Source organism: Streptomyces sp. NPDC002206 (genome assembly GCF_053593595.1).
In genome coordinates this window covers 1-55837 of sequence record NZ_JBSFCW010000039.1, presented here as the reverse complement: position 1 = coordinate 55837, position 55837 = coordinate 1, and the positions used below count along the sequence as shown (strand labels likewise).

The 55837-nt window shown below is 69.6% G+C and carries 51 protein-coding genes, 2 tRNA genes and 2 pseudogenes (1 of these 55 cut by a window edge); 31 read left to right on the top strand and 24 right to left on the bottom strand.

The genetic code is table 11. The features are described from left to right. A protein-coding gene (locus ACWCP8_RS36220) for an aminoglycoside phosphotransferase family protein (protein ID WP_451120561.1) crosses the window boundary here: on the top strand, positions 1–373 show its end. It extends 647 nt beyond the left edge of the window; the window shows 373 of its 1020 coding nt (coding positions 648–1020); its start codon lies beyond the left edge, outside the window; it ends in the stop codon at positions 371–373. Positions 374–817: 444 nt separating this feature from the next. Here the strand turns inward: ACWCP8_RS36220 and ACWCP8_RS36215 are convergent, their stop codons facing one another. Further along, positions 818–1135, bottom strand: a complete 318-nt coding sequence (locus ACWCP8_RS36215) for a hypothetical protein (RefSeq protein ID WP_451120559.1) — start codon at positions 1133–1135, stop codon at positions 818–820. Between the two features lie 452 nt (positions 1136–1587). On the opposite strand from ACWCP8_RS36215, the gene ACWCP8_RS36210 reads away from it, so the two are divergent. Next, complete coding sequence (locus ACWCP8_RS36210) at positions 1588–2115, top strand: hypothetical protein (protein WP_451120557.1); 528 nt, start codon at positions 1588–1590, stop codon at positions 2113–2115. A 96-nt stretch (positions 2116–2211) separates the two neighbouring features. Here the strand turns inward: ACWCP8_RS36210 and ACWCP8_RS36205 are convergent, their stop codons facing one another. After that, the gene (locus tag ACWCP8_RS36205; RefSeq protein ID WP_451120566.1) at positions 2212–3276 is read right to left on the bottom strand and encodes an XRE family transcriptional regulator; all 1065 of its coding nucleotides are present in this window, start codon (positions 3274–3276) and stop codon (positions 2212–2214) included. A gap of 96 nt (positions 3277–3372) precedes the next feature. On the opposite strand from ACWCP8_RS36205, the pseudogene ACWCP8_RS36200 reads away from it, so the two are divergent. Further along, a pseudogene (locus ACWCP8_RS36200) lies at positions 3373–4098 on the top strand (tyrosine-type recombinase/integrase); the annotation flags it as partial. Positions 4099–4179: 81 nt separating this feature from the next. Here ACWCP8_RS36200 and ACWCP8_RS36195 read toward each other — a convergent pair. Continuing rightward, positions 4180–4252 (bottom strand) — tRNA-Arg (locus tag ACWCP8_RS36195). Positions 4253–4442: 190 nt separating this feature from the next. Here ACWCP8_RS36195 and ACWCP8_RS36190 point away from each other — a divergent pair. After that, a complete protein-coding gene (locus ACWCP8_RS36190; protein WP_451120555.1) occupies positions 4443–6182 on the top strand; it encodes a class I adenylate-forming enzyme family protein in 1740 nt (579 codons plus the stop codon). Positions 6183–6198: 16 nt separating this feature from the next. Here ACWCP8_RS36190 and ACWCP8_RS36185 read toward each other — a convergent pair whose 3' ends face one another. After that, positions 6199–7476, bottom strand: coding sequence for a M6 family metalloprotease domain-containing protein (locus ACWCP8_RS36185; protein ID WP_352265363.1), 1278 nt, complete (start codon positions 7474–7476; stop codon positions 6199–6201). Positions 7477–7751: 275 nt separating this feature from the next. Here ACWCP8_RS36185 and ACWCP8_RS36180 point away from each other — a divergent pair, with 275 nt between their 5' ends. Continuing rightward, positions 7752–8426: a TetR/AcrR family transcriptional regulator gene (locus tag ACWCP8_RS36180; RefSeq protein WP_352265365.1), complete on the top strand. Its 675-nt coding sequence runs from the start codon at positions 7752–7754 to the stop codon at positions 8424–8426. Between the two features lie 218 nt (positions 8427–8644). Further along, the gene (locus ACWCP8_RS36175; RefSeq protein WP_352265367.1) at positions 8645–10177 is read left to right on the top strand and encodes an MFS transporter; all 1533 of its coding nucleotides are present in this window, start codon (positions 8645–8647) and stop codon (positions 10175–10177) included. 116 nt (positions 10178–10293) lie between these two features. Here ACWCP8_RS36175 and ACWCP8_RS36170 read toward each other — a convergent pair whose 3' ends face one another. Beyond that, complete coding sequence (locus tag ACWCP8_RS36170; protein WP_352265369.1) at positions 10294–10806, bottom strand: MarR family winged helix-turn-helix transcriptional regulator; 513 nt, start codon at positions 10804–10806, stop codon at positions 10294–10296. Positions 10807–10950: 144 nt separating this feature from the next. Between ACWCP8_RS36170 and ACWCP8_RS36165 the strand changes: the two genes are divergently transcribed. After that, complete coding sequence (locus ACWCP8_RS36165) at positions 10951–11733, top strand: dioxygenase family protein (protein ID WP_352265371.1); 783 nt, start codon at positions 10951–10953, stop codon at positions 11731–11733. A gap of 4 nt (positions 11734–11737) precedes the next feature. On the opposite strand, the gene ACWCP8_RS36160 is transcribed toward ACWCP8_RS36165, so the two are convergent. Next, positions 11738–12817 (bottom strand): questin oxidase family protein, encoded by a 1080-nt coding sequence (locus ACWCP8_RS36160; RefSeq protein ID WP_352265373.1) that lies wholly within the window; start codon positions 12815–12817, stop codon positions 11738–11740. A gap of 72 nt (positions 12818–12889) precedes the next feature. Beyond that, complete coding sequence (locus tag ACWCP8_RS36155; RefSeq protein WP_352265632.1) at positions 12890–13429, bottom strand: GNAT family N-acetyltransferase; 540 nt, start codon at positions 13427–13429, stop codon at positions 12890–12892. 157 nt (positions 13430–13586) lie between these two features. Between ACWCP8_RS36155 and ACWCP8_RS36150 the strand changes: the two genes are divergently transcribed. Next, positions 13587–14585, top strand: coding sequence for a sigma-70 family RNA polymerase sigma factor (locus ACWCP8_RS36150; RefSeq protein WP_352265375.1), 999 nt, complete (start codon positions 13587–13589; stop codon positions 14583–14585). A gap of 102 nt (positions 14586–14687) precedes the next feature. Here the strand turns inward: ACWCP8_RS36150 and ACWCP8_RS36145 are convergent, their stop codons facing one another. Further along, a complete protein-coding gene (locus ACWCP8_RS36145; RefSeq protein WP_352265377.1) occupies positions 14688–15659 on the bottom strand; it encodes a helix-turn-helix transcriptional regulator in 972 nt (323 codons plus the stop codon). 61 nt (positions 15660–15720) lie between these two features. On the opposite strand from ACWCP8_RS36145, the gene ACWCP8_RS36140 reads away from it, so the two are divergent. Continuing rightward, positions 15721–17271: an MFS transporter gene (locus tag ACWCP8_RS36140; RefSeq protein WP_352265379.1), complete on the top strand. Its 1551-nt coding sequence runs from the start codon at positions 15721–15723 to the stop codon at positions 17269–17271. Positions 17272–17392: 121 nt separating this feature from the next. Here the strand turns inward: ACWCP8_RS36140 and ACWCP8_RS36135 are convergent, their stop codons facing one another. The 3 genes from ACWCP8_RS36135 to ACWCP8_RS36125 form a co-directional block, all read right to left on the bottom strand. Beyond that, positions 17393–18163, bottom strand: a complete 771-nt coding sequence (locus ACWCP8_RS36135; RefSeq protein WP_352265381.1) for a DUF6227 family protein — start codon at positions 18161–18163, stop codon at positions 17393–17395. 157 nt (positions 18164–18320) lie between these two features. Then, the gene (locus tag ACWCP8_RS36130) at positions 18321–19427 is read right to left on the bottom strand and encodes a P1 family peptidase (RefSeq protein ID WP_451120550.1); all 1107 of its coding nucleotides are present in this window, start codon (positions 19425–19427) and stop codon (positions 18321–18323) included. Positions 19428–19437: 10 nt separating this feature from the next. After that, complete coding sequence (locus ACWCP8_RS36125) at positions 19438–20628, bottom strand: low temperature requirement protein A (RefSeq protein WP_451120548.1); 1191 nt, start codon at positions 20626–20628, stop codon at positions 19438–19440. Between the two features lie 188 nt (positions 20629–20816). On the opposite strand from ACWCP8_RS36125, the gene ACWCP8_RS36120 reads away from it, so the two are divergent. From ACWCP8_RS36120 to ACWCP8_RS36095, 6 genes are read left to right on the top strand one after another with little or no spacing between them, the layout of a single operon-like run. Then, positions 20817–21956: an MFS transporter gene (locus ACWCP8_RS36120; RefSeq protein ID WP_451120546.1), complete on the top strand. Its 1140-nt coding sequence runs from the start codon at positions 20817–20819 to the stop codon at positions 21954–21956. Continuing rightward, the gene (locus ACWCP8_RS36115; RefSeq protein ID WP_352265387.1) at positions 21953–24262 is read left to right on the top strand and encodes a molybdopterin oxidoreductase family protein; all 2310 of its coding nucleotides are present in this window, start codon (positions 21953–21955) and stop codon (positions 24260–24262) included. The genes ACWCP8_RS36120 and ACWCP8_RS36115 overlap by 4 nt, the downstream gene beginning before the upstream one ends. A gap of 7 nt (positions 24263–24269) precedes the next feature. Further along, positions 24270–24872 (top strand): 4Fe-4S dicluster domain-containing protein, encoded by a 603-nt coding sequence (locus ACWCP8_RS36110; protein WP_030926646.1) that lies wholly within the window; start codon positions 24270–24272, stop codon positions 24870–24872. After that, positions 24869–25591, top strand: a complete 723-nt coding sequence (locus ACWCP8_RS36105; RefSeq protein WP_451120543.1) for a QcrA and Rieske domain-containing protein — start codon at positions 24869–24871, stop codon at positions 25589–25591. The genes ACWCP8_RS36110 and ACWCP8_RS36105 overlap by 4 nt, the downstream gene beginning before the upstream one ends. Then, positions 25588–25974, top strand: a complete 387-nt coding sequence (locus tag ACWCP8_RS36100) for a DUF6755 family protein (protein WP_352265392.1) — start codon at positions 25588–25590, stop codon at positions 25972–25974. The genes ACWCP8_RS36105 and ACWCP8_RS36100 overlap by 4 nt, the downstream gene beginning before the upstream one ends. A gap of 21 nt (positions 25975–25995) precedes the next feature. After that, positions 25996–26223, top strand: coding sequence for a hypothetical protein (locus tag ACWCP8_RS36095; protein ID WP_030976735.1), 228 nt, complete (start codon positions 25996–25998; stop codon positions 26221–26223). A 19-nt stretch (positions 26224–26242) separates the two neighbouring features. Here the strand turns inward: ACWCP8_RS36095 and ACWCP8_RS36090 are convergent. Both ACWCP8_RS36090 and ACWCP8_RS36085 read right to left on the bottom strand, forming a co-directional pair. Beyond that, positions 26243–26680 (bottom strand): annotated as a pseudogene (locus ACWCP8_RS36090) (large conductance mechanosensitive channel protein MscL); the annotation flags it as partial. 168 nt (positions 26681–26848) lie between these two features. After that, positions 26849–27337, bottom strand: coding sequence for an RcpC/CpaB family pilus assembly protein (locus ACWCP8_RS36085; protein WP_352265636.1), 489 nt, complete (start codon positions 27335–27337; stop codon positions 26849–26851). Between ACWCP8_RS36085 and ACWCP8_RS36080 the strand changes: the two genes are divergently transcribed. Further along, positions 27255–27455 (top strand): hypothetical protein, encoded by a 201-nt coding sequence (locus ACWCP8_RS36080; RefSeq protein ID WP_352265660.1) that lies wholly within the window; start codon positions 27255–27257, stop codon positions 27453–27455. The genes ACWCP8_RS36085 and ACWCP8_RS36080 overlap by 83 nt on opposite strands. Before the next feature lie 358 nt (positions 27456–27813). On the opposite strand, the gene ACWCP8_RS36075 is transcribed toward ACWCP8_RS36080, so the two are convergent. From ACWCP8_RS36075 to ACWCP8_RS36060, 4 genes are all read right to left on the bottom strand, one after another. After that, entirely contained in the window at positions 27814–28647 is an 834-nt protein-coding gene (locus ACWCP8_RS36075) for an S-methyl-5'-thioadenosine phosphorylase (RefSeq protein WP_352265394.1), read from the bottom strand. A gap of 91 nt (positions 28648–28738) precedes the next feature. Further along, positions 28739–29086, bottom strand: a complete 348-nt coding sequence (locus ACWCP8_RS36070; RefSeq protein WP_352265396.1) for an FmdB family zinc ribbon protein — start codon at positions 29084–29086, stop codon at positions 28739–28741. Positions 29087–29303: 217 nt separating this feature from the next. Further along, positions 29304–30590 carry an MFS transporter gene (locus ACWCP8_RS36065; RefSeq protein WP_352265398.1) on the bottom strand — a complete coding sequence of 429 codons (1287 nt, stop codon included), beginning with the start codon at positions 30588–30590 and terminating at the stop codon, positions 29304–29306. A gap of 311 nt (positions 30591–30901) precedes the next feature. Beyond that, positions 30902–32404 (bottom strand): potassium/proton antiporter, encoded by a 1503-nt coding sequence (locus ACWCP8_RS36060; RefSeq protein ID WP_352265637.1) that lies wholly within the window; start codon positions 32402–32404, stop codon positions 30902–30904. 243 nt (positions 32405–32647) lie between these two features. Here ACWCP8_RS36060 and ACWCP8_RS36055 point away from each other — a divergent pair, with 243 nt between their 5' ends. Beyond that, positions 32648–35401 carry a penicillin acylase family protein gene (locus tag ACWCP8_RS36055; protein WP_352265400.1) on the top strand — a complete coding sequence of 918 codons (2754 nt, stop codon included), beginning with the start codon at positions 32648–32650 and terminating at the stop codon, positions 35399–35401. A 52-nt stretch (positions 35402–35453) separates the two neighbouring features. Here the strand turns inward: ACWCP8_RS36055 and ACWCP8_RS36050 are convergent, their stop codons facing one another. Continuing rightward, positions 35454–36035 (bottom strand): 5-formyltetrahydrofolate cyclo-ligase, encoded by a 582-nt coding sequence (locus ACWCP8_RS36050; RefSeq protein WP_352265402.1) that lies wholly within the window; start codon positions 36033–36035, stop codon positions 35454–35456. A 106-nt stretch (positions 36036–36141) separates the two neighbouring features. Here ACWCP8_RS36050 and galU point away from each other — a divergent pair, with 106 nt between their 5' ends. The 7 genes from galU to ACWCP8_RS36015 all read left to right on the top strand — a co-directional run bounded on the left by galU (position 36142) and on the right by ACWCP8_RS36015 (position 41723). After that, positions 36142–37044 carry a UTP--glucose-1-phosphate uridylyltransferase GalU gene (gene galU / locus ACWCP8_RS36045; RefSeq protein ID WP_352265404.1) on the top strand — a complete coding sequence of 301 codons (903 nt, stop codon included), beginning with the start codon at positions 36142–36144 and terminating at the stop codon, positions 37042–37044. 4 nt (positions 37045–37048) lie between these two features. Continuing rightward, positions 37049–38359 carry a molybdotransferase-like divisome protein Glp gene (gene glp / locus ACWCP8_RS36040; RefSeq protein WP_352265406.1) on the top strand — a complete coding sequence of 437 codons (1311 nt, stop codon included), beginning with the start codon at positions 37049–37051 and terminating at the stop codon, positions 38357–38359. Between the two features lie 124 nt (positions 38360–38483). After that, positions 38484–38984, top strand: a complete 501-nt coding sequence (gene moaC, locus ACWCP8_RS36035; protein ID WP_030926678.1) for a cyclic pyranopterin monophosphate synthase MoaC — start codon at positions 38484–38486, stop codon at positions 38982–38984. Further along, positions 38981–39598 carry a MogA/MoaB family molybdenum cofactor biosynthesis protein gene (locus ACWCP8_RS36030; protein ID WP_451120539.1) on the top strand — a complete coding sequence of 206 codons (618 nt, stop codon included), beginning with the start codon at positions 38981–38983 and terminating at the stop codon, positions 39596–39598. Before moaC ends, ACWCP8_RS36030 begins: the two co-directional genes overlap by 4 nt. A 17-nt stretch (positions 39599–39615) precedes the next feature. Then, positions 39616–40221 carry a GNAT family N-acetyltransferase gene (locus tag ACWCP8_RS36025; protein ID WP_352265410.1) on the top strand — a complete coding sequence of 202 codons (606 nt, stop codon included), beginning with the start codon at positions 39616–39618 and terminating at the stop codon, positions 40219–40221. Between the two features lie 167 nt (positions 40222–40388). Then, complete coding sequence (gene sepX, locus ACWCP8_RS36020) at positions 40389–41561, top strand: divisome protein SepX/GlpR (RefSeq protein WP_352265412.1); 1173 nt, start codon at positions 40389–40391, stop codon at positions 41559–41561. Between the two features lie 88 nt (positions 41562–41649). After that, a tRNA-Ala gene (locus ACWCP8_RS36015) sits at positions 41650–41723 on the top strand. A gap of 245 nt (positions 41724–41968) precedes the next feature. Here ACWCP8_RS36015 and ACWCP8_RS36010 read toward each other — a convergent pair. The 3 genes from ACWCP8_RS36010 to ACWCP8_RS36000 are packed head-to-tail and all read right to left on the bottom strand — an operon-like array spanning position 41969 to position 47020. Then, positions 41969–44719 (bottom strand): alkaline phosphatase family protein, encoded by a 2751-nt coding sequence (locus ACWCP8_RS36010; protein ID WP_451120536.1) that lies wholly within the window; start codon positions 44717–44719, stop codon positions 41969–41971. 4 nt (positions 44720–44723) lie between these two features. Next, a complete protein-coding gene (locus tag ACWCP8_RS36005; protein ID WP_451120534.1) occupies positions 44724–46082 on the bottom strand; it encodes an ABC transporter permease in 1359 nt (452 codons plus the stop codon). Further along, on the bottom strand, positions 46079–47020 hold the full coding sequence (locus ACWCP8_RS36000) for an ABC transporter ATP-binding protein (protein ID WP_451120532.1): 942 nt from the start codon (positions 47018–47020) through the stop codon (positions 46079–46081). The genes ACWCP8_RS36005 and ACWCP8_RS36000 overlap by 4 nt, the downstream gene beginning before the upstream one ends. Positions 47021–47351: 331 nt before the next feature. On the opposite strand from ACWCP8_RS36000, the gene ACWCP8_RS35995 reads away from it, so the two are divergent. Next, positions 47352–48137, top strand: a complete 786-nt coding sequence (locus ACWCP8_RS35995; RefSeq protein WP_352265418.1) for an SAM-dependent methyltransferase — start codon at positions 47352–47354, stop codon at positions 48135–48137. A gap of 259 nt (positions 48138–48396) precedes the next feature. Then, entirely contained in the window at positions 48397–49197 is an 801-nt protein-coding gene (locus ACWCP8_RS35990; protein WP_451120529.1) for an alpha/beta fold hydrolase, read from the top strand. Between the two features lie 19 nt (positions 49198–49216). Here ACWCP8_RS35990 and ACWCP8_RS35985 read toward each other — a convergent pair whose 3' ends face one another. Then, complete coding sequence (locus tag ACWCP8_RS35985) at positions 49217–49702, bottom strand: GNAT family N-acetyltransferase (RefSeq protein ID WP_451120527.1); 486 nt, start codon at positions 49700–49702, stop codon at positions 49217–49219. A gap of 50 nt (positions 49703–49752) precedes the next feature. On the opposite strand from ACWCP8_RS35985, the gene ACWCP8_RS35980 reads away from it, so the two are divergent. After that, positions 49753–50568, top strand: coding sequence for an exodeoxyribonuclease III (locus ACWCP8_RS35980; RefSeq protein ID WP_382837548.1), 816 nt, complete (start codon positions 49753–49755; stop codon positions 50566–50568). On the opposite strand, the gene ACWCP8_RS35975 is transcribed toward ACWCP8_RS35980, so the two are convergent. Then, complete coding sequence (locus tag ACWCP8_RS35975) at positions 50558–50839, bottom strand: DUF2087 domain-containing protein (protein ID WP_267004714.1); 282 nt, start codon at positions 50837–50839, stop codon at positions 50558–50560. The two genes, ACWCP8_RS35980 and ACWCP8_RS35975, sit on opposite strands and share 11 nt — an antisense overlap. A 63-nt stretch (positions 50840–50902) precedes the next feature. Next, complete coding sequence (locus ACWCP8_RS35970; RefSeq protein ID WP_451120563.1) at positions 50903–51565, bottom strand: MerR family transcriptional regulator; 663 nt, start codon at positions 51563–51565, stop codon at positions 50903–50905. 168 nt (positions 51566–51733) lie between these two features. On the opposite strand from ACWCP8_RS35970, the gene ACWCP8_RS35965 reads away from it, so the two are divergent. The 4 genes from ACWCP8_RS35965 (at position 51734) to ACWCP8_RS35950 (ending at position 55417) form a co-directional block, all read left to right on the top strand. Continuing rightward, on the top strand, positions 51734–53269 hold the full coding sequence (locus ACWCP8_RS35965) for a flavin-containing monooxygenase (protein ID WP_352265425.1): 1536 nt from the start codon (positions 51734–51736) through the stop codon (positions 53267–53269). Further along, positions 53266–54210, top strand: coding sequence for an alpha/beta fold hydrolase (locus tag ACWCP8_RS35960; RefSeq protein ID WP_352265427.1), 945 nt, complete (start codon positions 53266–53268; stop codon positions 54208–54210). The genes ACWCP8_RS35965 and ACWCP8_RS35960 overlap by 4 nt, the downstream gene beginning before the upstream one ends. After that, positions 54207–55136, top strand: a complete 930-nt coding sequence (locus ACWCP8_RS35955; protein ID WP_451120524.1) for an SDR family oxidoreductase — start codon at positions 54207–54209, stop codon at positions 55134–55136. Before ACWCP8_RS35960 ends, ACWCP8_RS35955 begins: the two co-directional genes overlap by 4 nt. Positions 55137–55222: 86 nt before the next feature. Further along, positions 55223–55417, top strand: coding sequence for a hypothetical protein (locus ACWCP8_RS35950; RefSeq protein WP_030976780.1), 195 nt, complete (start codon positions 55223–55225; stop codon positions 55415–55417). Positions 55418–55837 lie beyond the last annotated feature (420 nt).

The following is a 55837-nucleotide window of genomic DNA, read 5'->3' as shown; positions in this document are numbered from 1 at the left end:
TGCTGTCCTTGCCGCCTGGGAACAGGCTCTCGACCAGCCAAGTTGGGACGGACCGCCCGTTTGGACGCACGGCGACCTTATCCCCGGCAACGTCCTGGTCGCCGGCAACGGACTCCGCGCAGTGATCGATTTCGGAGCGGCAGGCGCGGGCGACCCGGCCTGCGACGCGATCGCAGCGTGGACATTGCTCACCGCGAAGACGCGGCAGATCTTCCGGGAGTCAGCAGGGTTTGACGACGCGACCTGGGCCCGCGGACGAGGCTGGGCACTCACCTTCGTCGGCGGGATCTCTTACTACCGCGACACCAACCCTGCCATGGCTGAGCTGGGGCGACGCGCCATTGCGGAGGTCCTCGCAGAGCCGCCCGGATGAACAGCGCTCCAGGTCCTTCGCTGCTTGCCTGCAGAGCACCCTGCGGGCCCCAACGAGATGGCGTCGCTCTGCGACGGTGAAGCACCACTTGCCCCAGCTTCCATCCCGTCCGCCTTCGGCCCACACACCGTGGAGCGGGCGTGGTTCATGGCGTCCAGGTGGAGCGCGCCACTGTACGAACGACCTGGACGCCATGGGCCGCGTCTGCTCGGCTCTGCCTGGGACGAAGGCGGACGGGATGGAAGCCCACAACGCTCGCCACGAATCCGCCGGCACCCGCGAACGGCGCCCCTCCCATCCCGGAGTCTGAGCGCCCCCGCCGGAGGCATGTCTTGTGCCTGCCGTGTCCCTCGTTGGCTGTATTCACGTCGGCCCGGAGTACGTCGCCACCGAGCTACCAGGTGGTATCCGGCGTCCTTCAGGAGGGTGAGCGCCGTGCAGCCGTCATTTGCGAAGGCGGCCGACAGGCTGGCCGACGTACTGCAGGACCCCACCGCAGATCAGCATAAGCATGCTGCAGGCGAAGAGGGCGTCGGAGGTGGTGAGGTCGTGCACCGTGCCGGCGTACTGGTTCAGCGCCATCCCCGCGCCGAACGCCAGGGCTCCGGAGCCCCACAGCCGGGGCCGCAGGATGTACCCCCGCTGCCACGGCACAACCCGGCCGGTCGTGAGGGCCAGGACACCCGCCGCAACGTAGAGCACCACGGCGACCCCCACGACGACCAGCGAAATGACGTGCAGCATCGAACCCCCCTCGTCCATGCTCCTGATCATGGCCACGCCTGCTGTGGACAGCTAGACCCAGCGCTGTGATTTCGGCGACAGCGGCACCATCGGGATGCTCCAGCTGCCGTACGCCGCATCCGCCGCTGCTGTCGGAACTCGTGGGCGTAGCCACCTCGTCCAGGTTGTCTCGCTCTAGTTGCGCGACCGGCGTAGCCGGGGCCCAGAGCGGGGCGGAGACAGGAGCGCAGGGCCCCGGCGGTGAGCCGGGGAGCGCGCGACGAGCGGAGCGAGGAGCCTTGATGAGGTAGAGAAACCTGTAACAGGCCTTAAGAAGCTGTCCGGCCAGCAAACCGGTCGATGCCGAACCACAACGGAAGACGGGGCCGGGCCACACGGCCGGTGCGGCGCGACGCCCTCGGAGGACCGTCCCCTGTGGCGGCGGTTATTGTTCCCGGTCCAGAGGGATGGCAGGGATTGAGGGGAACATCGTGGCGCAGCACCTGGGGCCGCTGGAGCTGGTCGGAGACCGGTGGATAATCGGGGATCCGAAACGGAAGGACGGCCTGTGCGTGGTACTCATGCCCGAGGGCATCGAGCACTACAGGCGTGCGGATCCCGCGCCTCAGTCCGTCGTCCAGTGGCCCCAGTTCGTGCAACTGGGGGTTCATGCGACCTGCTGGAAGTGGGAGGCTACCCGTACCGGAGGTTTCGTCGGCGCATTCAGCAATACCCCTTATGAGACTGGGCGTGACGGCTGCTCCCTGCAGGGGCTGCTCCGCCACCCATCCGAGCCGTGGTCGGTGCGATACACGCACCACAAGCGCCACTACACGGGCAGCCACGTGTTCCTGCTGAAGGCCCTGGTTCGCAAGCTTTCCGAGGCGAAGGCACTGGACCGTCTCGGTGATCCACAGTGGCTGGGCGCGGCCGTCGCCAAGTTGTCGCCGGTGACCGCTTGGCTCCCCAGCTCGGGCAACCACCTGGTGCAGGAGACCATCGAGAGCCTCGGCGCCTGAACACGGTGCCTGCGGTTCAGGGGCGCCGCGGCCTCCCTGACGTGTCTTCACGGAGACCCTTCTCCGAAATGAGCCGTCTCCAACTCGGGACAACCCTCAGCCGGCGCGAGTGAGCGCGGTCAGGTGATCCAGGTACTCCCGGCCTGCCGTCTCCGTGGCGTAGTCCTGGTTGATGATGGCCGCCAGTTCTCGGCTGACCATGAGCAGGGAGGGCAGGGACTGCCGGTCCCCCTTCAGCGCCCACTCGCCGTAGTTCACGGCCTGGTCCAAGTCGCCCTGTCGGGCTGCCACCACGCCAAGGGTGATCCGCGCTTCCGCCATGCGCATCGGTGAGCGTTCGGAGCCGTCGAAGTCAGTGCCCGCCCGGATCACCTCGTGGGCAAGGTTCTCGGCGAAGCGGTCCTCTCCGAGCAGGCGGTAGCAGTCCATCGCGTAGAAGTCGAACTTCGCCGGGTCCACCACGAAGTGGTGGTCAAGGTTCTCGGGGTACGGCATTCCTTCGAGGAGCTTCCGCCCTCGATCCAACGCCACTTCCGTCTGCCGCCGGTCTCCCAGCCGCGCCCAACCCTTCGCCTCCTGGGCGGCAAGCTGCACCGCAACCCCGTGCTTGGGGGACGCGTCGGTCCCGGCCTGCGAGGCTGCCAGGATTCCGCGGTAGTCGCCTGTCGTGAGGGCGAACCATGCGCGCATCTCGTGGGCCCAACCGGAGATCTCCGGGTTGTCCGCCTCACGAGCTAAAGACAGGGCTGCCCTGCGGGTGCTCTCTGCCGCTGCGCGGTCGCCCATGTCGTACTCGACGCAGCCGATTAGGAGTGCGAGCCATCCGGAGAGGGTGAGCACTTCGCGGTGCTGCGCGAGCGTGAGGCGTTGGGCCTGAAGCCCGGCAACGTGCTTGAGCCACTGCCTGCCCTCGGCGGCCAGCTGCCCGCTTGGCAGGTATGGGTACTCCGAGCACAGTCGGTCGGTGGTGATCCGGAGTGCGTCAAGAGTGGCGGTGTCGACGTCGGATGCCTGCAACCGGCTGATGATGTCCAGTGTTTCCATGCCGCTCGCCGCGACGATCTCGGCGTTTCCATCCCGCTGCCCAGCGACGGGGAAGATCGCATGGGTCACGGTGCCGAAGGTGGCGGCAATGATCGGCTGGTAGAAGTCGCTCGGCATGAACCTCGCCGGACTCCCACCGCTTCCATTGGCGGACCATGCTGGAGCCTTCCGGCAACGGCTTCGGCGAGTGGGCCCGGAGCGCGGCAACCACTTTCCGTCGTCAAGGCGTATCAGGTCCTTCGAGCCATCATGAACACGGCTGTTGACGATGAACTCGTTCGCCGCAATCCCTGCCGGGTCAAGGGGGCCGACCGGTACGACGTGCCCGAGCGCCCAGTTTTGACCGTGGCCGAGGTGTACGCGGTGGCCGATGCCATGGCGCCGCGCTACCGGCTGCTCGTCCTACTCGCGGCCTTCACCACATTGCGGTTCGGTGAGCTGGCGTCGCTGCGCCGCCGGGACATCGATACTGCCGGGCGGGTGGTCCTGGTACAGCGCGCCCAGGCCGAGATGCAGGACGGCAAGCTCTTCGACAAGGCTCCGAAGTCGGCGGCCGACGTGCGCCCCGTCGCCTTCCCGGACGAGATCCTGGCCGACGTCGTCGAGCACCTGGAGCGCTACGCGGGGGCGGGCCGTGACGGTCACGTCTTCCTTGGCCCCCAGGGCGGACAGTTACGGCGCAGCAACTTCCGGGACGACTGGATCAAGGCGCGCGAGGATGCGGGCATCGCTGCCGATGTCCACTTCCATGATCTGCGGCACACGGGAAACACCTTGGCCGCTGCCGGGGCGAGCACGCGTGAGCTGATGACGCGCATGGGGCACAGCACCGCCCGTGCCGCATTGATCTATCAGCACATGACCGCCGACCGGGACCGTGCGATCGCCGATCGGCTGGGGTCGATGATCCGCCAACGGCAGGGAGACGCCGCGACGTAGTGGCACGTGTGTGGCACGGACGTGATCATGCGAAAGGGCCAGTTCGAGAGGATCAAGCCTCTGAACTGGCCCTTCTTGGCGTGCCCCCGGCAGGATTCGAACCTGCGACACCCGCTTTAGGAGAGCGGTGCTCTATCCCCTGAGCTACGAAGGCGGGCTACCGCTGACGGCAGTCCAGGACAGGGTAGCGGATGAGGCGCAGGGGTGATGGAGGCAGGCGGGCGGTGCATCGGTGAAGGTGCTGCCGGACGCCCGCACGGTGTGGGGAGCGGGGTGTCTTGACGGGGCATGGGGGCGGGCATAGCGTCACGAAAGTACTGAGCAAGCGCTTGGAGAGGTCGTTCGTGCCGCACACCGACCCGATCCCCGCCGACCCGGCCCCGGATGCCGCCGCCCGCATCGAGGCGGCGCTGACCGGACCAGGAGCCCCGTTCGCCGTCGTGCGGTTGCAGGACGGCCCACAGGCCGGCGCGCTCGTGTACGCGGACGGGCCCAGGACCCTCCGCGAATTCGTGGAGACCACCTGGGCCTTCGGGGACCAGCCGTTCCTGATCGCCGCCGAGCGCAGCTACTCGTACGCGGAGTTCTTCGCCGCCGCGTCCGCGCTGGCGTGCCGGCTGACCGAGGTGTACGGGCTCTGCCCCGGCGACCGGGCCGTCGTCGCGATGCGCAACCACCCCGAGTGGCAGATCGCCTTCTGGGCCGCGCAGCTGGCCGGTCTCGTCGCCGTTCCGCTCAACGCCTGGTGGACCGAGGACGAGTTCACGTACGCGCTCGACGACTGCGGACCGAGGGTGCTGCTGGTGGACGGGGAGCGGCTGCCGCGCGTCTCCGCGTGGGCGGAGAAGACCGAGGCTCGCGTGGTCGTCTTCCACCACCGGGACGGCGTGATTCCGCAGGGGGCCGAGCGATACGAGGACCTGCCCGCGCCCGACCCGCTCGCCGCACCGCCCGAGGTCGAGATCCGCCCCGAGGACGATGCGACGATCATCTACACCTCGGGCACCACCGGACGGCCCAAGGGCGCCGTCGCCACCCACCTCGCCCAGGTGGGCGCCGCACTCAACCCGCGGTTCTACGCGACCGCTTCCGCACTCCGACGCGGGATCATTCCGGGACAGGGGCCCGCGCCGGTCACCCTGATGACCTTTCCGTTCTTCCATGTCGCCGCGTTCACCTCTTTCTACGCGGCCATGGCGGCGGGCGGTGCGCTCGTGCTCATGCGGAAGTGGGACGACGAGGAGGCGCTGCGGCTGATCCGCGAGCACGGCGTAACGCACTACGCGGGCGTCCCGGCCACCGCCCTTCAGCTGCTCGCCGCCGCCGAGCGGGCGGGCGACGAGCTGGCGAGCCTCCAGATGCTGAACACCGGCGGGGCCGCCGCTCCGCCCGACCTGGTGGCGCAGCTCACCGCCCGGTACGGCGAGCGGATCGAGCCGCGCAACGGCTACGGCCTGACCGAGACCTGCGGCGGCGTCCTGGCGAACTTCGGCGCCGACTACCGGCTGCACCCGGGCAGCGTCGGCCGGCCGGCCCCCACCACCGAGGTGCGGATCGCCGGTCCGGCGGGTGAGGCACTGCCCGAGGGCGAGATCGGCGAGCTGTGGCTGCGCGGCCAGTCACTGGTCCGCGGCTACTGGCACAACGAGGCGGCGACGGCCGAGGCGTTCACGGACGGATGGTTCCGGACCGGCGATCTCGCGCTGGTGCGTGACGGGCGGGTCAGCGTCGTGGACCGGCTCAAGGACATGGTGATCCGCGGCGGTGAGAACGTGTACTGCGTGGAGGTCGAGGCCGTGCTCCACGATCACCCGGACGTCGAGGACGCGGCGGTGCTGGGTGTGGCGCACCCGGTCCTCGGCGAGGAGGTCGCTGCGGTCGTCCGGCTGCGGCCCGGCGCCACCGTCACGGCTGACGAGCTGCGGGCGCACGTGGGGCGGAGCCTGGCCGCGTTCAAGGTGCCGGCCCATGTCCTCGTACGCGAAGAGCCGCTTCCGCGGAACCCGACCGGGAAGATTCTCAAGCGTGAACTGCGCAGGCCGGTCGACGACGAGGTGCGGGGGAGAGGGACGAAGAGCGGGTAGCAGGGGAGGGGCGTGATCAGGAGCGGGTGATGCGGACCCGGTAGTTGCCCTTGGAGTCCTTGTCGACCACCGATATGCGTATCCCTTCGGTCGGGTCGGCGAACGTCTGGCCGGGCTGGAACGGGGCGTCGGAGAGCTCGGCCTGCACATTGGGAGAGCGTGTGCAGCCTCTGCTGCCCTTGGTGCTGTCCGCGACGGAGACCGGCCCCTGGCCGGTGTCCACGTCGGAGCGCACCTTGTAGATGAGTACGCCGGGCCTGCAGACCGCCCGGTCGTTGCCCGCCTGGGTCCGTACCTCCACCGCGTAGCCCGACTCCGCACTGAGCGGCACGAAGGCCAGCTTCAGACCGCCCCGGGTGGCCAGCGGCCCGAGGATGCGGTCGGTGGTGCCGGGTTTGGAGGCGCAGCTGATCTGGTTGTTGTCGAGCCAGCCGAGCTTCCACTTGTGCCAGCCGAGCAGATCGTTGTTGGCCCCCCAGTCCTCGGACATGATGTCCCAGTGCCCGACCGAGCCGCCGCCCTCCATGGTGTAGAGGTCGGGCAGGCCGAAGACATGACTGTTCTCGTGCGGCAGGACGCGGTAGCCGGTCTGCGCGTACGACCCGGAGCCGTCGTCCTGGCGGCTGTAGATGAAGGACGTGTTGGCGAGCGGGACGCCGTCCGCGAGCGGGGCGTCGGCGTTGCCCGAGAAGGTCACGGACAGGACGGTGTCCAGCGCGGAGGGTCCGGCGTTCGGTGTGACCAGGACATTGACCAGGTCGTACTCGCGGAAGTCCACCTTCTGGTCGGCGATGGCCACGATGTCCTGGACCAGATGGCGGTAGCCCGGTTCGTACGCTGAGCCGCGCTCTATCCCGTACGCCGAGAACGGCAGCGGCATCCGCAGCCAGCTCTTCACGGGGACTTCGGGCCGGTAGATGAGCCGGCCGTACGAACTGGTCCGGAACCAGGCGGTGGTCTGCGGGAAGAATTCGGCGAGCCGGTCCATCGCCGCCCCGAGTCCTGGTGCGTCCGGGAAGTCGATCATCAGGTTGAGCGCGTGCACCTCACCGGTGGACCGGGAGTAGCCGGTCGGGGTCGGCATGCCCTCCGACATCTGCACGCCCATCGTCGCGGATATCCGGCACGGTCCGAGCCCAGCCGCCTCCGCGGTGGCCGCTGGTCCCGCGGAGGCGTGGCCGGAGGGGGAGAGCGTGCTGCTGGCCGAGGCTGTGGCGACGATGACCAGCGTGGTTGCCCCGGCGAGTGCGAGGGTGCGGCGGCGGCTGGGTATCCGGTGGCGGGGTTGCTGCATAGAGTCGCCTTCCGGGGTCCGCGGCAGCCGACGGGCCCTGACTGCGCTCTGCTGATCACCCTCTGGCGGGCGGTGCGCGGCCGCGCGTTGGGTGCGCCGATCGGTGGATTCTCCATTCGATCGATGTGACTCAGGTCACATCAAAGGTGGGAAATAACCGGGGGCTCATTCCCCGTTTGAACCCGTGTCCCCGCGAAACGGGGAGGCGCTCCCCGGTTGTACGCATCCGGGTCGCGCAAGAGCCAGCAAGAGCCGGAAGGGAAGGGGCTGCCGTCGTGGAGACCGTCACTCGCATCGCCGCCGACACCGACACCGGGACGGCGCCGCGCCGCACGTCCCGCCCGCGGGCGGACGCGCTGCGCAACCGTGAGCGGATCGTGGCGGCGGCGCGCGAGATGTTCGTCGAGTTCGGGCCGGATGTGCCGCTCGACGAGATCGCCCGCCGTGCAGGCGTCGGCAACGCCACGCTCTACCGGAACTTTCCCGACCGGGCCGCGCTGACCCATGAGGTCGTTCTCTCGGTCACCTCCCGCACCACCGACCGTGCGGAGGAGGCAGCGGCCGAGGAGGCCGACCCCTTCGCTGCGCTCAGCCGCTTCGTCCACGCGGCAGCCGACGAACGCATCGCGGCGCTCTGTCCGACGCTGTCCGGCAGCTTCGACAAGGACCATCCCGAACTGCTCGCCGAGCGTCGCCGCCTCGAAGAGGCCGTCGAAGGGCTCGTGGCACGCGCCATGTCCGCGGGGCGCCTGCGCACCGACATAGCCGTCGGTGACGTGCTGGTCGGCCTCTCCCAGCTCACCCGGCCGCTGCCGGGCACCGCGTGCCTGGACATCGACCGGTTCATCCACCGTCATCTCCAGCTGTTCCTGGATGGCCTCGAGGCTCCGGCCCGGTCCGAACTGCCCGGTACGGCGGCAACCTTGGAGGATCTGCGGTGCCGCCCATGAGGCCCGCGCCGGGCTGCTGAAGCAGACGCCGTCCGGCTGCGTGTCCTACGCGCCCTCACCACCCCCACCTCACGACTGACCTCACTTCCACTCCCACTTCTACCGGCTCTCTCCCTTCGCACTTTTCACCCTCACCGTTCACAGGCCGGGACGTTCTGCGTTCACGGTCACGGTTCACGACCCTTCGCGTCCACGCACGTCCTTAGGTGGCTACTCCCGTGTCAAAAACAGCTGATCCACGACTCCCTGACCCCAGCCGCTGGAAAGCGCTGGCCTTCATCGCACTCGCGCAGCTGATGGTCGTGCTCGATGCCACGATCGTGAATATCGCGCTGCCGCACGCACAGACGGCCCTGGGCATCACCGATGCCAACAAGCAGTGGGTCATCACGGCCTACGCCCTCGCCTTCGGCGGACTGCTGCTCTTCGGCGGCCGGATCGCCGACCTGTGGGGCCGCAAGCGCACCTTCGTCGTCGGTCTGATCGGCTTCGCGTTGGCTTCCGCGCTCGGTGGCGCGGCTCAGAACCAGGGCATGCTGTTCGGTTCACGCGCGCTCCAGGGTGTCTTCGGCGCCCTGCTCGCCCCGGCCGCGCTCTCGCTGCTCGCCGTGATGTTCACCGATGCCAAGGAGCGCGCCAAGGCGTTCGGTATCTACGGTGCGATCGCCGGTGGCGGTGGCGCCGTCGGCCTGATCCTCGGCGGCTTCCTCACCCAGACGCTGAACTGGCGCTGGACGTTCTTCGTCAACATCCCGTTCGCCATCGTCGCGGCCGCGGGCGCGTACTTCGTGATCCGCGAGCCGGTCGGCAGCCGTAACCGCTCGTCGCTCGACATTCCGGGCGTGGTGCTCTCCGCGCTGGGTCTGGTCTCGCTGGTGTACGGATTCACCCGCGCCGAGTCCAGCGGCTGGTCGGACCCGCTGACCATCGGCATGTTCGTCGCGTCCGGTGTGCTGCTCCTGTCGTTCGTCCTGACCGAGGCCAGGGTCAAGTCGCCGCTGCTGCCGCTGCGCGTGGTGATGGACCGCAATCGTGGCGGTGTCTACCTCTCGCTGGGGCTGGCCATCATCGCGATGTTCGGGCTGTTCCTCTTCCTGACGTACTACCTGCAGGTCGTGAAGGGGTACTCCCCGATCAAGACGGGGTTCGCCTTCCTCCCGATGATCGCGGGCATGATCACCGGTTCGACGCAGATCGGCGCCCGGCTGATGACGCGGGTCGCGGCCCGCAAGCTGATGGGTCCGGGCTTCCTGACCGCCGCCGTCGGCATGCTGCTGCTGACGCAGCTGGAGATCGGTTCCTCCTACCCGGCGCTCATCCTGCCGGCGCAGCTCCTGCTGGGTCTGGGCATGGGTACGGCGTTCATGCCGGCCATGTCGCTTGCCACGCACGGGGTCGAGCCGCGGGACTCGGGTGTGGCGTCCGCGATGGTCAACACTTCGCAGCAGGTGGGCGGCGCGATCGGTACGGCGCTGCTGAACACGATCGCCGCCTCGGCCGCCACGGCGTACGCCACCTCGCACGCCGCGCTGGCTGCCACGGACCCGAAGCTGCTGAAGCTCCAGGCGATGGTGCACGGCTTCACGGGGGCCATCTGGTGGGCGGTCGGCATCCTGGTGGTGGCGTCCGCGATCGCGGTGACGTTCATCAACGCCGGACGTCCTTCGGCGACTGCGGTGAACTCGGGCTCCGGCTCGGGGGATGCCGACGGGGTCGAGGACGAGTTCAAGGTCCCGGTCGTCGCGCACTGACGAGGGACGCGCGGCGTGGAGTCACATGAAGTGACGTGAACAGGGGTCTGCCCCGGTTCCGCTCGGCGGAGCCGGGGCAGACCCGCGTCGGTACGCGGTGCGTCGGCAGGACCCCCCTAGCGCAGCCAGGGCAGGTCCGCGTCCGTGCCGTCCGGCTCCAGTCCGGTGGCGATGATCTGCATGATCTCGCCGAACGAGCGCACCTGCTCGGGGGTGAGCCGGTCGAACATCGCCTGGCGCACGGCACTGACATGACCCGGCGCGGACCGGCTGAGCATCTCGTGACCCTCGTCGGTGAGAACCGCGTTCTGCCCGCGCTTGTCGGACGGACAGTCCTCCCGTCGCACCCAGCCGTTGCGTTCCAGCCGGGCGACGGCGTGCGAGAGACGGGACCGGGTGATCTTGACGTCCTTGGCCAGCTGGGTCATCCGCATCCGACGCCGGGGCGCCTGGGCGAGCTGGACGAGCAGTCCGTAGTAGATGTGCGGCATGCCGGCGTCGCGCTGCAACTGGCGGTCGAGATGGTCCTCCAGGAGCGTGGTGGCCTGGAGATAGGCGCGCCAGACGCTCTGCTCATCGTCGGAGAGCCAGCGGGGCCCGCCGGTGGGTGCCGTGGTCATGTACTCCACTGTACGACCTTTTCTTGAAAGTTGAACTAGATAGGGCTAAGGTCTCCGTAGCTGGGAACTTGAAGCTTCAAGAAACTTCGAGCTTCGGAGCATCGAGGGCCCCCGTTGAAGCTTTATCTTCAGTAGCAGTGGATGGGGAGTGTCATGACTGTCACCGCGGAGCGGATGCCCGCCCTTTATCTTTCCCACGGTGCGCCGCCGCTGGCCGACGACCCGGTCTGGCCCGGCCAGCTGGCCGCATGGTCCGCCGACCTGCCCCGTCCCAGCGCGATCCTCATGGTCTCCGCCCACTGGGAGGAAGCCCCGCTCGCCCTGGGCGCGACCGAGGCCGTCCCGCTCGTCCATGACTTCTGGGGCTTCCCCGAGCACTACTACCAGGTGCGGTACGCGGCCCCGGGCGCCCCGCAGCTGGCGGAGAACGTACGCAAGCTGCTGCGCGGCGCCGGTACACCGGTCCAGGACATCCCGGACCGCGGGCTCGACCACGGGGCGTACGTCCCGCTGGTGGAGATGTTCCCGGGCGCCGACATCCCCGTACTCCAGATCTCCATGCCGACGCTGGACCCGCAGAAGCTGATGGACATCGGACGCAAGCTCGCGCCGCTGCGCGACGAGGGCGTACTGATCGTCGGCAGCGGCTTCTTCACCCACAACCTCGCCGCACTGCGGCACGCGGGCGGTGGCAACCCCGGCTGGTCGGTGGAGTTCGACGACTGGGGACACCGGGCGCTGCAGGCGCAGGACATCGACGCGCTGCTCGACTTCGAGCGCAAGTCCCCGGCCGGCCGGCTGGCCCATCCGCGCACCGAGCACTTCGCGCCGCTCTTCGTGACGCTGGGCGCCTCGGAGGGCGAGCTCGACCAGGGGCGCAGCGTCATCGACGGGTTCTGGATGGGGCTCGCGAAGCGGTCGGTGCAGTTCGGCTGAGTGGTCAGAGCGCCGGCGGGTTCAGTTCGATCGAGCGGAGTGCGGCGGCCAGGGCTGTCGTGTCGCCGACGTCCAGTGCGGTGTCGGTGAACTTGATCGTGTGGTCGTCGCCGTGCGCCGCCGCCCGTGCGAAGATCTCGTCCGCCGAGGATGCCGACGGCGATGCGGTGTACGGGACGGGGTCGGCCGGGCTGTACGCGGCGGTGACCGCGGCGCTCGCGGCCCAGGCGGCGGCCAGGCTCCGGTGCCACAGGTCACGGGGGAGAGCGGGCAGCGTACGCAGTACGGCGTTGGGTGCGGTCGCGGCGTGCACCAGCATGATCGGTTCGCCATGGCCGTGGGTGGTGTAGCGGTGGGTCGCGGCCCTGACCAGCTCCGCCAGCCGGGCGCGCGCCACGTCCGGATCGTCCGCGAACTGTTGCGGCCACAGCGGGAACGCGGTGAGCTGCGCCAGCCGGTCGCGGATGCCGCCGCTCGGGTCGGCCACCGGCGGTACGGCGTCCAGCGCGGCCGCGGCACTCGGCGCGGGCACGAGCGAGGCCGGTGGGTCCAGCGCGGGCAGCGGCTGGTGGCGGGCGGCCCAGTAGCCGAGGCCGTGCGCGAGCTCGGTGATCCGGGGCGCGTTCGCTTCACCGCCGAGCAGGGTGCGCACGGCGTGGCCGACCCGGATCACGGGGTGGGTGGCGCCCGCGGCGATGCCCGGCAGCAGCCGCGGCCACCACTCGGTGAGGACGTCCTGCCAGGGGCGCCGGGCCGTCTCCTGCTCGAAGTACATCGTCCAGTCGGCGATCCTGCGCGGGTCGCCCAGGGCCTCGCGCCAGTTCTCCGTGGTGACCCGGGCCGCGGGGGCCGGCATGTCCTCCAGCTTGTGGCTGTAGTGATCGAGCCAACGGTGGACGGCCGGTGCCTGGCCGTGCCGTACGAGCGCCTCGACGGCCATCGGGCCATGGTTGCTCAGCCAGCCGTTCCGCTCGGGACCCGCGGTGTGGAGCCGCTCCAGCGCCTCGTCGAGCGTGCCGGTGGCGTCGACCGGTGCCCTGCCCGGTGCGCCTATGAGGTCTGTCCTGCCTGTCGTGTCGGTCATGCCGGAACACGCTAGGCGCGGGGCCCGCCGCCCGTAAGGGGCTGCGGACCTACGCTGCGACCCCGCCGGGTCCTAGGTCTCCGGGCCCAGAGGCTTCTCGTACCAGGCCACGTCCCAGTACCTGCCGAACTTCCGGCCCACCTCGGCGTACGTACCGACATGGCGGAAGCCGAAACGCTCGTGCAGCCGGACCGAGGCGTCGTTGGGCAGGGCGATGCCCGCGTACGCGCGATGCAGATCCTCGTCCGCGAGGGCCTCGAAGAGCGACTCGTACAGGAGCGTGCCGACGCCCTGGCCGGCGGCCTGTGGCGTGCAGTACACGCTCACCTCCACCGATGTGGCGTACGCCGCCTTGGGGCGGAAGGCGCTGCTGGTCGCGTAGCCCAGGACCGATGCGAGGCCGACAATGCGGACATCCTGAGCAACCAGAAGACGGTGCGGGCCGTCTTCAGGGTGAGAGAGCAGCCACGGCATCCGCTGTTCGGGTGTGAAGGGGACGGTGTCGAATGTGAGCGCAGTCTCACGGACGTAGTGGTTGTAGATGTCGGTGAGGGCCGCCAAATCGCTCGTGACGCCCGGCCTGACCTGCACCTCTGTGCGGAGTTCCGGCATTTCCGGCATGAACCCTCCCCTCTCGGCGCGACAGGGTACTGCATGATCGCGAAAATGAATGCGAGGCATGGGAATTCTGTCCGGATTCCAGTCGTTGTTTCCAACGGATGCAGGGCACCCGAGAGGGTGTCGCGACCTACTCAGCAAGGGAGCACGCATGGCAACCCGTGCCGTCGCCCGTCGTTCGTCCACCAGTGGTGGGAGCAGCCGGGCAAGCAGTGTTCGCGCCGTAGGCGGGGAAATCGCCGATCGCGACCTGGTCGGCATGTACCTGGACGAGATCGCGCGTACGCCGCTGCTCGACGCCGCGAAGGAGGTCGAGCTGTCGCAAGCCGTCGAGGCGGGCGTATTCGCCCGGCAGGTCCTCGACGGTGTGGTGGAGAGCGAAGCCGGTGGAGCGACGCGTGAGGAGCTGGAGGCGCTGGTCGCCGAGGGCGAGCGCGCCAAGGACATATTCATCCGTTCCAACCTTCGACTCGTGGTTGCTGTCGCCCGCCGCTATCCGCGGGCCGGGCTGCCCCTGCTCGACCTGATCCAGGAGGGGAACGCGGGTTTGGTGCGCGCGGTCGAGAAGTTCGACTACGCCAAGGGCTTCAAGTTCTCCACCTATGCGACGTGGTGGATCCGTCAGGCAATCACCCGCTCCATAGCCGACCAGTCCCGTACGATCCGGCTCCCTGTCCACCTGGTGGAGGAGCTCGGCCGGATCCGCCGTGTCCAGCGCGAGTTCAACCGTGAGCACGGGCGCGAGCCCGAGCACGCGGAGATAGCCGCCGAGCTGGACTCCACGCCCACGCGCGTCGGTGACGTCCTGGACTGGGCCCGCGACCCGGTCAGCCTCAACATGTCCGTGGACGACGAGGGCGAGACCCAGTTCGGTGATCTGCTGGAGGACACCTCCGCGGTGTCGCCCGAGCAGTCCGTGATGACGCTGCTGCGCAGCGAGGAGCTGGAAGACCTGATCGGCAAGCTCGACAACCGCACCGCGTCGATCATCCGTATGCGGTACGGCATCGAGGACGGACGTGAGCGGACTCTCACCGAGGTCGGCAAGCAGCACGGTCTGACGCGCGAGCGGATCCGGCAGATCGAGAAGCACGCACTGCTCGAACTGAAGCGAATGGCCCACGACACGGGTTTTGACGCTGCGGCGTGAGCCCGAGTCCAGTAGCCTCCGATATGAGCCGCTTCGGGCGGACCCCATGAGCTGAGTCCCGGCGCCCACCCCCCCCTGGCGCCGGGGCTCATTTCTTTGCCGTCACGGTGAGGAGAGTGCTGCCGCACGCGTCAGCCGGGCGCCCAGATCGCTCAGGAACTCCACCAGCTGCGCCGGCTGGTGCGCGGTGAACTCGCAGTCGACCAGTGCCAGTCGGAGTGCCACCCACTCCAGTGAGTCCGCCATGACCGCACGGAGCCGGCAGCTGTGCTCGCCGGTCGGCTCCAGCGGACCGAACGCCGGGGGCAGCCGCGCGGACACGAATTCCGCCGGGGCCGCGAAGCTCACATCGACCGCCAGCTCCGGCTGCCGGCGCCGGATGGAGTCGGTGAGGAAGGCCGCGGCGTCCCCCGTGGGCAGCTCACGCGGTGTGAAGCGGGCCCCCGTGGCGAACGGCTCGCTCACCCGGTCGACGCGGAACGTACGCCATGCCTCGCGCCCCAGGTCGTACGCGACGAGATACCACCGCCACCCCGTGCTCACCAGCCGGTACGGCTCGGCCTGCCGTTTCGTCTCGGCGCCGTCCCCCGCCCGGTACGCGAACCGCAGCCGCTCCCGGCCGGTGACCGCCGCCGCCATCACCGTCAGCGTGTGCGGATCGATGGTCGAACCGTCACCGCGGGTCAGTGGCATGGTTGCGTTCTGCAGGGTCGATACCCGGTGCCGCAGCCGGGACGGCAGCACCTGCTCCAGCTTGGCCAGGGCCCGCACGGATGCCTCGTCGACCCCCTCGATGGCATGCCCGGCCCCCGCCCGCAGCCCCACCGCGATCGCCACCGCCTCCTCGTCGTCCAGGAGCAGCGGCGGCATGGCTGCGCCTGCGACCAGGCGGTAGCCACCGACCGAGCCGCGCGACGCCTCGACCGGATAGCCGAGGTCGCGGAGCCGGTCGATGTCGCGGCGGATGGTGCGCGGGCTGACGTCGAGCCGCTCGGCGAGCTCGCTGCCCGGCCACTCGCGCGGCGTCTGGAGGAGCGACAGCAGATTCAGCAGTCGTGCCGGGGTATCGGTCATGGATCCAGGGTGCCGGTTCATTGGGTCATGACCTGACCTAATGGACGTTTAACTTCTTCATATGACTTCTTCCGCATCGCTGCCGTCCACGGCGGCCGTTCCCACGGTGCCCTCGGACCCGTCGGACCGGCGCCGGTGGTTCGCGCTCGCCATCGTGATGACCGCGGCCTTCATGGACCTGGTCGACGTCACGATCGTCAACATCGCCATACCGAGCATCAAGCGCGACACAGGTGCCTCGTTCAGCTCGATCCAGTGGATCACCGCCGGATACGCCCTGGCCTTCGCGGCCGGTCTGATCACGGGCGGCCGGCTCGGCGACATCTACGGCCGCAAGCGGCTCTTCCTCATCGGTATCGGCGGCTTCACGCTGGCCTCCGCGCTCTGCGGCTTCGCCGCGAACCCGGAGATGCTGGTCGCCTCCCGCATCCTGCAGGGCGGCACCGCCGCGCTGATGGTCCCGCAGGTGCTGTCGATCGTGCATGCCACGTTCCCGGCACACGAGCGCGGCAAGGTCTTCGGCCTCTTCGGTGCGATCGTCGGCCTCGGCGCGGTCTCGGGACCGCTGCTGGGCGCCCTGCTCACCGAGTGGAACATCGCGGGCCTGGAGTGGCGGCCAATCTTCCTGATCAACCTGCCGGTCGGCATCGCGGGACTGATCCTGGGCCGGAAGTTCATCACGGAGTCCAAGGCGCCGAAGGCGCTCCGCCTCGACCTGGTCGGTGTCGCGCTGGTGACGCTGGGACTGCTGATGCTGCTCTACCCACTGACCCGCGGGCGCGAGCTGGGCTGGCCGCTGTGGGGATACATGTCGATGATCGGCAGTGTCCTGGTGTTCGCGGCCCTGGTGCTGTTCGAGCGGGCGAAGGCGCGCAAGGACGGTTCGCCGCTCGTCGAGCTCTCGCTGTTCCGGGTCAAGAGCTTCGCGGCGGGTATCGCCGTCCAGCTCACCTTCGGGATCGGCCTCGGCATCTTCTTCCTGGTCTGGACGCTGTACATGCAAATCGGCCTCGGCTGGAGCGCGCTGCGGGCGGGCACGACCGGTATCCCGTTCTCGATCGCCGTCTCCTTCGCGGCCGGCATCTCCGTACAGAAGCTGGTACCCCGGTTCGGCCGCAAGGTCCTGCAGGCGGGCGCGCTGCTGATGGTCGCCGGACTGCTGCTCTACATCTGGGAGTCCGACCGCTACGGCATGGACATCGCCCCCTGGCAGATGGCTCTGCCGCTGGTCGTCATGGGGATCGGGATGGGGCTGATCGTGGCCCCGCTGACGGACGCGGTGCTGTCCGAGGTGCCGAAGGAACACTCCGGATCGGCGTCCGGGCTGATCAACACCGTGCAGCAGATGGGCAACGCGCTGGGGCTCGGACTCGTCTCGGTCGTCTTCTTCGGGTCGATCAGCGACCGGCTGGCGCCGCAGGCGATGGGCCCGGCGTTCGTCGAGGCGTTCCAGCACTCGCTGTGGTGGGTGGCCGGGGTGCTCGCGCTGATCTTCCTGGTGATGTTCGCGCTGCCGGCGCGACCGCGGCAGCACGTGGAGGGCGGCGAGGACGTCCAGGACGCCGACGCCACGCCGGGCGAGATGGCCGAGGAGGCCGCGCTGACGCACTGAGTGTGTCTGTCGGCCGGCCGAGCGCCTGCCTGCGCGGTGCCCGCACCCTCGGGGGTGCGGGCACCCTTGCGTGGGGCCCCGGCCGCTTGCGCGTGCTGCGGCGGGTGAGAGCCGTCGCCGGTCAGCAGATGTGCGTGCGGTTCTCCATCGCCTCGCGCGCCGCCTGCTCGTCCCCGTACACCTCGCACATGTGGCGGCCGTCGGGCGTCGCCGTGTGCTCGACCTCCCACAGGCTCGTCTCGCTGCCGTCGAGAAGCAGGAAGGCGTGCTCGTACAGGGTGAAACCGGCGTCCCGCCCGTCGACCCGGCGCTGCCGGCCGAAGATCTGGGTGATGTGGTGGGCGAAGGCGGCCCGCAGCAGACGCGCGGTCTCCTCGCCCGGCACGTCGCCGTTCTCCGCGCGGCGCAGCACGCGGCGGGCGTGGTCCGCGGAGTTGTCCGGCGCGTACATCCGGGGCAGCGGCGCCGGCGGCGCGGCCATCAGGACCGTGTGTATCTCCAGGTCCGCCTGCGGGGCGTCGTCGCCGAACGCCGGCATGTCGGAGAAGCTGCCGGCCAGCCGGGCGGCGGCCACATGGGCGTCGGCCTCGTCGTCGTACAGCTCGTGGTGCTGAGGGCCGGGCCGCGTCCGCGACCGGAGGTCCGTCGCGTCCCTGGCGCCCCCGTGGACCAGTTCCCACAGGGTCAGGGCCGAGCCGTCGGCCAGCAGATAGGTATGCCGGTAGGTCTCGCGGTGCAGTACGGAACTGTGGTGCGAGGAGTGCAGGGAGCTGCTGTGGGCCAGTGCCGTGCCGAGTCTCTCGACCGTGCAGTCGGGCAGGTCGAAAGAGTTGAGTGCGCGTCGCAGGAGTCGCTCGAGGTGCTGCTCGGTTGTCTCGTACGGATCGCTCAAGGTGCTGTCTCCAGGCCGTCGCCGCGTGTTACACGATGCGTGCTTAACGTAGTCCCTGGGTCTGACATCGAGACCGGGGTTCCGGAAAACGTACGGCACACGCGGATAGTTCCTGGCGTTTCGTCCGAACTTCCTTGTGCGGATGGCGAGTCGGCGGTCAGCCGCTGCCGTAGAGATCGCTGTACGAGGGGTACGTGCCCGCGCCGGGGCGGCGGGCGTCGACGCTCTCGGCCGCCCGTACGGCCTTCACGATCGCGCGCGTCAGCACGTCCGCGCCCGCCGTCAGGAGTTCGTTCAGCGCGATGGGGTTGTCCGGGGGCAGCGGCCGCTCACCGGTGGCGAGCGCGAAGACCGTGTCCCCGTCGTTCAGCAGGTGTACGGGACGCACGGCGCGCGCCAGTCCGTCGTGCGCCGTGCCCGCGAGCTTCTGCGCCTGCGCCCGGGTGAGATCCGCGTCCGTGGCGACGACGGCGAGCGTGGTGTTGAGCGGAGGGCGGGTCTCTGCGTCCCGCGCTTCGGCCAGTCGGCGCCCGGCGGTCCTGTGGACCTCCGCCGGGGGGTACACGGGCGGTTCGGCGGCTCCGTACTCGCCGTACAGCACCCCGGTCACCGGATCGACCACCGAACCTGCCGCGTTCACCACGACCAGCACGCCGACCGTGATCCCCGACGGCAGCCGCACGCTCGCCGTGCCCACACCGCCCTTGACCCGGCCTGCGACCGCTCCTGTGCCGGCGCCGACCCCGCCCTCCGCGACCGGGGCACCCGACTCCGTACCTGCCGCGGCCTCCACCGCGGCGCGGCCGGTCGAGGCGTCCGGGCGGGCCCGCCAGTCGCCGCCCCGCCCCAGGTCGAAGATGCACGCGGCCGGGACCACCGGCACCACCTGAGACGGATCGGGACCGACCCGCACGCCCCGCCCCTGCTCCTCCAGCCAGGCCATCACGCCGGACGCCGCGTCCAGTCCGTACGCGCTGCCGCCCGTCAGGACGACGGCGTCGATGCGCTGCACCAGATTGCGGGGGTCGAGCGCGTCCGTCTCCCGGGTGCCCGGGCCGCCGCCCCGTACGTCGACGGCGGCGACCGCGCCGCCCTCGGGGGCGAGGACGACGGTGGTGCCGGTCAGCGCGCCGTCGCCGGACACCCGCGCATGACCGACCCGCAGCCCGGCGACATCCGTCAGCGCGTCCCTCCCGGCCGCGGGGAGGACGGTCGGCGGCTGCGCGCCCTGTGCCTGGCCCTGCCCGGTGTGCTGTCCGGCCATCGTGTGCTCCTCACGCGTGGGTCGGCGGAACGGGGGTGGAAACCGGTCCGCCCGGTGCCGGGCGCCGCGACAGCGCCACTCCGGCCGCCACGGTCGCGGCCGCCACCAGGCCTGCCGCTAAGACCGCATACTCCCCGGCGAACGTACAGGCCAGGATGGCCACCGCGGCCAGGGGGAGGGGCAGTTGCTCCGCGAGGTCGCGCTTGAAGTGGCGGGCGTGCAGCAGCCAGACCGTCAGCAGAAAAACTGCCGAGGGGACGGTCACGGCGGCCGAGGCGGCTGCCGTCGACACATGGGCCTTTCCGGTGGCCTCCTCCACCGCGACCTCGATGCCCGCGCCGATCGCGGCGGCGGAACCGAAGATCACGTAGTGGCCGTATCCCCAAATGAACGACTGCCTGCTGCCACGGAGATAGTGGTGGATCGGCACGGCGAAATAGATCCACCAGCCGGCGAAGACGATCAGCAGTCCGCCCGCGGCGACCGGCAGCAGTTCGCCCAGCGCGTCGTGCTCGTCGACCGACTCCTGGACGGCGACCGTTGCCGCGGCGATCGTCTCGCCGAGCACGATGATGGTGAACAGGCCGTACCGTTCGCCGATGTGATGCGGATGCCAGCTCGTCCCGCGCTCGCGCTCGGCGACGGCCGGAACTGACAGCTCGCACAGGGCGAGCAGCACGTAGACCGCGGTACGGGTGCCGGCCATGTCGGCGGGCACGAACAGTATGCCGATCCAGCCCAGTTGGGCCAGGACGATCCCGATGGCGTACCGCTGCGCGACCCTGCGTTCCGCGCCCTCGGAACTGTGGGCCACCCGCAGCCACTGGCTGGTGAGCGCGAGCCGCATCACCACATAGCCGATGACACCGAGCGTCCAGTCCCCGTTGTCGAAGGCGCGCGGCACCCCGGCGGCGAAGATGAGCACACCGGTGATCTGGACGAACGTGACCAGGCGGTACAGCGTGTCGTCGGTGTCGTACGCGGAGGCGAACCAGGAGAAGTTCACCCAGGCCCACCAGATCCCGAAGAACACGGCCAGATAGCCGGCGATCCCGGTGCCGGGATGTCCCTCGGCGAGGGCATGCACGAGACGACCGCCCGCCTGGGCGACAGCCACGACGAAGCACAGGTCGAAGAAGAGTTCCAGCGGGGTCGAGGTGCGGTGCTTCTCGGTGCGGCTGCGGGCGGTCATCCGGGGCATGGGGCCCAGCACAGCAGACCACTCCGGTGGCTGGTGGCGGGACGCGCAGATCGTACGGGGAAAGCGTCCCGGTCAGGTCCTGCGCGGCGGACCGTCGCTCGACCGGGCTTCGTGCCGCCGGGTGACGCGCTCACTCAGCCGGACGCCAAATCGGGACCAACCGACCTATCCGGCCCTACGGTGGGCGGGTGACCGAGCCCCCAGAAGCCGCAGACGAAGGCGCAACCGCAGCAGCCACCGCGCCGAACCCGGCCGTGGACACGCCCGCACCGCCCGCTCCCGGCAGCGCCCGCACCTCGGTCCTCCGGTCCGTCACCTCCCGCGCGACCGCGGTCGGCGTCATCGTCTCCGTCCTGCTGATCCTCGCGATCGTGTTCGGCAGCCGGCTTCTGGAGAACTTCGACTCCGCCCTCCTCCCGTATGCGGTCGCCACGGTCTTCCTCGCCTTCGGCGTCGCCTACCGCTACACGGTCTGGGTCTCCGCGCCCGGGGCCCGGCGCCTGTTCAAGCAGGGCTGGCGCAGCTTCTTCTCCATGGCCAACTTCCGCAAGAGCCCTACCGCCCTGCCGAGGATGATCGCCACTTATCTGGGCTTCCAGAAGTTCCTCGGCGCCCGCTCGCACGCCCGCTGGGCCGCCCACCAGCTGATCTTCTGGGGCTGCATCCTCGCCTCCCTGATCACGTTCCCGCTGACCTGGGGCTGGTTCACCTTCACCTCCGGCACCGGCTCGGGCCCCGGCTACGAGATGCGCATCTGGGGCTTCAAGATCATCGGCTTCGATTCGCTGAACGTCCTCGGCTGGCTGATGTTCCACGGCCTGGACATCGCCGCGGTGCTCGTCATCCCCGGTGCCTCCTACTTCCTCTGGCGCCGTATGAAGGACCGCGGTGCCATCACCGGCCAGCGCTTCGGCTACGACCTCGTGCCGCTGATCGCCCTGATCGTCATCTCCGTGACCGGTCTGCTGCTCACCTTCTCGTCGATCTTCCTGCACGGCGGCGGATACGAATTCCTGGGGATCCTCCACATGGTGTCGGTGGTCTTCACTCTCATCTACATCCCGTTCGGGAAGTTCTTCCACATCGTCCAGCGCCCGGCCGCGGTCGGTATGCAGCTGTTCAAGTACACCGGCCGGCAGGACCAGGAGATCTTCAGCTGCCGTCGCTGCGAGGAACCCATCGACACCGGGCCGTACGTCGAGAACCTCCGCGGCACCATGCGCGATCTCAGCCTCGACTTCGACGAGTGGGCCGAATACTGCCCGCGCTGCAAACGGGTGCTGCGCGGCAGCGCCTATCTCTCCCATGTGAAGAAGGGCTTCAAGTGACCGCCGACCCCCGTCCGGTCGTCCCGCTCGACCCCTCCCTCGCACCGCCGGGCACCCGGGCCTTCCGGGACGCCGGCGGCATCCCGGCCGACCAGTGGCGCGCCGACCAGGACGGCGAGACGCTCGTCCCCACCCACTGCTGCTTCTGCGGCGTCCAGTGCGGGATGTATCTGCGCGTCGACCGCGGCGGCAAGGTCTTCGGCGTCGAACCCCGCAACCACGACATCAACCGGATGCGGCTCTGCCCCAAGGGCATCAATGCGTATCAGCAGGTCAACCACCCCGACCGGCTCACCGCCCCGCTGATGCGCCGCTCTCGCGACGAGGTGTTCCGCGAGGTCTCCTGGGACGAGGCGCTCGACTTCACGGTCTCCGAGATCAAACGCATCCAGCAGGCCCACGGCAACGACGCCTTCGGGCTCCTCGGCGGTGCCAGCTTGTTCTCCGAGAAGACGTATCTCGTCGGCAAATTCGCCCGGGTCGCCCTCAAGTCCCGGCATGTCGACTACAACGGCCGGCTCTGCATGGTCAGTGCCGCGGGTGCCAACAAGCTCGCCTTCGGCATCGACCGGGCGGGCAACCCCTTCGCCGACTGCCTGCTCACCGACTGCCTGCTGATCGCGGGCTCCAACGTCGGCGAATGCTTCCCCGTGATGACCCAGTACGTGTGGGGAGCCCGGGACCGCGGTGCCAGCCTGATCGTCGTCGACCCGCGCGAGACCGCAATCGCCCGCACCGCCGACATCCATGTCGCCCTCAAGCCGGGCACCGACTCGGCCTTCTTCACCTCCGTCCTGAACGTGGTCATCGAGGAGGGCCTCACCGACGAGGCATATCTCGCCGCCCACGCCACCGGCTGGGACGAGGTCAAGGCCAAGGCCGCCGAATACCCACCGTCCCGCGCCGCCGAGATCTGCGGCATCCCCGCCGAACAGATCGTCCAGGTCGCGCGCACCTTCGCCCGCGCCCCCAAGGCCATGGCCTGGCATGCCCGCGGTATCGAACACCACTCGCAGGGCGTCGAGAACTGCCTCGCCGTGATCAACCTCTGCGCCGCCACCGGCCACATCGGCAAGCCCGGCGCCGGCTACGGCACCCTCACCGGCCAGGGCAACGGGCAGGGTGGCCGCGAGCACGGCCAGAAGGCCGACCTCCTCCCCGGCGGCCGCTCGATCATGAACGAGGAGCACCGCCGGCAGATCTGCGAGATCTGGGGCATCGAGGAGTCCGAACTCCCGCCCGCCGGTACCTCGATGATGGAAATGGTCTGGCAGATGCAGCGCCGCGAGATCCGCGGCCTGATCGGCATCTGCAACAACCCCTTCGTCTCCCTGCCCAATTACCGGGTGGTCAAGGAGGGGTACGACGCCACCGAATTCCATGCCCAATTCGACTTCTTCCTTTCCGAGACCGCTGCCAACGCACATGTCGTCTTTCCCGTCACCACCTGGGCCGAGGACGAAGGGGTGATGGCCAACGCCGAGGCCCGCGTGGTCAAGCACAACAAGGCCCAGGAGGCGCCTCCCGGGGTACGGACCGACACTTGGGTGATGTGCGAACTCGCCCGGCGGCTCGGCGCGGGCGACAAATTCGCGTTCGCCGACTCGCGCGCGGTCTTCGACGAGCTGCGGATCGCCTCCGCCGGAACCGTCAACGACTACTACGGAATCACCTACGAACGGCTGGAGGAGACCGGCGGCATCGCCTGGCCCTGCCCCTCCACCGACCACCCCGGCACCCCCCGGCTCTTCGAGGACGGCAGGACCTACCACCCCGACGGCAAGATCCATCTGCAGGTCGTCGAGTGGCACCCGCCGATGGACCCGTACGACGACGAGCACCCCATGTCGCTCACCACCGGCCGCACCGTCGCCCACTTCCTCTCCGGCAACCAGACCCGCCGGCTGGGCGCCCTCGTCGAACAGACCCCGCGCCCCTGGGCCGAGGTCCACCCCTCCCACGGCTTCCGTAACGGCGAACCGGTCCGCGTCATCACCCGGCGCGGCAGCGAGGTCTTTCCTGCCCTCGTCACCGAGGCGATCCGCCCCGACACCGTCTTCATCCCGTACCACTGGCCGATCCCCACCGCCGCCAACGCCCTCACCATCGACGCCCTCGACCCCCGCTCCAAGATCCCCGAGTACAAGGTGTGCGCCTGCCGCATCGAGCACGCCGAAAAGATCGACGAGGTCCCAGCACCTCCTGTCGCACCCGGCCATGTCGCCTACCCGGAGGCCCAGGTCTCCCGTACCGACCCGCTGCCGCCCACCGCCCCGCAGGGCCGTGGCACCTCGGAGAGGAGCTGAGGCCCGCATGATGGGCAGAACGATCTTCATCGACCCGGGGCGCTGCATCGGCTGCCAGGCCTGTGTCTCCGCCTGCCGGGAATGCGACTCGCACCGCGGCAAGTCGATGATCCACCTCGATTACACCGACGAGGGTCACTCCGTCGCCTCCCTCCCCACGGTCTGTATGCACTGCGAGGACCCGGTCGCCCCGTGCGCCGAGGTCTGCCCCGCCGACGCGATCCTGGTCACCGCCGACGGCGTGGTGCAGCAGGCCGACACCACCCGCTGCATCGGCTGCGCCAACTGCGTCAACGCCTGCCCCTTCGGCGTCCCGAAGATCGACCTCCAGGCGAAGCTGCAGATGAAGTGCAACCTCTGCTACGACCGCACCGCCTACGGCCTCGCCCCCATGTGCGCCACCGTCTGCCCGACCGGGGCGCTGTTCTACGGAACGGCCGAGGAGCTCCAGGCAGAGCGGCCCGGCGTCCAGATCGCCGACACCTTCACCTTCGGCGAGACCGAGGTCCGCACCGGCGTGGCCATGGTCGTCCCCGCCGACAAGGTCCAGTGGCCGGTGCCCGGCGGTCTTCCCGTCGTCGAGATCAACGGGAAGGACGTCCGCCGATGAGCGTCACCGAACAGCCGCCGACCGGGGACCGGAGCCCCCACGGAGACGCGCGCAAGGCCCTGCACGACCGGATCGCCGCCGACTCCCTCACCACCCGGCGCGACTATCTCCGGATCGTCGCCACCGTCTCCGGCGGACTCGCCGTCGGTGGCCTCGGCGTGGCCGGCGGCATGCTCCCGCGCCACGGGGACACCGATGACGCCAAGGCACCCGAACCGAGAAAGATCACCGCTCAGCTCCTGCCCGGCGAGTCCATCGCCTTCAGCTACCCCGAGGAGGATGACAAGGCGGTCGCCGTCCGGATGGACGACGGCACTCTCGTCGGTTACTCGGCGATCTGCACCCATCTCGCCTGCGGGGTGCTCTGGCGCAAGGACCGCGGTCCGGAAGGGGGGCTCTACTGCCCCTGCCACGAGGGCATCTTCGATGTGCGTACCGGAGAAGTCACCGCCGGACCGCCGCCACGTCCCCTGCCCAAGGTGGCGCTCACCGAGCAGGCCGACGGCAGCGTCTGGGCCATCGGCACCACCCGTTCCGGAGAGAGTATCGAGCACGGTCTGTGCCGCCAGATCAGCGAGGAACGGCCGGACCTCGCCTCGCGGATCGGCTGCCCCTCGGTCCGGGACGGCGGTGCGGAGGCACCTCCGGCGCATGCTCCCGGCGCGAAGGCTCCCCGTACCGGGGCAACTGAAGCCGAGACCCCCGGCAGGCGGACATGACCGACGCCCAGCAGCCCGCCGACCCGGAGCGCCCCGCCTATCCGGAGTACCACCCGGGCAGCGCCCGGCCGGAGCTGAACCGACCCGTCCGCGAGCGGTATCCGCAGATCCGCTCCACCAGTGGCTACGGCGACCCTCGGGTCCGCCGCACCGGTCCGGGCCCGGGAGCGGGCACCGACCAGGAACCCGAGCGCTCCTCGAAACTGACGGCCCGGCTGGCCCTTGCCATGACCGTCGTCATCGGCCAGCTCTGGGGGCTGACCGTCGTCGTCGACGAATGGATGGAGGGCAATACCGGAACGGCCTGGTGGGGTGCGGGCTTCCTCTGTCTGTCGTTCCTCGTCGTCCTGGGGCTCTGGATGCTCGACCCGAAGGATCGCTGACCGTCGCCGTACCCTGGTGGTATGAGCACCGCCCCCACCCCCGGACCGCGCGATTCGAAACCGACGCAGCCGACAAATCCGACACAGCCGGAGCAGAGGAAGCCCAAGCCGGCTCTGATCTTCGACGATCCGCTGGACCAGCAGTCCGCGGACGATACGGACCGAGCGTGGGGCGAGCGGGCTCCGGCCGGCGGCAGCGCCGCCGACCTTGCGCGCTTCCTCGACGAGAAGCCACCCCACCACGTCTGAGTTACTCGTCGTGGCCTCGCCCGCCGGACCGCTGCGAGACGAGAACGTCGCGGATCTCCTTCAGCACCTCCAGCTCGCTCACCTCCAACGTCTCCTGCACGCCGTCCTTGGCAGCCGGCATCGCCGCTCGCCCGGCCAGGTACTTGGCCATCGGCAGCACCATCAGGAAGTAGACGACGGCTGCCGTGATCACGAAGCTGAGCGTGGCGCTGAGCACCGAGCCCCACAGGATCCGGATGCCCTCGGTCGGCTCGCCCGTCTTCGGGTCCGTGACACAGGGGCCCTTGAGGCAGGAGCTGCAGCTCTCCAGATCCTTGGTGCCGAGCGCACCGACGAGCGGATTGATGACGCCCTTGACGAACGCGTTCACGATGTTGGTGAACGCGGCGCCGATGACGACCGCGATCGCCCGGTCGATCACATTGCCGCGCAACAGGACGACCTTGAAGCCTCACATCAGGCTGACCTTCTTCTTCTCGCCCACGAGTGAGTCTTCCTCCGCATGCGCCGTAGGGGGAACGAACTGTTCCGCAACCTACGGCTGCACGAGGCAAAACCACCCAATCCGCGCCTTCTGGCCGGTGACTTGACGGCTCATCAATGCGAATGGGCCGGTGTGCCCGGTTCAGCACAGCGTCACCGCCAGCCGGGCCGAGATCCCTGCGCCGGCCAGCGACGCCGCCGTGCTCCGGGGCACGGACAGCACGACCAGCGCGCCACCCTCCGAGGGGTCTTCGGCAGCACCATCGGCCGCCGTCTGCGGCACCGCCGCCACCCGGGCCCCCTTCGCCACCACCCTGGCATCTGCCCCGGAGCCCTCGCCCGCGATCACATCGACGCGGTCGCCCGGGCGCAACAGCCGTACCGTCGCCGCATCCGCAATCCGGACCGGCGCCGACACCAGCTGAACCGGTCGCCGCTCCCCCTCCGGCGCCGAGCCTCCCGCGCGGTCCGCCGCCCCGCTGCCACCGTCACCACCGGTCAGTCCTGTCGCGGCCAGCGCCGCAGCTGTCAGTGCCAGTCCGGCCGCCATGGCGCGGCGCTGTCGCCACACCGCCCGCCGTAACCGACGCCCACCACCCCCGCGCACCCGCAGCGGCGCGAACGCGGGCACCCCACAGGGCGGCGGCGCCGACACCGGCGGACCGGGGACCGTCGGACGCACATCGGACGAGGACGTGGTCGGAGAAACGGGCGGGAACATGGCCGACACCACCTGCCGTGAGGAGTGAGGAGTACGAAGTCCGGCGTTCGGGCGAACACCGACGCCCCTCACGATCCACCGTCCCCGAGATTCCCGCCGAGCCCTGTGGACGGCGCACACGCTGTGGACAAGTCGGTCACCCACCCGCGCCCCACCCGTCTCGCAGAGCCAAGATCGGAGCCAGGCCGGAAGGAGCAGGACCAGCCCCGAACAGGACCAGCCCCGATCCAGGACCAGCCCCGAACAACCAGCCCCGAACAAACCAGGACCAGCCCGGAGCGAGCACCAAACCGGCCCCAGGACCAGGCCGGACCCAGCAACCCGGACCAGGACCGGGCCGGAGCCAGGACCAGGCCGGACCCAGGGCCGAGCCGCGGTCGCACCCCCTACGGCAGTTCGATCCCCGTCTCGATCCCGTCCAGCGCACGCGCACAAGAACAGCTGCGCTCCCCTTCCGCAGGCAGCGCCGTCACCGCGGCGAACAGCACCGCCCGCAGCCGGTCCACGTTGGCCGCGAACACCTTCAGTACGTCCCCGTGGGAGACGCCCTCGCCCGCCTCGGCGCCCGCGTCCAGGTCCGTCACCAGCGTCATCGTCGTGTAGCAGAGCCCCAGTTCACGGGCGAGCACGGCCTCTGGATGCCCGGTCATGCCGACCACCGACCAGCCCATCGCCGCATGCCAACGCGATTCGGCCCGGGTCGAGAAGCGCGGCCCCTCGACGACCACCAGGGTCCCGCCGTCCACCGGCTCCCAGCCCTTGGCGCGGGCCGAGGCCAGTGCGACCTTGCGCCCCTCGGGGCAGTACGGGTCGGCGAAGGCGAGGTGCACCACGTTCGACGCCACGCCGTCCGCGCGGGTCTCCCCGTCGTAATACGTCTGCGTGCGGGCCTTGGTGCGGTCCACCATCTGGTCCGGTACGAGCAGCGTCCCCGGTCCGTACTCCGGACGCAGCCCGCCGACCGCACACGGGCCGAGCACCTGACGTACGCCGACGGACCGCAGAGCCCACAGGTTGGCGCGGTAGTTGATGCGGTGCGGCGGCACATGGTGGCCGCGTCCGTGGCGGGGGAGGAAGGCGACTCGGCGGCCGCCGATCTCACCGAGGAAGACGGAATCGCTCGGCTGTCCGTACGGGGTGTCGACGCGAACCTCGGTGACGTCCTCCAGGAAGGAGTACAAGCCCGAGCCGCCGATGACACCGATCTCTGCGTTCACCATGTGATCACACTAGCGGGGCTGTAAATGCCGAGGGCCCCGCCGATCGGATCGGCGGGGCCCTCGGACGAAATGTGAAGCTGCGTACCTCGGCTCAGGCGGCCGACGTACCGCTCGACGACGACGCGGAGGACGACGACGAGGAAGAGGAAGCAGCGGCGGACGAAGGCGCGGACGACTTCGAGTCCGACCCCGTCGAGGAAGTCGACGAAGCGGAACCGGATGCCTTCGCGGACGCCGAAGCCGGCGCGCTGCTCGACGAGGAGCCGCGGCTGTCGTTCCGGTAGAAACCGGAACCCTTGAAGACAATGCCGACCGCCGAGAACACCTTCTTCAGGCGTCCCTCGCAGTTCGGGCACACGGTCAGAGCGTCATCGGTGAACTTCTGCACCGCCTCGAGGCCCTCGCCACATTCGGTGCACTGGTACTGATAGGTCGGCACTTGTCTTCCTCCTGGCACTCTCACTCGATGAGTGCTAACAATCCTCAATGGTAGCTGCTACGGGCCGCTGTTTGCAGTAACGTCTGTCACCTGCCTGAAGGGCAGCGGTCAGGGCTTGGCCGTCGTGGGGGCCGCTGGCCTGAGCGAAAAGCTGCCACATTATGTGGCGGAGGAGTCACACTGACGTATTCCGCTGAGCGAGCGAGCGCATGAATCGTCATTTTCTGGCCGCGACAGGATCGCGGTGAACCGTGCCGCGTGCGGCCATGATGGTCGCGCGGGCCGGTGTCAGCCGCGAACGCAGCGTCACCAGGGCCACGAGTGCCAGTACGGTCCCCACCAGCGGCACCACGAATCCGGCGCTCGCGCCGTGGGCGTCCGCCAGCCGTCCGGCGACCGTCACCGCCGCGGCCTGGCCGAGCGCGACCGCGCCCGTCAGCCAGGTGAACGCCTCGGTCCGGGCGGACGCCGGAACCAGCGCCTCGACGAGCGTGTATCCGCTGATCAGCGCGGGTGCGATGGAGAGTCCGACGAGCAGCCCGAGCCCGGCCAGCAGCGGCACGGAGTGCACGGCCCACAGCCCGGACGCGGTCAGGGTCAGCGCCGCGTACCCGGCGATCAGCCTGCGCCGCGGCCCGCTCTTCCAGGCGATGGCACCGCAGGCGATCCCGGCCAGCATGTTGCCGGCCGCGAAGATCCCGTACAGCAGGCCGTTCGCACCGGGCCGGCCGATCTCCTCGGCGAATGCGGTCAGCGAGACCTGCATGCCGCCGAAGACGGCGCCGATCCCGAGGAACGCCACCGCGAGCACGCGCACGCCCGGTACGGACAGGGCGGAGGTGTGCCGTTCGGAGGCGCCGGACGTGGTGGCGCGGACCGCGGGCTGGGTATGGCGCTGCGCCGCGAAGAGCAGGCCGCCCATCAGCGTCAGTGCGGCCTCCGCGATCAGTCCGGCCGCCGGATGCACCCCGGTGCACAGGGCGGTGGCGAGGACGGGTCCGATGACGAAGGTGAACTCGTCCGTCACCGACTCGAAGGCGGCGGCGGTCGACATCAGGGGCGAGGCCTTCCGGCCGGGTGCCGCGCCGAGCAGGGCCGCCCAGCGGGCCCGCACCATCGGGCCGATCTGCGGGACGGAGGCACCCGTCGGCACTGCGGCCAGGAACAGCAGCCAGAGCGGTGCGTCCGCCAGTGCGAGTGCCGTCAGCGCCGATACGGACGCCGTGTGCACGAGGACTCCCGGCAGCAGTACGGCGCGCTGGCCGATGCGGTCGGCCAGCTTGCCGCTCTGCGGGGCGAACAGTGCCATGGAGACACCGGTGGCAGCGGCGACGGCGCCCGCGCTGCCGTACGAGCCGGTGGTGTGCTGCACCAGCAGGACGATGCCGATGGTCAGCATCGCGAAGGGCTGCCGTGCGGCGAAGCCCGGAAGGAGGAAGGTCCACGCACCGGGGATGCGCAGCAGTTGCCCGTAACCGGGGCGGTCGGAGACCGTGGACGCCACGGTCCATGCCTTTCTGCCGCCTGGTAGCCATGCTTCCGTGGCCGGTCCGCACCTGTGGGTGCCGGTCCCGGACGGGAGCTGCCGAGAGCTGTCCTCTTCGCGCGGAACTGCGGTAGATGCCGGGCGCTCGCAGCAGAGGCGGAGGACGCCACGACCGCCATACGGTCGCGCCAGCTCTGCGTCAGGCAGAGTTGGTCGATCCGGTGTTGACCGGATCTATCGATCTTTGTCGATCACGTTTCCTTCATGCTACAGGGCAGGATCCGGTGCAGGCCTGCGATTGCGGGCAATCACACCTTCGTAGCCTCGGATCAGTGGTGCGTCCTGGTCCTGCCGGTTCCATCGGTGCCGCCGTCGGTCCCCAGCCACCCGGCCAGCTTGCCGCCCTCGCCGACCGCCCGCAGCCGGGCCTCGGCCGTGTCGCGCACCGGATCGGTCGCGACGACCAGCAGTTCGTCGCCCCGCCGCAGCATGGTCGACGGTCCGGGCACGAAGCTCTTCCCCTCCCGTACGACGAGGGTGACGGCCGCTCCGGCGGGCAGTCGCAGTTCGGCGATCTCCACGCCGTGCATCTTCGACTTCCCGGGGATCGCCACCGACAGCAGATGCCCGCGCAGCCGCTCCAGCGGCGCCGACTCGATGCCCAGGTCGGTGGCCTCGGAGGGGTCCTCGGCGATCTTCAGGGCCTTGGCCAGCCAAGGCAGGGTCGGCCCCTGGATCAGCGTGTAGACGACAACGAGTACGAAGACGATGTTGAAGACGTGGGTGGAGCCCTCGATCCCGTGCACCATGGGAATGGTCGCCAGGATGATGGGGACGGCGCCACGCAGCCCCGCCCACGACATGAAGGCCTTCTCCCGCCACGGCATCCGGAACGGGATCAGGGAGATGAAGACCTCCAGCGGGCGCGCCACCACGGTCAGTACCAGACCCACGATGATCGCGGGCCAGAAGTCGTCGAGCAGGTCGTGCGGGGTGACCAGCAGCCCGAGCAGGACGAACATGCCGATCTGGGCCAGCCAGCCGAGCCCGTCGGCGAAGCCGCGGGTGGCGGGCCAGTGCGGCAGCTTGGCGTTGCCGAGGAGCATCGCGGCCAGATAGACGGCGAGGAAGCCACTGCCGTGGACCAGGGCGCCGGCCGCGTACGCGGACACGGCGATCGCCATCACCGCGATCGGGTAGAGACCGGACGCGGGCAGTGCCACATGACGCAGTCCGAACGAGCCGAGCCAGCCGACGGCGATGCCGACGGCCGCGCCGATCATCAGTTCCAGGGCGATCTCGCCGACCAGCAGGTACCAGGTGTCCACCGGCCCCTTGGTCGAGAAGGCCACCACCAGGATCACCACGGGGGCGTCGTTGAAGCCGGACTCGGCCTCCAGCACACCGGTGATCCGGGCAGGCAGCGGCACCTTGCGCAGCACGGAGAAGACCGCGGCGGCGTCCGTCGACGAGACGACCGCGCCGATGATCAGCGACTGCCGCCAGTCCAGGCCGACCAGATAGTGCGCCCCGGCCGCGGTGACGCTCACGCTCACCGCGACGCCGACGACCGACAGCGTCGCGGCGGCGGGCAGCGCCGGTTTGATCTCTTTCCACTTCGTGCCGAGGCCGCCCTCGGCCAGGATCACGACTAGGGCGGCATAGCCGAACACCTGGGTCAGTTCGGCGTTGTCGAACTTGATGTGGAGGATCCCGTCCTGCCCGATGGCGATCCCGATGCCGAGATACAGGAGCAGGCTGGGAAGCCCGCTGCGGGACGAGATGCGTACTGCCGCGACGGCGACGAGCAGGACGAGCGAGCAGACGAGCAGGAGTTCGTTGAGCGCGTGGACAGTCAGTGGCCGTTCCTTCCCTGCGTACGCCTGCCGAGTGGCTCTCCGGCGGCCGGTACTTCATTACCTTACCTAATCTTTAACGCTTTCTTGACGCGTTCGAGTGCTCATGTGATCGCTCCTCGATCCGATGGATCCCGATACCGCGTCGGACCCGCCTCGGTGCTGCGCCTATGGTTGCTCCTGCACTCCCAGGACCACCCTGCCCCTCGAAGGACAGCGATGCCCGCCAACACAACCGCCTCTTCCGGCTCTTCCGGTTCTGCCGGTGCGAAGACCGGCAAGAAGAAGGGGCGACGCGCCCGCCTGATCGTGATCGCCCTGGTGCTGGCGCTTGTCGCGGGTATCGGTTACGGCGCGTACTGGTCCGTAGCGACCGTGCGTGCCTCGTACCCGCAGACGAACGGGTCGGTCAAGATCGACGGTCTCTCCGCCAACGTCGACGTCAAGCGCGACAGCTATGGAATTCCGCAGATCTACGCGGACTCCGACACCGACCTGTTCCGCGCCCAGGGCTTCGTACAGGCTCAGGACCGCTTCTGGGAGATGGACGTCCGCCGTCATATGACGGCCGGCCGGCTCTCCGAGATGTTCGGCTCCGGGCAGGTCGACACGGACGCCTTCCTGCGGACGCTGGGCTGGCGCAAGATCGCGCAGGAGGAGTACGACACCGTCCTGTCCGCGGACACCAAGAAGAACCTCCAGGCGTACGCGGACGGGGTGAACGCCTACCTCAAGGGGCGCGACGGCAAGGACATCTCCGTCGAGTACGCCGCGCTCGGCCTCACCAACGACTACCAGCCGACCAAGTGGACCCCGGTCGACTCGGTCGCCTGGCTGAAGGCGATGGCCTGGGACCTGCGCGGCAACATGCAGGAAGAGATCGACCGCTCGCTGATGACCAGCAGGCTCAGCAAGGAGCAGATCGAGGAGCTGTACCCCGCCTACCAGTACGACAAGCACCGGCCGATTGTCGACCAGGGGGCGATCTCGTCGGTCACCGGCGCGTTCGACCCGGCCGCGGCGTCGTCCACCGGCATCGGCGCGAACACCGTGCAGGGCGCCACGAAGGGCCTGAACACCCAGCTCTCCTCGCTCTCCGACACCCTCGACGAGATCCCCGCGTTGCTCGGCCCGAACGGCAACGGCATCGGATCCAACTCCTGGGTCGTCTCGGGCACCTACACGACCACCGGCAAACCGCTGCTGGCCAACGACCCGCACCTCGCGCCGCAGCTGCCGTCGCTCTGGTACCAGATGGGGCTGCACTGCCGGCAGCTCTCGGCGACCTGCCGGTACGACACCGCCGGATACACCTTCTCCGGCATGCCCGGCGTGATAATCGGTCACAACCAGGACATCGCGTGGGGCTTCACCAACCTCGGCGCGGACGTCACCGACCTCTTCCTGGAGAAGGTCTCCGACGAGGGCTACCAGTACGACGGCAAGGTGAAGCCCTTCGTCACCCGCAAGGAGACCATCAAGGTCGCGGGCGGCGAGAGCCGGCACATCACCGTGCGCGAGACGAACAACGGTCCGCTGGTCTCCGACCGCAGCGGCGAGCTGGAGAAGGTCGGCCAGAAGGCCCCCGTCACCAACGCAGCGCCGGACCGCGGCGACGGTTACGCCGTGGCCCTGAAGTGGACCGCGCTGGAACCGGGTCACTCCATGGACGCCGTCTTCGAGCTCAACCGCGCCAAGGACTTCAAGACCTTCCGGGCCGCCGCCGAGCACTTCGAGGTCCCCTCGCAGAACCTCATCTACGCCGACACCAAGGGCAACATCGGCTACCAGGCCCCGGGGAAGATCCCGGTGCGCAAGGCGGGCAACGGCACGATGCCGAGCCCCGGCTGGGCGTCGTCGTACGGCTGGGAGAAGAACCCGATCCCGTTCGACAAGCTGCCGTACGAGTACAACCCCGAGCGCGGCTACATCGTCACCGCCAACCAGGCCGTCATCGACGAGAAGAAGTACCCTTACCTGCTCACCAAGGACTGGGGCTACGGCACCCGCAGCCAGCGGATCAACGACCTCATCGAGTCGAAGATCAAGGGTGGCGGGAAGATCTCGACCGACGACATGCAGAAGATGCAGATGGACAACACCAGCGAGATCGCCGCGCTGCTGGTGCCCGAGCTGATGAAGATCAACGTCTCCGACAAGAGCGTCCGTGAGGCACAGAAGCTCCTGGAGGGCTGGGACTACACCCAGGAGCCCGACTCGGCGGCCGCCGCCTACTTCAACGCGGTCTGGCGCAACATCCTCAGGCTGGCCTTCGGCGACAAGCTGCCCAAGGAGCTGCGGGTCAAGGGCGAGTGCCTCACCGTCCTCCTGGCCGACAGCACGGGCCCGGTCGACGAGCAGGACAAGCCGGTACGCGAATGCGGCCAGCGCGACACGGACACGGCGCAGCCGGACGGCGGCGACCGCTGGTACCAGGTGGTCGCCAACCTCATGGACGACGAGAACAACGACTGGTGGCAGTCGCCGAAGAACCGCAAGGACAAGGCGACCGAGACCCGTGACGAACTCTTCGGCCGCGCCATGGAGGACGCCCGCTGGGAGCTGACCGCCAAGCTCGGCAAGGACATCTCCTCCTGGAGCTGGGGCCGGCTGCACCAGCTGACCCTGAAGAACCAGACCCTCGGTACCGAAGGCCCCGATGTGCTCCAGCGGGCCCTCAACCGCGGCCCGTGGAACCTCGGCGGCGGCGAGGCCGCGGTCAACGCCTCCGGCTGGAACGCGGCGGGCGGCTACGAGGTCATCTGGGTCCCGTCGATGCGGATGGTCGTCAACGTGGGGGACTGGGACAAGTCCCGCTGGGTCAACCTCACCGGCGCCTCCGGGCACGCGTTCAGCGCGCACTACACCGATCAGACCGACAAGTGGGTCAACGGCGAACTGCTCGACTGGTCCTTCGGGACGAATGCGGTGGCGAAGGGGACGAAGGACACCTTGACGCTCAAGCCGTCCTGACGTTCAAGCCGTCATCGGAAGACGGCGGGCCCGGGGGCGGTTCCGGCCGGGCTCAGACGGTGAAGCGCCGCGCTCCGGCCGGTGTCACCACGGCGTCCACGGGGTGGTCGTGCGGTTCCACAGGAACCTGCGCGACCACCTCGTTGTCGTAGAGCAGGACGACCAGCGCCGGATGCACCCCGGCCGTCGCGAGCCGGGCCAGCACCCGGTCGTACGAACCTCCGCCGCGGCCGAGCCGCATCCCGCGCCCGTCCACCGCGAGACCCGGCAGCAGGACCACGTCCGCGTCGAGAACGGCGTCCGGCCCGAGCCGCGGACCGTCCGGCTCCAGCAGCCCGCGGGCCGCCGGTACGAGGCAGTCGCCACCCTCGTACGCGGCCCAGTCCAGATCGTTGTCCGGGAGGAGCACCGGCAGCAACACCCGTACCCTCCGCGCGCGCAGCGCGTCCAGCAGTGCACGGGTGCCCGGCTCGCGCCCCACCGAGACATAGGCGGCGACGGTGCGGGCCTCGGCCAACTCCGGAAGATTTACTGCACCGCGGGACAGAACCATCGCGGCGTTGTCCACGTCTTCCCTGCTCAGGAGGGATCGCGCGGCAAGCAGTTCACGCCGCAGGGAGGCCTTTCGGGGCATGTCGGTGTTCAACGGGCACCTGCGAATCTCTTGTATGTGCATATACGAGTACAAAGTTAACCGGACGCTCATCTTCCGCCCATGGGCACCGGTTATGGTTGCGCGCATGACTCAGTCGCACCCCAGGATCAGCAAGGCTGTCATTCCGGCCGCAGGGCTCGGTACCCGCTTTCTGCCGGCCACCAAAGCCACTCCCAAAGAGATGCTGCCTGTCGTCGACAAGCCCGCGATCCAGTACGTCGTCGAAGAAGCGGTGGCGGCCGGCCTCTCCGACGTACTCATGATCACAGGCCGCAACAAGCGCCCCCTCGAGGACCACTTCGACCGCAACTACGAACTGGAGTCCGCGCTCACCCGCAAGGGAGACGCCGACCGGCTCCAGAAGGTCCAGGAGTCCAGCGACCTCGCCACCATGCACTACGTCCGTCAGGGCGACCCGCGCGGCCTCGGCCACGCCGTGCTGTGCGCCGCACCGCACGTCGGCGACCAGCCGTTCGCGGTCCTCCTCGGTGACGACCTGATCGACCCGCGCGACCCGCTGCTCGCCCGCATGGTCGAGGTCCAGGAGCGCGAGGGCGGCAGCGTCGTCGCGCTGATGGAGGTCGAGCCGGAGCAGATCCATCTGTATGGCTGCGCGGCCGTCGAGGCCACCACGGACGGCGATGTCGTCAGGGTCACCGGGCTGGTCGAGAAGCCCGATGCGGCGGACGCGCCCAGCAACCTCGCCATCATCGGCCGCTATGTCCTCGACCCCGCCGTCTTCGACATACTGCGCAGGACCGAGCCGGGCCGCGGCGGCGAGATCCAGCTCACCGACGCCCTGCAGCTGCTCGCCGATGACGAGAAGATCGGCGGCCCCGTGCACGGCGTTGTCTTCAAGGGCCGCCGCTATGACACCGGTGACCGGAGCGACTACCTCCGCGCCATTGTCAGACTCGCGTGCGAACGTGAGGACCTGGGCCCGGACTTCCGGACCTGGCTCCGCAGTTTCGTCACCGAGGAGATGTAACACGTTGAGCAGTCCGATCTGGTCGGTGGACGAGCACCTGGAGGACATCCTCGCCGCGGTACGGCCGCTCGAACCCATCGAGCTCCAACTGCCCGAGGCCCAGGGCTGCGTCCTCGTCGAGGACGTCGTGGTGGAGGTCGCCCTGCCGCCCTTCGACAACAGCTCGATGGACGGTTACGCGGTCCGCGTCGCCGATCTCGTGGGCGCCAGCGAGGAGTTCCCCGCGGTGCTCACGGTCATCGGTGACGTCGCGGCGGGCAGCGACGGACTCTCCGGCGACCAGACCGTCGGCCCCGGCGAGGCCGCCCGCATCATGACCGGCGCCCCGCTGCCGGCCGGTGCGGAAGCTGTCGTGCCGGTCGAGTGGACCGACGGCGGTACGGGCGGCGGTCCGGCGGACACCATGCGCGCCCACAGCCACGCCCCGCAGGACGCGGGCGGCGAGGTCCGCGTCCACCGCCCCGTCGCGGCCCGCGCTCATGTCCGGGCCCGGGGCAGCGATGTGCAGCCCGGTGATCTGGCCCTGCGGGCCGGTTCGGTCATCGGGCCGCCGCAGATCGGGCTGCTCGCCGCGATCGGCCGCTCCACCGTGAAGGTGCGGCCCCGGCCGCGTGTCGTCGTCATCTCCACCGGCAGCGAACTGGTGCAACCCGGTGAGGAACTGACCGGCGGCCAGATCTACGACTCGAACAGCTTCGCGCTGACGGCTGCCGCGCGCGACGCGGGAGCCATCTCCTACCGGGTCGGCGCCGTCACCGACGACGCCGACATGCTCCGCGCCACGATCGAGGACCAGCTGATCCGCGCCGACATCGTCGTCACCACGGGCGGCGTCAGCGTAGGCGCGTACGACGTGGTCAAGGAGGCCCTGTCCTCCGTCGGCGACGCGGACGAGCCGGGCAGTGGCATCGAGTTCCGCAAGCTCGCCATGCAGCCGGGCAAGCCGCAGGGCTTCGGCTCGATCGGCCCCGAACACACACCGCTGCTGGCACTGCCGGGCAACCCCGTCTCGTCGTACGTCTCGTTCGAGCTGTTCGTACGGCCCGCGATCCGCACGCTGATGGGCCTGAAGGACGTGACCCGCCCGACGGTCCGCGCCACGCTGAAGACCGACAGCACACTCACCTCGCCGTCCGGCAAGCGCCAGTTCCTGCGTGGCACGTACGACGCCGAGGAGGGCACCGTCACCCCCGTCGGCGGTTCCGGATCGCATCTGATCGCCGCCCTCGCCCAGGCGGACGCGCTGATCGTGCTGCCCGAGGACGTCACCTCCGCGGAGTCCGGCACGGTCACCGAGGTGATCCTGCTCCGCTGAACGCGACCCGGTGGCGGTACGGTGTCTGCCGCTGTGCCTTACCGGGGGACACCCCCCGGGCCCCCGGCCGCACTCCGGTGCAGGCCGAGCGGGCAACCGGCGCCCTACCGCTAGGCGGAGTCCAGTGAGTACGCAGAACAGGCTGACGCATCTCGACGAGGCGGGTGCGGCCCGGATGGTCGACGTGTCGGAGAAGGACGTCACCGCGCGCGTCGCCCGCGCCAGCGGCCGGGTCCTCGTCTCGCCGCGCGTCGTCGAACTGCTCCGTGGCGAGGGAGTTCCCAAGGGCGACGCCCTCGCCACCGCCCGTATCGCCGGGATCATGGGCGCCAAGCGCACTCCCGAGCTGATCCCGCTCTGTCACCCGCTCGCCGTCTCCGGCGTGAAGGTCGACCTGAGCGTCGCCGACGACGCGGTGGAGATCCTTGCCACGGTGAAGACGACGGACCGCACCGGCGTCGAGATGGAGGCCCTGACGGCCGTCTCGGTCGCCGCGCTCACCGTGATCGACATGATCAAGGCGGTCGACAAGAGCGCGGTCATCACGGATGTCCGGGTCGAGTCGAAGTCCGGCGGCAAGTCCGGCGACTACCGGCGCTCCGTGCCGAAGGGCGCGGACGCATGACGGTGCCCGAGGCTGTCCCGTCCGGCGGGCCGGACAGGACGGCGGCGTCCGGCGGCGAGCATGCGGCGTCGCTTCGGGAGCCGCACGCACAGAGCGCGCCCCTCGACGGTGCGCCGCCCGCCCCCCGTTCCGCGCTCGTCGTGACCGCGTCGAACCGCGCCTCGGCCGGTGTCTACGCCGACCGGGGCGGCCCTCTGATCGTCGAGGCGCTCGCCGCGCTCGGCTTCGCCGTCGACGGGCCGCAGGTCGTCCCCGACGGCGACCCCGTCGAGCAGGCCCTGCGGGCCGGGGTGGCCGCCGCGTACGACGTCATCGTCACCACCGGCGGTACGGGCATCTCACCGACCGACCGCACCCCCGAGGCCACCCGCCGCATCCTCGACCACGAGATCCCCGGTATTCCCGAGGCGATCCGCTCCGAGGGCCGCGACAAGGTCCCCACGGCCGCGCTCTCCCGCGGCCTCGCCGGAGTCGCCGGCCGCACCCTCATCGTGAACCTGCCGGGCTCCACCGGCGGGGTGCGCGACGGCCTTGCCGTCCTCGAACGTCTTCTGGTGCACGCCGTCGATCAGCTCCGCGGCGGCGACCACCCCCGACCCGGGAGCCCGAGCTGAACGTCCCGACCTGGCCGGTGATCCTGACGGACGGCGCGATCGCCCTCCGGCCGATAAAGCTGCGCGACCAGCGCGAGTGGCGGGAGGTCAACCGGCGCAACCGCGACTGGCTGCGCCCCTGGGAGGCGACCGTCCCACCGCCCGGCCCGGGCGGTCCGGTGGCCCGGCGCCCCACTTACCGTCAGATGGTCCGCCATCTGCGCTCCGAGGCGAACGCCGGACGGATGCTGCCCTTCGCCATCGAGTACGAGGGGCGCCTGGTGGGGCAGTTGACGGTCGCCGGGATCACCTGGGGATCGATGTGCTCGGGCCATGTCGGTTACTGGGTGGACCAGGAAGTGGCGGGCCGCGGTGTCATGCCGACCGCGGTCGCTCTCGCCGTCGATCACTGCTTCCGGTCCGTGGGACTGCATCGCATCGAGGTGTGCATTCGGCCCGAGAACGGGCCCAGCCGAAGAGTCGTGGAGAAACTCGGATTCCGCGAGGAAGGGCTGCGTCCACGTTATCTCCACATCGACGGTGCGTGGCGGGACCATCTGATCTTCGCGCTCACCGCGGAGGAGGTGCCCGACGGGCTGCTCCGGCGCTGGCACCAGGCACGACGACCCGGAACGCCGCGTTAAATAAAATGAATGTTCGAAATTGATCGCCGCGTGACCGCTAACCAACGCGCAAACGCCGACCGTTGATCCGAACAATCACAAGAAAAGTCCGTGATATCAGCCAGATCGTGCGACACACCGGGCCAATTGGCGGATGCCCCCGTGCAAACCCCTCTACGGTGTGAGACGTGAGCAGCAGCGGCCTCATCTATGCAGTCATCGTCGGGGCCTGGGCCGCCTACTTGGTGCCGATGTGGCTCCGCAGGCAGGACGAGCTCAATGAAGCCCGCCCGACAGAACGCTTCAGCACCGCCATCCGGCTGCTGTCCGGACGGGCGGCGATGGAGCGCCGGTACGCCAAGGAACTGCGGGAGCGCACCACCGAGGAGGCGGGGCCCGACGCCGACCCGGACGTGGGCACGGAACGAGTGGATTCCGTGGACGTCCGGGCCTTCGCCGCGCCTCCGGCGCATACCGAAGCCCGTGTGCACGACCCGGTGCGTGCACCGGAGCGTGCGGCTTCCGCGGCACAGGCGTCCCAGGGTCCCCAGGAGCGGCAGGCCCAGGAGGGACCGGCACACGCGTCCGTGCCCGTACCCGCGCGGCGCGCGCGCCCCGGTGGGATCGATGCGGAGCGTGCCCGGCGTGCCCAGCGCTCGCAGGTGCTGGCGCGCCGTCGGCGCACCACCTCGGTCCTTTTCCTCGCCTTCACCCTCGGCGCGGTCGTCGCGGCGGTCGGCGGCCTCCACTTCCTGTGGGCGCCCGCGGTGCCTGCCGTGCTGCTGAGCACGTACATCGTGCATCTGCGCGCCCAGGAACGGCGCAGGTTCGCCTTCACCATGGACCGGCGCAGGGCGGAGGTGGCGGCGCAGCACCTGCGCGAGAACCGCCACCGCAGGCACCAGCCCGCGACCACGGCCCCCGCCGAGCCCGACGAGGAGCCCGAAGCGCGCCACCCCGAGCTCGAGCCCGCCCCCACGGTCTCGCCGCAGGAAGCGGGCCGTCGCGCGCTGGTCGAGCAGACGGACCACGCGGAGTGGGTCGATCAGCAGCGCGAACGCGGCCGGGCCCAGGGCGACAGCTGGGAGCCGGTCCCGGTCCCGCTGCCGACCTACGTCACCGCGCCCGTGGCCCCGCGCGCCACGGGCGGCGTCGAGGTCGGCAACCCGGAGACCTGGAGCGCGGCCCGCTCCAGCACCGCCGAACCGGCACAGCCGGGCACCACGCCCCCCACCGCACCCCCGGTGGACCCGGCCCCGCGCCAGCGCACCAACCAGTCCCGCCGCACCCGCGACCGCGGCCGGACTCCGCTCTTCGACCAGTACGAGGACGGCGACCGGCCCCGCGCCGCCAATGAGTGAGACCCGCTGCGACGCCGACCAGGCTGACCAGCGGGGGAGCGGATTTCCGGGCACCGCTCCGAGGATGCTAGAGTTTCACTCGTTGCAAGGGCCTGTGGCGCAGTCTGGTAGCGCACCTCGTTCGCATCGAGGGGGTCTGGGGTTCAAATCCCCACAGGTCCACCGCAGCTCAGAGCCCCTACCGGGGAAACCCGGTAGGGGCTCTTTGGCGTCGTACAGCAGCGGAGTACAGCGACCATGTCTGATCTTGTGCACCGAGGCGGACCGTCGCAGCAGCCCACCGCGCGGCGAAGGCTCGATCGGGGTTCCGTGATGGTCCCCATCCTGTAGTTGCCACACAGGGGACAGAAGGAGCCCCTGGCCGGTGGTGACACCTGGCCAGGGGCTCCTTGAGTGATCTGCCTATGTCAGCCGTCGTTCTCCGACGACGGGATGTAGGCGCCCGGTACGTCGTTGGGCGCGTAGATCTTGCTCTCGCCGGGGTACGGCGTCTTCCAGTTGTGCGTCTGGTACCACGTGAAGTGGTTCATCTGCGCGGGGTTGGCGAAGTCGGGCACGGCGTTGGGCCCGGTCAGCCGCTGGTGCGACTTCCACGCGTCCCACTGCGTCGCGAGCGCCTGCTTGTCCGCCGGCACCTTTGCAGACGTCGGCGCGGGCGCCGCCTTGGCGTTCTGCGGCGCCGGGGTGTCCGCGCCGCAGGAGGGCTGGGTGCTCAGGCCGAGGGTCAGCGAGGTCCGGTTGGGCAGCGCGGTGAACGGCGTGTTGTTCGCGTGCTGGGTGAACGCCGCACGCATCGGGGTGGCCGCGCTGTCCTTCTGGTTCATCGGGTGGATCCCGAGGATCTGCTCGATGGTCCGGACCATCGTGATCTGCGAGTAGTAGTGGTTGTCGACGGTGCCGTGCTGGGCCCAGGGGCTGATGATCTGGACCGGGGCACGGTGGCCGTCGACGTGGTCGAGGCCGGCCTGGGAGTCGTCCTCGACGACGAAGATCGCCGAGTCCTTCCAGTACTTGCTGTGCGAGATCTCGTCAACCATCTTGCCGACCGCGAGGTCGTTGTCCGCGACCTGAGCGGCGGCGTTCGCCGGACCACCGGTGTGGTCGTTGGAGAGCCAGAACATGTTCAGGTTCGCCGGCCCGTTCTTCTTGAAGTCCTGCTCCCAGACCTCCTCCTTGTAGATGTCCGGGACACTGGTGTCGAATTTCGGGAAGCCGGGCACCGACACCTTGTTGAGCGACGGTATCGCCGAGCCCGTTTGAATGGGGTAGGCGGTCTTCTGCCCGGTCGCCTGCATGTTCTTGGTGTCGCAGTACAGGTTCTGCCAGGACGCGCCGGACGGCTTGCTCTCGAGCGACTGGAACTCGCCGAAGTCCTTGACTGACTTCCCGGCCGCCTGCACACCGGTCCAGATGAAGCCGGACTTCTGGTGGCCGAGAGCGTCGTCCTCGGTGTCGTAACTGCGCGTGTACTCACCGGCCGAGGACTCGGTGTACTCCGGGTTGTCCGCCTGCATCAGCCAGTTGTGACCCTCGGCGGAGTTCGTGCCGACGTCGTACGTGTTGTCGTACAGCCCGAACTGCGAAGCCAGCGCGTGCTGGTTCGGCGTCACGTTCTCGCCGAACTGCGTCAGTGCCGGGTCGCCGTTGCCCTGCGGCATGTCACCGAAGACCTGGTCGTAGGTCCGGTTCTCCTTGACGATCATGAAGACGTGCTTGATCGTCGAGGGGTCGCCGAGCTTCACGGGGACCGGTACCGGCTTCGCGTCGCCCTTGCCCTGGGTGACCGAGCCGCCGTGCCAGCCGTTCTGAGTGAAGACCTTGCCGGTGTAGGACTTGATGACGCTGTCGTCCGGCAGCGTGAACTGCGTCAGGCTCGACGTCGTGTCGTGGGTGCCGTGCCCGGCCTTGTTGGTGGGGCGGAGGGCGTCGACACCACGGGTGTTGGAGACGACCACGTTCTTGCCCACGGTGGTGATCTCCGCGGGGAAGTAGTCCGTCGGGAGCAGGCCGACGTAGCTGGCCGGCTCCTGCGGGGAGGTGTACCGGTAGACGGCGACCGCGTTGGCGCGGCCGAGCGTCACCAGCAGGCGACCGTCGTCGGTGAGCGTCACCGCGTTGGGCTCGTAGCCGACCGACGCCTCCGGCCACGGCTGGGTGGCGATGGTCTGGACGACCTTGTCGTTGGCGGCGTTGATGACCGACACGTTGTTGTCGGCGGTGTTGGTGACGAACACCGCCCCGTTCTTGGCGTACACCGCGGTCGGGTGCAGACCGACGTCGATGCTCCCGACGGCGGCGGACGGGTCCGCCGGGCTGATGACGCTGACCGTGCCGGTGGTGGTGGCACCGGTGTCCGGGTTGGCCGGCACCTGGGTGCCGTAGGAGTTGATCGTGGTGTCGCCGGCCTTGGCCGGACGCCCGCCCTCGTTGCTGACGTAGAGCTTGTTGCCGACCATGGCGATGCCACGGGGGGCGTTGCCCACGGTCCAGCTCTGCTTCATGGTCCCGGTCGCCGCGTCGATGGCGACCACCCGGTTCTGGCCGTTGACCGCGGAGTACACGGTGGAGCCGTCGGCCGAGAACACCGCCGCACCCACCAGTGCGTGCTTGGAGCCGTCGGCCGGGATCGAGATGGCCGTCGGGTTGGAGAGGGCGCCGTCCGGGTTCACGGTGAACTTGGTGTAGCCGTCGCTCTGGCCCAACCACAGCTGCGAACCATCGGGCGAGTACGTCGGGCCCTCCTGGCCGACAGCGCCGCCCGTGATGCGCAGGTCGACCGTCGAGGAGGTGCCGACGCGCTGCTTCACCTGACCGGTCTTGAGGTCCATGACGACCAGCGACGCATCACCGTCGGCGATCGAGGCCGCGAGATGGCTGCCGTCCGGGCTGACCGAGGACGACATGATCTTGCCGTTGTTGATGACGGTGCGGCTGCCGTACGGGGCGATGTACTGGTTGGCGGAGACAACCTGGCCGTTAGCGGTGACCTGACCGACCTGCTGGGTGCCGAACTGGCTCGTCTGGGCAACAGCGGTGCCCGTGACGGCGAGGGCGACAGCGATGCCCGCCGTTACCAGAGTGGTCCGGCGGCCGACGCGCCTACCGAAAAGGCTGACCTGCTCCTTCTCGTTAATCCGACGCTGCCGTGTTACGTGCATGGAATTATCCCTTCGGGGTGGTGTCGAGCAGTGCGACGTTGCCGTCGAACTGCCAAAGCGGATTCGGTGCGTCCCCGGTCGGGGTCCGGACCAGGAAGTAGCCGTTCACTTCCTTCGGTCCGTCGCCGTCGGCGACGAACCGCCCGTCGGAGGTGACGTCGAGCTGGTAGATGGCCGTCCCTGCGATCTCGACGTCGGGGAGATGCCAGGAGACGACGCAACGCCAGTCGTTGCCCGCCCCCTGGGGGGCGACCTGGCCGCCGCTCTTGTCGCACGTCGCCGTGGCCTTCAGCTGCGCTTCGGTGACGTCGGGGCGCTTGAGCTGCTCGGTCTGCATGCGGTAGAGGTGGGCGAACGCCGTGGCGACCGACCGCTGCACCCTGTCCTGCTCGATTCCGGAACCCAGGGACGGGGTCGCCCCGGCGACGACCGCGACCGTGGCGGCGACCAGTCCGACCAGTGGCAGGAGTCCGGTGGTGATCGCGCGGCGCCCGGAGCCGTCGTAGCTCGGGTTGGTGAAGTCGCGCCGCAGGAAAAGCCAGTAGGCCAGCGCGGTCGCGGTCACGGCCCACACCAGGCTGACCACGATGCCGATCAGGAGCGGGCCCAGCTGTGCCGGGCTGGTGAACAGACCGTTCCAGGCGATGAAGGCATAGCCGGGCAGGGCGAGGCGTACGGCGACGGGCAGCGGCAGCATCTGGGCGAGCTGCATCGCGAGCGCGACGAGCGCGGGCAGCAGCAGCCCCATCGGGGACCGCCCCAGCGTGACGGACCCGAGCAGTCCGATCGCGGCGAGGGCCAGGGTCGGGGCGAGAACGCAGACCCAGGCGAGCAGGACATTGCCGGCGGCGTCCGCCGGCGTCAGCAGGTGGCCGTCGAGGCCGACCAGCGGCTGGTTGCCGACCGTCGCGACCCCGCCGGCCGCGCTGGAACAGGCCAGCCCGGCCACGAGCAGCAGGATGACGGTGAGGCTGGCCAACGCCTTCGCTGCGAAGATCCGTCGAGGCGACCGGACCGCCACGAGCAGGTGGCGCCAGGTGCCGAGCCGGTCCTCGGAGGCGAACACGTCGCCGGCGACCACCGAGGTCAGCATCGGGAGCGCCCAGGTGCCCGCGAAACCGAGTATCACCAGCGGTCCGGCCCACCCCGTGGCGTGCATCCAGCGACCGAAGAGGGTGTCGACGGGGAGCGTGCTCTGCTGGCTGACGGCGGCGACGAAGAGCCCCGGCACGATCCAGCAGGCGAGGACCAGCAAGCGGATCCGCCATTGCGAGACCAGCTTGACCAGCTCGAAGCGGTAGCCACGCGGAATCGAGACACGGCGGGCGCTGGCAACGTTGTCGTGGGTGAGGGCCGCGGTCATCGGCCGGCCTCCTGCTGCTCGGTGAGGGCGAGGAACGCTGCTTCGAGCGGCGACACCACAGGTGCCAGCTCGCGCAACGCGAGGCCCGCGTGGACGAGATGCACCACCAGTTCGTCGAGGGCCGGCATCAAGGCGCGCACGACGAGTACCTCGGCGTCGTTCCGTGCCCCGGTGTCGTCGACGACCCGGATCCCGGCCGTGTCGGCAGCCAGCCGGCGGGCGGTCTGCGGGTCGGAGGTGAGCAGCCGGTAGTCGAGTTCACGGTTCTCCGCGGCCAGCTTGCTCAGCGGGCCGGAGAAGACGACCCGTCCGGTGGCGAGGATGGTGACCTCGGAGCACAGCGCCTCGAGGTCGTCCATGCGGTGGCTCGAGAGCACGACGCCGGTCCCGTCCGCCGCGAGCCGGCTGAGGACCCCGTGGACCTGTTTCTTTGCGGCCGGATCGAGGCCGTTGGAAGGTTCGTCGAGCACGAGCAGCCGGGGCTTGGTGAGCAGGGCGGCGGCGAGGCCGAGTCGCTGACGCATGCCGAGGGAGAAGCCGCGGGTACGGTCGTCGGCGACATCGGTGAGCCCGACCTGGTCGAGCACGTCGTCGATCCCCGTTGTCCGCGCGTCGTGACCGCGCAGAGCGGCCAGCGCGGCAAGGTTCTGCCGGGCGGTGAGTGAGGGGTAGAGACCGGGCCCGTCCACGAAGCCGGCGACCCCGTCGGGAGCGGCGAGCGCCCGGCCGACCGGCGTACCCAGGATCTCGAGGCGGCCGTTGTCGGCGACGGCCAGGCCCAGCAGGAGGCCGAGCAATGTCGTCTTGCCGGCGCCGTTCGGTCCGACCAGGCCGTGGATCTGCCCCTGTGCCACATCCAGATCGATGCCGTCCAGCGCGACGACGTCGCCGAAACACTTGGTGATCCCACGAGCCCGGGCCGCGAGGAGTGTGTCCATGAGTTCCTTCTTTCGGAAGCCACAAGGAACTTAGGTGCGACACACAACGAAGGCGGGGACGGCTGGTTGAACGTTGATGGAACGGGAAGTGGTCGGCATCCGCGGCGTCGATCGCCGTCGGTCCGTAACTCGCGGCTCGTCACGGCCACCGCCGTCCAGGCCGCCGGCCCCGGCTGGTCGCGCGGAGAACAGTGGTCCGTACAACGGTCGAACTCCGCGTCGCCTAGGCTGTTTTCGATCGTCCCGCCCACCAGGTGCTCCCCTCGGGGTGACCTCGCGTCAGGACGAGCCGCAGTTTCCTGCCCGCGATTCCCGTACGGAGGAGCGTCCTGTGACGGCCGGCCCGCTCAACCCCCAGATCGACACCAGCAAACCCCACCCGGCGCGCGTCTACGACTGGCTGCTCGGCGGCAAGGACAATTACCCGGTCGATCAGACGGTGGGGGAGAAACTGCCCCCGGAGGCGCGGGCCAACGCGGCGCGGAACCGGGCCTTCATGCACCGGGCCTCCGCCTGGCTGGCGCACCGGGGCGTCGATCAGTTCCTCGACGTCGGGACCGGCATTCCCACCTCGCCGAACCTGCACCAGATCGTCCAGGCGATCATGCCCACGGCCCGGATCGTCTACGCGGACAACGACCCCATCGTTCTGCGTCATGCGGAGGCGCTGCTCGTCAGCAGCCCCGACGGGGCCACCGACTACATCCACGCGGATGTGCGGCAGCCGGAGCTGATCCTCGAACGAGCCCGTGAACTGCTGGACTTCGACAGGCCCATTGCCCTGTCGCTGATCGCGCTCATGCACTTCCTGCCCGACGACCAGGACCCGTACGGCATCACCCGCACCCTGGTGGACGCCCTGCCGTCGGGCAGCTATCTGGTCCTGTCGCACGGCACGGCCGACCAGCATCCGGAGCTCCGCGCCGAGACCGAGGCCGCGTACAAGAAGGGCGCCATCGCGCTGCGGATGCGCACGCGCAGTGAGGTCGAGCCGTTCTTCGACGGTCTGGATCTCATTGCGCCCGGGCTGGTGCCGGCCGCGGAGTGGTACCAGGAGGAGCCGGCTCCGGAGAATGAACGGAGCGGTTTCTACGTGGGTGTTGCGCGCGTGAAGTGAGCGGAACAGGTGGTGTCGACGCTCTCCGGCGCCGGGTCATGATCCGGTGTCATGTGCCGGCCGGAGGCGGAGGGCGCGCTCCGGCGGACGCGTCCGGACCGCCTTCTCCGCGCGGCTGCACAGCAGTTCGCCGTGGCCGTCGAACGGGGTTGCCGCCTGGATGCCGTCGAGGCGGATGCCGACCACGTGATGGCCGGAGCCGGGTACGGTCCGGGGTGATCGCAAGGGCGTAAGGAACGGTGAACCCAGGGGGATCGGCATGGAGTTCAGCACGAAGAGCGGCACCACCCTCGCGTACGACGACCGGGGGCCGTCCGACGGTCCGGCCGTTGTTCTCGTCCACGGTCATCCGTTCAACCGGACGATGTGGAACCCGCAGGTTGAAGCGGTGGAGCAGGCCGGTCACCGGGTGATCGTGCCGGATCTGCGCGGATACGGGGAGAGCACCGTCGTGCCGGGCCGGGCCCTGCTCGCGGACTTCGCCGACGACATCGCCGCGCTCCTCGACCACCTCGGTGTCGAACGGGCCGCGGTCGCCGGGCTGTCCATGGGCGGACAGATCGCCATGGAGTTCCATCACCTGCACCGCGCCCGGGTCTCCGCGCTGGTCCTCGCCGACACCTCCCCGGTCGCCGAGACCGAGGACGGCAAGGCCTTCCGCAACCGGATGGCCGACCGGCTGCTCGCCGAGGGTCTGGACGGGTACGCGGACGAGGTGATCGACAAGATGATCGCCCCGTACAACGTCACCGGGCTGCCGGACGTCGCCGCGCACGTCCTGACCATGATGCGCACGACCGCTCCCGAAGGGGCTGCGGCGGCTCTGCGGGGCCGGGCCGAGCGGCCCGACTACCGGGAGTCGCTCGCCGGGGCCGAGGTGCCGGTGCTGATCGTCGTGGGTGCGGACGACACGTACACGCCCGTCGCGGACGCCGAGGCCATGCACCGGCTGATTCCGCAATCCGCGCTCGTCGTCGTCGACCGCGCCGGGCACCTGCCGAACCTGGAGCAGCCGGAGCGGTTCAACGCCGCACTGCTCGGGCTCCTCGGAAGGCTCTAGACCAGGACAGAAGCCTGGATCACGACTCCTGGAGCGGTTTGGCGAAGCAGAGGCTGCTCTCGTACGTGCGGTAGTAGCCGAACTTCGTGCAGGGGGTGTAGCCGCTGGAGGTGTACAGCGCGATGGCCTCCGGCTGCTGGTTGCCGGTCTCCAGCACCATCCGGGTGCGGCCTGCCGCCCGTGCGTCCGCTTCGAGGGCGGCGAGGATGCGGCGGGCCAGACCCTGTCCGCGGCCCTCCCGGGTCACGAACATCCGCTTGAGCTCGGCGTCGCCGTCGGAGTAGCCCTCGTCGTTCCGGTCCTGCGCGCGCCAGCCGCCGGTGGCGACCGGTGCGCCCGACTCGTCGTAGGCGAGCAGATACAGACCGTTCGGCGGCCGGAACATCGACGCGTCGAGTGGTGTGACATCGCCCTCGTCCCCGTAGCGCTCGGCGTACTCGAGCTGCACCTCGTCGTTGAGTTTGACGGCGTCGGGGTGGTCGAAGGACCGCGGCTGGATATGCATGCGGAATATGGTACATGTATGCGCCGCCCGTTAATCGGTATGGTGCCGGGATGCTCACCGTGACCAGCGTAAATGTGAACGGGCTCCGCGCCGCCGCGAAGAAGGGCTTCACCGAGTGGCTGGCGCAGACCGGCGCCGACGTGATCTGCCTGCAGGAGGTGCGGGCCGAGCCGCAGCAGCTTGCCGCAGAGGTGCGTGAGCCCGACGGCTGGCACACCGTGCACGCACCCGCCGCCGCCAAGGGGCGGGCCGGGGTCTCGCTCTACACGCGCCGGGCGCCGGAGCGGGTGCAGATCGGGTTCGGCGGGTTCGGGGACGCGGGGAGCGAGGAGTTCGACGACAGTGGCCGGTACGTCGAGGTCGACCTGCCCGGTGTGACGGTGGCGAGCCTGTATCTGCCCTCCGGTGAGGTCGGCACGGAGCGGCAGGACGAGAAGGAGCGCTTCATGGGCGCCTTCCTGTCGTACCTCAAGGGACTCAGGGTGCGGGCCGCGGCCGACGGCCGCGAGGTGCTGGTGTGCGGCGACTGGAACATCGCGCACCAGGAGATCGACCTGAAGAACTGGAAGGGCAACAAGAAGAACTCCGGCTTCCTGCCGGAGGAGCGGGAGTGGCTGACCCGGGTCTTCGACGAGGCTGCATACGTCGATGTGGTGCGGGCGCTCCACCCGGACGAGGAAGGGCCGTACTCCTGGTGGTCCTACCGGGGGCGGGCCTTCGACAACGACACGGGCTGGCGCATCGACTACCAGGTGGCCACGCCCGGTCTCGCCGGGCGTGCGGTGAAGGCATGGGTCGAGCGGGCCGCCACGCATGGCGAGCGGTGGAGCGACCACGCGCCGGTGACGGCCGTCTTCAACCTGTAAGGGTGCGGCGGTAGCTGCTGCCGTCCTTGGGGCGGGTCAGCAGGCCCGCCACCACCAGATAGCGGCGCAGCGCCGAGTAGTCGTCGTGCACCGTCAGCAACGCCTCGTTGACCTCGCGCTCGCTGTACGTGCGGTCCGGCTCGAACAGCGTCCGGGTGAGGTGGACGAGCAGCTGTTCGCGGCGGGCCGGCTTGCGGGGGATCGCGGTCAGCCGACCGCGGGAGAACAGGGCGGCGACCCCGTGTGAACTGCTCGGATCGTTGTCAGGCATGGGTGGAAGCCTGGCGCACGGGACGGGCGCGGGCAACGCAATTTCGGGCGACGGCTCCGAGGGCTACGTCTCCGGCGTCTTCGGCTCCGCGGGCTTCGGCCGGGTGTCGTCGTCGCGGCGCAGTCTGCGGTCGAAGGCCATCGAGAGTTCCGCGTCCACCACCGCGCGGGCGAGCGGGCGGAGTTGGGCCGGTTCGGCCTCGGCGGAGTGGGCCCGCATCACCCCGACGAAGAGTTCGGCGAGCGCGTCCGCGTGTTCGCGGACCCGGCGGCCCGCCGAGAGCACTGTGGAGAGCGGCACCCCTTCCCGTACCAGCTCCGCCGACACCTCCAGGAGGCGGCGGCTGATGTGCACGATCTCGTCGCCGTCGGTGGCGAGATAGCCGAGGTCCAGTGCGGCGGCGAGGTTCTCCGGGGTGACCTCGCCCTCGAAGTAGTCCGCGAGCTGTTCGGGCGTGAGGCGGACCGGGGTCTCCTCGGTCGGTTCGCCCAGTCCCAGCACCTCGGCGACATCGCGGCCGCTCTCGAACGTCCGGGCCAGATCGGCGATTCCGGTGAGGGTGTGGCCGCGCTCCAGCAGGCCGGCGATCGTCCGCAGCCGCGCCAGGTGATGGTCGTCGTACCAGGCGATGCGTCCCTCCCGGCGCGGTGGCGCGATCAGTCCGCGTTCCCGGTAGAAGCGCACGGTCCGTACGGGGATGCCGGCCGCCCTGGCCAGCTCCTCCATGCGGTATTCGCGGTGCTCGCGTCCTTCAGCCACAACGGCACCCTATGTTGTACCGCCGGTAACTTTCCCTTGCCCGACCCCTACCCATCGGTACGGAGCTGCTCTACTCTCCCCACAATGCCAGTGATTGCTGGCAGAGTCGTGTGACGTACCGCGGGAGGCGGCAGCATGGCCCAGCACGAGCATGTACGAGTGGCGGTGATCGGATCCGGATTCGGGGGCCTGGGGGCCGCGGTCCGGCTGCGCCGCGAAGGCATCACCGACTTCGTCGTCCTGGAACGCGCCGACTCCGTCGGCGGCACCTGGCGCGACAACAGCTATCCGGGCTGTGCCTGCGACGTACCGTCCCACCTCTACTCGTTCTCGTTCGCCCCCAACCCGGAGTGGCCGCGCACCTTCTCCGGGCAGGAGCACATCCGCGCCTACCTGGAGCGTGTCGCCGACACCTTCGGGCTGCGTCCGCACATCAGGCTGGGTCACGAAGTGACGATGATGCGGTGGGACAACGACGAACTGAACTGGACGATCGAGTCCGCGAACGGGACCACGATCGTCGCCGATGTCGTCGTCTCCGCGACCGGCCCGCTCTCCGACCCGAAGATGCCGGACATCCCCGGTCTCGCCGACTTCCCCGGCAAGGTCTTCCACTCGGCCCGCTGGGACCACGACTACGACCTGACCGGCAAGCGCGTCGCCATGATCGGCACCGGCGCCTCCGCCATCCAGATCGTGCCGTCGATCCAGCCGAAGGCCGGGAAGCTGACTCTGTTCCAGCGCACCCCGCCGTGGGTCATGCCGCGCATGGACCGCAGCATCAGCGGTGCCGAGCGGTGGCTGCACCGCACGCTGCCGTTCACCGGCGCCGCGCGCCGCGGACTGCTGTGGGGCATACGGGAGTTGCAGGTCAGCGCCTTCACCAAGCACCCGAACGAGCTCGGTCTCGTCGAGAGGATAGCCAAGTCCAACATCGCCCGGGCCATCAAGGATCCGGCGCTGCGGGCCAAGCTGACCCCCTCGTACCGCATCGGCTGCAAGCGGATCCTGCTCTCCAGCGCCTACTACCCGGCTCTCGCCCAGCCCAATGTGGATGTGGTCGCCTCCGGGCTGACGGAGGTGCGCGGCTCCACCGTGGTCGCCGCCGACGGTACGGAGACCGAGGTCGACGTGATCATCTTCGGCACCGGCTTCCATGTGACGGACATGCCGATCGCCGACCGGGTCGTCGGCGCGGAGGGCATCACGCTCGCCGAGTCCTGGAAGGACGGCATGCAGTCGCTGCGGGGCGCCACCGCGGCGGGCTTCCCCAACTGGATGACGATCATCGGCCCCAACACGGGGCTGGGGAACTCCTCCATGATCCTGATGATCGAGTCCCAGCTGAACTACATGGCGGACTATCTGCGCCAGCTGAACGTCCTGGGCGGACGGGCCGCGCTCGGTGCGCGGAGGTCGGCGGTCGGGGCGTGGAACCGGCGGGTCCAGGAGCGGATGAAGCGGACCGTCTGGAACACCGGTGGCTGCACCAGCTGGTATCTGGACGCCAACGGGCGCAACACCACGGTCTGGCCGGGAACGACAGGTGAGTTCCGCCGGGCGACACGGATGGTGGACCTCGGGGAGTACGAGGTCATCCGGCCCCGGAAGGCTGATGCCGCCGAGACCGTCGTCGTCGGGAAGTCCGTCGCCGAGGAGGTCGCGCGATGAGCCGGCTGCTGCGACGCGAGGACGCCCCGCCGGTGCCCGCGCGCGAACTGACCGCCGTCTCCGCCGACGGCTCCCGCATCCACGTCGAGGTGTACGGGCCGGACGGCGCCCCAGCGGTGGTGCTGGCGCACGGCTGGACCTGCAACACCCACTTCTGGGCCGCGCAGATCCGGGACCTGGCGGTGGACCACCGGGTAGTCGCCTACGACCAGCGCGGACACGGACGTACGCCCGCCGTCGGTCCCGAGGGATACAGCACCGAGGCGCTCGCCGACGACCTCGAAGCGGTGCTGGCCGCCGCTCTCGCCCCCGGCGAGCAGGCGGTGCTCGCCGGGCACTCCATGGGCGGCATGACGCTGATGGCCGCCTCGCGGCGGGCCGGGCTGCGTGAGCACGCGGCGGCCGTACTCCTGTGCAGCACCGGCAGTTCGCGCCTGATCGCCGAGTCGCTCGTCCTGCCGATGCGGGCCGGCGCCGTCCGGACCCGGATGACCCGCGCGATTCTCGGGGCGCGGGCCCCGCTCGGGCCGGTCACACCCGTCTCGAAGCGGATTCTCAAGTACGCGACGATGGGCGCCGGTTCGGCGCCGGAGCGGGTCGAGTCCTGTGCCAGGATCGTGCACGCCTGTCCGCGGGCGTCACGGGTCGCCTGGGGGCATGTACTCGCGGAACTCGATCTCGACTCGGGGATACGGGAGTTGCGGGTGCCCACGGCCGTGATCGCCGGCACGGAGGACCGGCTGACGCCGCCCGTCCACGCCCGTGCCCTCGCGGCCGCGCTGCCCGACTGTCTGGGACTGACCGAGCTGGCGGGCATGGGCCACATGACACCGGTCGAGGCGCCGGAGGCGGTCACCGCGAAAATCCGGGAACTGGTCGCCGGGTATGTCACCCCTGTCACCGGCACGGTCAGTGGCAGTGTTGAGGAGGAGGTCGTATGAGCGGCAGGCGCAGTCTCGAAGGACAGGTCGTGGTCGTCACCGGCGCGGCGCGCGGCGTGGGCGAACTGCTGGCCCGCAAGCTCTCGGCGCGCGGTGCGAAGCTGGCACTGGTCGGCCTGGAGCCGGACGAGCTGAAGAAGGTCTCCCAGCGGCTGCACTCGGAGAGCGACCACTGGTACGCGGACGTCACCGACCATGTGGCGATGGCGCAGGTTGCGCAGGAGGTGAAGGAGCGGTTCGGCAAGGTCGATGTCGTCGTCGCCAATGCGGGGGTCGCCTCGGGCGGGCCGTTCGTCGACTCCGACCCGGAGTCGTGGCGGCGGGTCATCGAGGTCAATCTGATCGGCGGCGCGGTGACGGGGCGGGCCTTCCTGCCCGTACTGATGGAGAGCCGCGGTTACTTCCTGCAGATTGCGTCGCTTGCCGCGATCACTCCGGCGCCGATGATGACCGCGTACTGCGCGTCGAAGTCGGGCGTGGAGGCGTTCGCCCACAGCCTGCGGGCGGAGGTCGGCTACCGGGGGGTGAAGGTCGGCGTCGGCTATCTGTCCTGGACGGACACCGACATGGTGCGGGGCGCCGACGAGGACGACGTCATGCGGGAGTTGCGGCAGAGGCTGCCGTGGCCGGCGAATCGCACGTATCCGCTGGGCCCGGCGATCGACCGGATCGTGGCCGGCATCGAACGGCGTTCCGCGCATGTGTACGCGCAGTGGTGGCTGAGGGGCATGCAGTCGGTACGGGGCTACCTGCCGGCGGTCATCGGGGCGGTCGGGCAGCGCGAGATGAAACGGTTCGGGCCGCGGCTGGGGGGCGTGAGCAAGGGCCTTGTGGGGGCCGGGGGTGCGGCGGACGAGAGTGCGCGGGGCGTGGGAGGAGCGGGGGGTGCGCGGGGTGCGCGGGGTGCGGGCACTCAGCGTGACTGATCGAAATGCGTGGGATGTCCTGCCGTGTAAGTCTGGTCGAGGCCCTTACGGGGCTACCCCCAAGCACCCCACTAGGAGTGAACAGCATGGGTATCGCAGACCAGTTCAAGGACAAGGCGCAGGAGCTCGCCGACCAGGCGAAGAAGAATGTCGGCGACAAGAAGGGCGACGCGCGCCAGCGGTCGTCGTCCGAGGCGTCGGAGCGCGGGCGTGACAGGGCCCAGAACACGTCGCGGAACGCGGCGCGGGGCACGCACGACCGGATCGACGACGAGTCTTGACTTGATCGTTGGTGACCTGCGCGGAGGCGTGGTTTGAGGCTTCGCGCGGATGAGGGGCGCGCCCGGGAGACCGGGCGCGCCTTTCGCGTGCGTGGGGGTTTTCGTTCCCCACCCCGCCCCTTCCCGAATCCGGGGGCGAGCCCCCGGCCCCCCTTTGTCCTCAATCGCCGGACGGGCTCACATTGCCGTGACCGGACGGGTTCACAAATTGCCGTCGCCGGGTGGGCTCACGAATTGTCGTCGGGGGACGGGGCTCACGAACTGTCGTCGGCGGACGGGTTCACAGTGCGGTCGCCGGACGGGTTCACAAATTGCCGTCGACGGGTGGGCTCACACATTGCCGTCGGCGGACGGGGCTCACGAGTTGTTGTCGTCGTCCGGGTTCACGAGCTGTCGTCGGGGGGGGGGGGGGGGGGGGGG

What these genes read in the sequence shown, in the direction of transcription:
- ACWCP8_RS36215 (WP_451120559.1), bottom strand. Translation starts at nt 1,135, where the DNA reads ATGGACGAGGGGGGTTCGATGCTGCACGTCATTTCGCTGGTCGTCGTG.
- ACWCP8_RS36205 (WP_451120566.1), bottom strand. Translation starts at nt 3,276, where the DNA reads ATGCCGAGCGACTTCTACCAGCCGATCATTGCCGCCACCTTCGGCACC.
- ACWCP8_RS36185 (WP_352265363.1), bottom strand. Translation starts at nt 7,476, where the DNA reads ATGCAGCAACCCCGCCACCGGATACCCAGCCGCCGCCGCACCCTCGCA.
- ACWCP8_RS36165 (WP_352265371.1), top strand. Translation starts at nt 10,951, where the DNA reads ATGACTGTCACCGCGGAGCGGATGCCCGCCCTTTATCTTTCCCACGGT.
- ACWCP8_RS36160 (WP_352265373.1), bottom strand. Translation starts at nt 12,817, where the DNA reads ATGACCGACACGACAGGCAGGACAGACCTCATAGGCGCACCGGGCAGG.
- ACWCP8_RS36155 (WP_352265632.1), bottom strand. Translation starts at nt 13,429, where the DNA reads ATGCCGGAACTCCGCACAGAGGTGCAGGTCAGGCCGGGCGTCACGAGC.
- ACWCP8_RS36150 (WP_352265375.1), top strand. Translation starts at nt 13,587, where the DNA reads ATGGCAACCCGTGCCGTCGCCCGTCGTTCGTCCACCAGTGGTGGGAGC.
- ACWCP8_RS36145 (WP_352265377.1), bottom strand. Translation starts at nt 15,659, where the DNA reads ATGACCGATACCCCGGCACGACTGCTGAATCTGCTGTCGCTCCTCCAG.
- ACWCP8_RS36140 (WP_352265379.1), top strand. Translation starts at nt 15,721, where the DNA reads ATGACTTCTTCCGCATCGCTGCCGTCCACGGCGGCCGTTCCCACGGTG.
- ACWCP8_RS36130 (WP_451120550.1), bottom strand. Translation starts at nt 19,427, where the DNA reads ATGGCCGGACAGCACACCGGGCAGGGCCAGGCACAGGGCGCGCAGCCG.
- ACWCP8_RS36125 (WP_451120548.1), bottom strand. Translation starts at nt 20,628, where the DNA reads ATGCCCCGGATGACCGCCCGCAGCCGCACCGAGAAGCACCGCACCTCG.
- ACWCP8_RS36110 (WP_030926646.1), top strand. Translation starts at nt 24,270, where the DNA reads ATGATGGGCAGAACGATCTTCATCGACCCGGGGCGCTGCATCGGCTGC.
- ACWCP8_RS36105 (WP_451120543.1), top strand. Translation starts at nt 24,869, where the DNA reads ATGAGCGTCACCGAACAGCCGCCGACCGGGGACCGGAGCCCCCACGGA.
- ACWCP8_RS36100 (WP_352265392.1), top strand. Translation starts at nt 25,588, where the DNA reads ATGACCGACGCCCAGCAGCCCGCCGACCCGGAGCGCCCCGCCTATCCG.
- ACWCP8_RS36095 (WP_030976735.1), top strand. Translation starts at nt 25,996, where the DNA reads ATGAGCACCGCCCCCACCCCCGGACCGCGCGATTCGAAACCGACGCAG.
- ACWCP8_RS36080 (WP_352265660.1), top strand. Translation starts at nt 27,255, where the DNA reads ATGGCGCGGCGCTGTCGCCACACCGCCCGCCGTAACCGACGCCCACCA.
- ACWCP8_RS36075 (WP_352265394.1), bottom strand. Translation starts at nt 28,647, where the DNA reads ATGGTGAACGCAGAGATCGGTGTCATCGGCGGCTCGGGCTTGTACTCC.
- ACWCP8_RS36055 (WP_352265400.1), top strand. Translation starts at nt 32,648, where the DNA reads ATGCCCGCCAACACAACCGCCTCTTCCGGCTCTTCCGGTTCTGCCGGT.
- ACWCP8_RS36050 (WP_352265402.1), bottom strand. Translation starts at nt 36,035, where the DNA reads ATGCCCCGAAAGGCCTCCCTGCGGCGTGAACTGCTTGCCGCGCGATCC.
- galU (WP_352265404.1), top strand. Translation starts at nt 36,142, where the DNA reads ATGACTCAGTCGCACCCCAGGATCAGCAAGGCTGTCATTCCGGCCGCA.
- ACWCP8_RS36030 (WP_451120539.1), top strand. Translation starts at nt 38,981, where the DNA reads ATGACGGTGCCCGAGGCTGTCCCGTCCGGCGGGCCGGACAGGACGGCG.
- ACWCP8_RS36010 (WP_451120536.1), bottom strand. Translation starts at nt 44,719, where the DNA reads ATGCACGTAACACGGCAGCGTCGGATTAACGAGAAGGAGCAGGTCAGC.
- ACWCP8_RS36005 (WP_451120534.1), bottom strand. Translation starts at nt 46,082, where the DNA reads ATGACCGCGGCCCTCACCCACGACAACGTTGCCAGCGCCCGCCGTGTC.
- ACWCP8_RS36000 (WP_451120532.1), bottom strand. Translation starts at nt 47,020, where the DNA reads ATGGACACACTCCTCGCGGCCCGGGCTCGTGGGATCACCAAGTGTTTC.
- ACWCP8_RS35990 (WP_451120529.1), top strand. Translation starts at nt 48,397, where the DNA reads ATGGAGTTCAGCACGAAGAGCGGCACCACCCTCGCGTACGACGACCGG.
- ACWCP8_RS35985 (WP_451120527.1), bottom strand. Translation starts at nt 49,702, where the DNA reads ATGCATATCCAGCCGCGGTCCTTCGACCACCCCGACGCCGTCAAACTC.
- ACWCP8_RS35980 (WP_382837548.1), top strand. Translation starts at nt 49,753, where the DNA reads ATGCTCACCGTGACCAGCGTAAATGTGAACGGGCTCCGCGCCGCCGCG.
- ACWCP8_RS35975 (WP_267004714.1), bottom strand. Translation starts at nt 50,839, where the DNA reads ATGCCTGACAACGATCCGAGCAGTTCACACGGGGTCGCCGCCCTGTTC.
- ACWCP8_RS35970 (WP_451120563.1), bottom strand. Translation starts at nt 51,565, where the DNA reads ATGGAGGAGCTGGCCAGGGCGGCCGGCATCCCCGTACGGACCGTGCGC.
- ACWCP8_RS35965 (WP_352265425.1), top strand. Translation starts at nt 51,734, where the DNA reads ATGGCCCAGCACGAGCATGTACGAGTGGCGGTGATCGGATCCGGATTC.
- ACWCP8_RS35960 (WP_352265427.1), top strand. Translation starts at nt 53,266, where the DNA reads ATGAGCCGGCTGCTGCGACGCGAGGACGCCCCGCCGGTGCCCGCGCGC.
- ACWCP8_RS35955 (WP_451120524.1), top strand. Translation starts at nt 54,207, where the DNA reads ATGAGCGGCAGGCGCAGTCTCGAAGGACAGGTCGTGGTCGTCACCGGC.
- ACWCP8_RS35950 (WP_030976780.1), top strand. Translation starts at nt 55,223, where the DNA reads ATGGGTATCGCAGACCAGTTCAAGGACAAGGCGCAGGAGCTCGCCGAC.